The sequence below is a fragment of the Geodermatophilus sp. SYSU D01119 genome (assembly GCF_054049975.1).
This window is the reverse complement of record NZ_JBJGYL010000024.1, coordinates 1-55193: the sequence shown is the minus strand read 5'-3', so window position 1 is coordinate 55193 and position 55193 is coordinate 1. Positions and strand designations below refer to the sequence as shown.

Here is a 55193-nt window from a genome sequence, read left to right as displayed (position 1 = left end):
GCTGTCGCGTGTGGGGGCTCAGTCCTCGAGGTCGGCCCGGACCACCTCGGTGCTCACCTGCTCGACGCTGACGTGCGTGCCGTCCTCGTCGAAGGAAACCGTGGTCAGCTGCAGCTTGATCCGCTCGCGCAGGCCCATCGGCGTCGGGTCGCCCCCGCAGCGGCGGCGGACCAGCGCCTTGAACTCCTGCTCGATGCCGAACTGCCGCAGACAGGGCGAGCAGTCCTCGAGGTGCTCGGCGATGACCGCGCGGCGGGCGTCGTCGGTCTCGTGGTCGAGGAACTCGAAGACGTGGCTGAGGACGTCGTCGCAGGAGGTCGCGTGCTCGTGGTCGGTGGTCACGACCGGCCCTCCTCGGCGGCGCCGGCGCGGACGAAGCCGCGCTCGCGGGCGTAGTCGGCCAGCAGCTTCTGCAGGCCCCGCCGGCCGCGGTGCAGCCGGGACATCACCGTGCCGATGGGCGTGCCCATGATCTCGGCGATCTCCTTGTAGGCGAAGCCCTCGACGTCGGCCAGGTACACCGCCAGCCGGAAGTCCTCCGGCAACTGCTGCAGGGCCTCCTTGATGTCGGAGTCCGGCAGGTGGTCCAGCGCCTCGATCTCGGCCGACCGCAGCCCGCTGGAGCTGTGCTCCTCCGCCGCGTACAGCTGCCAGTCCTGCACCTGGTCGGTGGGGTACTGCTGCGGCTGCCGCTGCTTCTTGCGGTAGCTGTTGATGTAGGTGTTGGTCAGGATCCGGTACAGCCAGGCCTTGAGGTTCGTGCCCTCGGCGAACTGGTGGAACGCGGAGTAGGCCTTGACGAAGGTCTCCTGGACCAGGTCCTCGGCGTCGGCGGGGTTGCGGGTCATCCGCAGCGCCGCCGGGTAGAGCTGGTCGAGGTAGGGCAGCGCGTCGCGCTCGAAGCGCGCGTCGCGCTCGGCGCGGGTCTCGGCGACCTCGGTGCGGCTGCCGCCCTCGCGGGCCTCGGGCACCTCGACCGGCGCCCCCGGGACCTGCGGGGTCTCGACCGGCTCGACGGCGGGGTTCCCGCCCGCGGACTCCTCAGGCACCGACCGTCCTCTCTGCGGCGCCCGGGTGCGGGCGACCACGTCGGACGATCCTAGTCGCGCGGCGTCGGGACGGCCCGGGGGCCGCCGGCGCGGGGCCCGCGTGCGGGCGAGGGAGACGGTGCTGCTCACGGTCGCTGCAACGGCGGCCCCCCGGGCGTGCATTCCCCGCGGGCCGCTCGTCCACCGAACTCGGCGGCGCCGGGCGGCGGCGGTGGATACGCTGCCCGGCCGTGGCGGCGACTCCCGCGGTGCGGGCTCTGGAGAAGGCCGGCGTGGCGCACACGCTGCACCCCTACGACCCGGAGCACCCCTCCGACCAGGGGCACGGCGAGGCGGCGGTGGCCGCGCTCGGTGCCGATCCGCGGCAGGTGTTCAAGACGCTGGTCACCCGCGTGGACGGCGTCCTGACCGTCGCCGTCGTGCCGGTGGCCGGCACCCTCGACCTCAAGGCGCTGGCCGCCGCGGCCGGCGGGCGGAAGGCGGCGATGGCCGACCCCGCCGACGCCGAGCGCACCACCGGCTACGTGCTCGGCGGGATCAGCCCGCTCGGCCAGCGCAAGGCGCTGCCGACGGTGGTCGACGACTCGGCGCTGGGCTTCGCGACGGTGATGGTCAGCGCCGGGCGCCGCGGCCTGCAGGTGGAGCTGCCGCCGGCCGAGCTGGTGCGCCTCACCCGCGCCCGCACCGCCCCGATCGGCCGCTAGACGTCCGCCTCCGGCCGCACGACGCCCCCCGCCGGGGCTCTCCTCCCCGCGATCACGGAGGCCCCGTGGCGACACGCCGCGCGGCACCGGCGGGTCGCCACCGCAGCTCCATGATCGCGGTGGGAACAGGCCGGTGAGAGGACGGACGGGCCGGCAGGGGGCAGCCGGTCAGGCGTCCGGGGCGCCGTAGGGGGTGAGCAGCTGGTCGACCGGCGCCGCGTCGTCGGTGAGCACCCGCGCGTCGCCGGCGAAGGTGGCCACCTCGTCGGCGGAGGCCACCTGCCAGGTGGAGTCCTGGGCCAGCAGGGCGTCGGCCAGGGCGTCCTCGTCGAGCGGCCGGTGCGCGGCGACGGCGACCAGGTTCCCGCCGTCCTCCCCCGCCAGCACCGGCGCCCGGGCCAGCAGCAGCACGTGCGGCCACACCTCGCGCATCGTGGCCAGCTCCGCGCGGGCGAACGACAGCGGCGGGTTGTCGATGAGGTTGGCGACGTAGACGCCGTCGTCGGTGAGCGCCCGGTCGACCAGCCCCAGCGCCTCCACCGTGGTCAGCTGCCACGGCACCGACAGCCCGCCGAAGGCGTCGCCGACGACGAGGTCGCGGCTGCCGGCGTCCTCGTCGGCGAGCCCGACCCGGGCGTCCCCGACCCGCACCTCGAGCTCCGCGGACTCCTCGAGCCCGAGCCGCTCGCGGTCGATCTCGACGACGCCGGGGTCGACCTCCAGCACCCGGCTCGTGGTGCCCGGCCGCACCTCGGCGAGGTAGCGCGGCACCGTGGCCCCGCCGCCGCCCAGGTGCAGCGCCGACAGCGGCTCCCCGGCCGGGGCGACGACGTCGGTGACCGCGGCGATCGCGCGGACGTACTCGAACTCCAGGTACGTGGGGTCGGCGAGGTCGACGTAGCTGTGCCGCAGGGTGTCGAGGAGCAGCACCCGGCCGGACTCCCGCTCGGGGTCGGCCACCACGCGGGCGCAGTGGTAGGCGGTCTCCTCCTCGCACGGCGTGGGCGCGACGGCGGCCAGCAGCGACCCGGCGACGGCGAGCAGCAGCAGCGCGGCCGGCAGCCGCCCGCCGCCGCCCGGGGCCGAGCGGCGCAGCAGCACGAACACCGCGATCCCGGCGAGCACGGTGACCAGCCCCGTGCCCACGAGGATGCCGCTGCTGGGGAACACCGCGACCAGGACGAAGCCGGTGGCGAAGGTGGCCGCGATCCCGCCGAGCGTGCCGATGCCGGACAGCTTCCCGACCACCGCCCCGGTCTCGGCCAGGCTGGCCAGCTGCAGCTTGACCACCATCGGCGGCACCGCCGACAGCAGCGCGGCGGGCACCACGACGGCGACGGCGGCCAGCAGCAGCACGCTCCCGGCGTCGGCGCCGGTGAGGAACGACCCGGCGAAGCGCACCAGCGGCAGGACGGCGACCACCAGCGCGCCGCCGGCCACCAGCAGCGGCGCGATCAGCGCGCGCGGGTCCCGCTTGTCGGCCGTGGCGCCGCCGGCCCACGCGCCGATCGCGATGGCGGCCAGCGCGAAGCCGATGACGGCGGTGTTGGTCTGCAGGGTGATGCCGACGTAGGGCGCGATGAGGCGCAGCCCGACGATCTCGAGCACCAGCACCGCCCCGGAGGACAGGAAGGTGACCCCGGCGGCCACCCACCCGGGCAGCGCGGCGCCGGCCGGAGCGGGCGGGTCGGTCGACGGGACGGCGGGCGCGCGCTCGCTCAGGGCAGGTCTCCTCAGAAGAGCGCCGGCTGGTCGGCGGGGGCGCTGGTGCCCTCCACCCGGGTCAGCAGCTCGGCGCCGTTGTTGCGGACGTTGTTCACCGCGGTGCCGACGGGGCGCAGCTCCAGCGCCTCCACGACCTCCGGCGGGGTCGGCCCGGTGAGCGCCTCGACGTCGTCGCGCGACGGGTCGAGCCACTCGGCCCAGCGCTCGCGGGGCAGCACCAGCGGCATCCGGTCGTGGATCTCGGTGAGCGCACCGACGGCGGGGGCGGTGACGACGGTGCAGGTGTAGAGGCGGTCCTCGCCCTTCCCCCACACCTCGTAGAGGCCCGCCATCGCGAGCACCGACCCGTCGGCCGGGTGGATGAAGAAGGGCTGCTTGCCCGGGGAGTCCAGCTTCTTCTGCCACTCGTACCAGCCGTCGGCCGGCACCAGGCAGCGCCGGGAACGGGCGGCCGAGCGGAAGGCCGGCTTCTCGGTGAGCGACTCGACCCGGGCGTTGAGCAGCCGGTTGCCGATCGAGGCGTCCTTGGCCCAGGAGGGCACCAGGCCCCAGCGCACCGCCCGCAGCTCGCGGTGGCCGGCGCCGGTGGGGCTGCCCTCGGCGTCGCGCTCCCGCTTGGTGCGCACGACGTAGACGTCCTTGGTGGGCGCGACGTTGAAGTCGGCCCGCAGGGGCTCCTGCCCCTCGGCGGGGACGGCCTCGAACTCGACCACGAGGTCCTCGGGACGGCGGCTGGCGGCGTAGCGACCACACACGGCTGGTCCTCCCGGCGGCTGTCGGGCCCGGACGGCGGGCCCGTCGCCCCCGACTCTAGGTGGGGGGACCGACGGTGCGACTGCCCCGGGCGGCCGCGGGTAGGCCGGGGGTGGAGTCGACGCCGACGAGAGACGAGGATCACCCAGGTGACCGCGACACAGAGCCCCACGCACGAGCAGCCGAAGACCGCGAGCGAGTCCGCCGAGCGGCGCTACGCGACGGTCAACCCCTTCACCGGCCAGGTCGAGAAGGAGTTCGACTTCACCCCGACCGAGGCCATCGACGGGATCGTCGGGAAGGCGCACGCCGCCTACCAGGAGTGGCGGGAACGGCCGGTCGAGGACCGCGCCGCGGTGGTCCGCCGCGCCGCCGAGCTGATGGACGAGCGGCGCGAGGAGCTCGCGTCGATCATCACCACCGAGATGGGCAAGCGCCGCGACGAGGCGACCGGCGAGCTCTACCTCTGCTCGATGATCCTCAAGTACTACGCCGACAACGGCCCCGGCTTCCTCGAGCCCACGCCGATCCAGCCGCTCATGGGCAAGGGCGAGGCCGTCGTCGAGACGAAGCCGGTCGGCGTCCTGCTGGCCATCGAGCCGTGGAACTACCCCTTCTACCAGGTGGTCCGCGTGGCCGGCCCCAACCTGGTGCTGGGCAACACCGTCATCCTCAAGCACGCCGAGATCACCCCGCAGTGCGCGGTCGCGATCGAGCAGCTGTTCACCGACGCCGGCGCGCCCGAGGGCGTCTTCACCAACACGTTCCTGCGCATCGAGGACGTCGAGCAGGTCATCGCCGACCCCCGCATCCAGGGCGTGACCCTGACCGGCAGCGAGCGGGCGGGCAGCGCGGTGGGCGCGCTGGCCGGCAAGTACCTGAAGAAGTCGGTGCTCGAGCTCGGCGGCAGCGACCCGTTCATCGTGCTCGACGCCGAGGACATGGCCGCCACGGTCAAGGCCGCGACCATGGGCCGGATGCAGAACACCGGCCAGGCCTGCACCGCCTCCAAGCGGCTGATCGTCACCGAGGAGAACTACGAGCCCTTCGTCGAGGGCCTCAAGCAGGCGTTCGGCACCTTCGCCCCCGGCGACCCGGCCGACAAGGCGACGTCGCTGGCCCCGCTGTCGAGCGAGCGCGCGGCGAAGGACCTGCACGCGCAGATCCAGGACGCGATCGACAAGGGCGCCACGGTCGTCACCGGCGGCGGGCGCCCCGACCACCCGGGCGCCTTCGTCGAGCCGACGATCCTCACCGACGTCACGCCGGAGATGCGCGCCTACCGCGAGGAGCTGTTCGGCCCGGCCGCCGTCGTCTACAAGGTGAAGGACGCCGACGAGGCGGTCGCGCTGGCCAACGACAGCGACTTCGGCCTCGGCGCCACCGTCATGAGCAGCGACGTCGACCGCGCCCGCGCGGTGGCCGAGCGGCTCGAGGCCGGCATGGTCTGGATCAACCAGCCCACCGGCTCCTCCCCCGAGCTGCCCTTCGGCGGGATCAAGCGGTCCGGCTACGGCCGCGAGCTCTCGGAGTTGGCGATGTTCGAGTTCGCCAACCGGCGGCTGGTCCGCACGGTGCCGGTGAAGAAGGCCGACCGGCCGGTCGGCGGCTGAGCGTGCGCGGAGCGGCGTCGGCCGGGCCAGGCAGGATGGACCCGTGAGCCAGGTCTGGTCGACGCCGCACCGCAGCACCCCGGTCGACGCCGTGGTGGCGCTGCCCGGCTCGAAGTCGATCACCGCGCGGGCCCTGGTGCTCGCCGCGCTGGCCGACGGACCGAGCCGGGTGGTGCGCCCGCTGCGGGCCCGCGACACCGACCTCATGGCCGCCGGGCTGCGGGCGCTCGGGGTGCGCATCGACGAGGACGGTGCCGACTGGCTCGTCACCCCCGGCCCGCTGCGCGGCCCGGCCGAGGTGGACGCCGGGCTGGCCGGCACCGTGCTGCGCTTCCTGCCGCCGGTGGCCGCCCTCGCCGAGGGTCCGGTGCGGCTCGACGGCGACCCGCGGCTGCGCGAGCGCCCCAACGCCGGGCTGATCGCCGCGCTGCGCGCCCTGGGCGTCGAGGTCGACGACGGCGGCCGCGGCCGGGCGCCGTTCACCGTGCACGGCACCGGCGGGGTCCGCGGCGGCGCCGTGACCGTCGACGCGAGCGAGTCCTCGCAGATCGTCTCCGGGCTGCTGCTGGCCGCCGCCCGCTTCGGCGACGGCGTCGACCTGGCGCTGGCCGGCGGGGTGCCCTCGATGCCGCACGTGGAGATGACCGTCGCCGCGCTGCGCGAGCACGGCGTCGACGTCGCGGCCACCGACCGGGGCTGGCGGGTGGCGCCCGGGCGCCTCGCCCCGCTCGACCGCGTCGTCGAGCCCGACCTGTCCAACGCCGCGCCGTTCCTCGCCGCCGCGCTGGTCACCGGCGGCCGGGTGACCGTGCCCGACTGGCCGGCGGCCACCACCCAGCCCGGCGCGCAGCTCGACGCGCTGCTGTCGCGGATGGGCGCCGAGGTGGAACGCACGCCCGAGGGGCTGCGGGTCACCGGCACCGGCCGGATCGCGCCGCTGGTGGCCGACCTCGGCGACGTCGGCGAGCTGACCCCGGTGCTCGCCGCGCTGTGCGCGCTGGCCGACGGGACCTCCCGGCTCACCGGCATCGGGCACCTGCGCGGCCACGAGACCGACCGGCTGCAGGCCCTCGACGAGGTGCTGACCGCCGTCGGGGCGCGGGTCGAGCAGCTGCCCGACGGGCTGGTCGTCACCCCCGGCGCGGGCCGCGCCGCGCTCGTCGACTCCTACGCCGACCACCGCATGGTGCACGCCGCCGCCGTCCTCGGCCTCGCCGTCGACGGCGTCCGGGTGTCCGGCCCCGAGGCGGTGACCAAGACGCTGCCCGACTTCCGGGAGCGCTGGGCCGGGATGCTCGGCACGACCGCGGGGGTGGGCTCCTGAGCCCGCGGCGGCTCGACAGCCGGTCGGACGAGGACGACGTCCGGACCCGGCCCAGCCGCCGGGGCTCGCGCCCGCGCACCCGCACGCGCCCGGCGCACGCCGACGCCGTCCCCGGCCTGGTCGTCGGGGTGGACCGCGGGCGGATGACCGTGCGCGTCGAGGGGCCCGGCGGCGTCCCGCAGGAGGTCACCGCGATGCGCGCGCGGGAGCTGGGACGGCACGGCGTCGTCGTGGGCGACCTGGTGCGGCTGGTCGGCGACACCACCGGCCGGCCCGACACCCTCGCCCGCATCGTGGTCATCGAGGAGCGGACGACGTCGCTGCGGCGCACCGCCGACGACACCGACCCGACCGAGCGCGTGGTCGTCGCCAACGCCGAGCTGCTCGTCGTCGTCACGTCGGTGACCGACCCGGAGCCCGCGCTGGGCTTCCTGGACCGCTGCCTGGTCGCGGCGTTCGCCGGTGGCCTGTCGCCGCTGTTCTGCCTCACCAAGACCGACCTGGCCAGCGCCCAGCCGCTGCTGGACCGCTACGCCGGACTCGACGTCGACGCGGTGCCGATGTCGAGGGAGGCGCCACTGGAGCCGCTGCTGGCGCGCATCGGCGGGCGCACCAGCGTCTTCGTCGGGCAGTCCGGGGTGGGCAAGTCGACGCTGGTCAACCGGCTGGTCCCCGACGCGTTCCGGGCCACCGGCGACGTCAGCAAGATCGGCAAGGGGCGGCACACGTCGTCGTCGGCGGTGCTGTTCGACCTGCCCGGCGGCGGCACGGTCATCGACACCCCGGGCATCCGCTCGCTGGGCCTGGCGCACGTCACCGCCGACGACGTCGTCGCGGCGTTCGACGACCTCGCCGAGGCCGCCGCCGACTGCCCGCCCGGGTGCGGGCACTCCGCCGACGACCCCGACTGCGCGCTGGACGCCTGGGCCGCCGAGGGGCCGGCCAACCGGGCCGAGCGGCTGGCCAGCGTGCGGCGGCTGCTCGACGCCGTGGGACAGCTCGGTCCGGGCCACTAGGAGGTCGCCGTGGAGCAGCAGGTCCACTTCCTGACCCTCGCCACCGCCGACCTCGGCGCGGCGCGGCGCTTCTACGTCGAGGGACTGGGCTGGACGCCGCTGCTCGACGTGCCCGGCGAGATCGTCTTCTTCCAGGTCGCGCCGGGCACGGTGCTGGCCTTCTTCGAGACGGCGGGCTTCGCCCGGGACCTCGGCACCGGGCCCGCGCGCCCGGAGGTGTCCGGGGTGACGCTGGCGCACAACGTGGCCGACCGGGCCGCCGTCGCGGAACTGACCGAGCGCATGGCCGCGCACGGCGGGACGGTGCTCACCCCTCCCGGGGAGGGCGCGTTCGGCGGCGTCTTCCACGCGCTGGTCCGCGACCCGAACGGCGTCGTCTGGGAGGTCGCGCACAACCCCGGCTGGTCGGTCGACCCCGACGGCACGGTGCGGCTGGCTCAGCCGGACTGACGGCCCGGCGCCGCGTCCGCGCCCCGGCCGGGGCCGGTCGGGCGGGTCGGGCGGGGCGCCGGGACGAACAGGCCGTCGGCCATCGGCTCGTCCACGGCCTCGACCACCACCTCGTGGCCGTTGCCGGCGAACGTCCCGTCGAGAGCCTCGGTGAGGACGCAGACACCGGTGCCGACGTCCAGCCGGACCCGGGACGCCGTCGGGTACACGAGGTCGCGCGCCTCCCCCCACTCGAGGCGGTCGACCTCCGGGTCGTGCAGCAGGGAGCAGCACCCGCAGCGCGGCTCGTAGGTGGCCGTCGTGGCGACGACGGCCTCCCAGGCGGGCCGGCCGCCGTGCTCGACCTCCCGCACCGCGCCGATCCCGAGCGGCGGCCCGGCCGGCTCGCCGGTGTCCCGGTCGCGGCCGTCGGCGAACTCGACCGGGTCGAGCAGGGCGACGAAGGAGTAGTCCTGCCACATCGGGTCGTCGGCCTGCGCGCGGTCCCACGGGCGGACGGCGACCAGCCCGTCGGGGCGGCGCACCGGCTCCGCGGGCGGCTCGGGCGCCGGGGCGGGCCCACCCGCCCACGCGCCGAGCAGCACGGTCCCCTGGCCGGGGAGCTCGTGGACGACGTCCAGCAGGGCCCCGTCGAGGCTCTCCACGCGCAGCCGGCCCGGGCGCCGCAGCCGGACGCGGACGGCGCCCTCGGACCGCCCGTGGCGGAGGGTGAACCGCAGGGTGCGGAACAGCCACGGCGAGGAGCGGGCGAGCGCGCGGAAGTCGTCGGCCGTCGGGGTGGTCACCGGCCGAGTGTGTCCTCCGCGGGAGACGGGACTACACGTCCACCCAGCCGCCGGAGCGCCAGTACTCCCCCGCCTCCCGCGACAGCAGCCCCTCGTCGACGAGGTACCGGCGCAGCGCCGCGGTGTCGGGGTGCCACACCGCGAGCAGCGCGTTGACCTCGCGCTCGGGATAGCGGACGCCGACGTCGAACACCCGCACCACGTGCTCGAGCACCACCCGGCGCTTGGTCAGCTGCGCCGGGATGGTCGTCAGCCGGCCGTCGCGGATGAACGCGGCCAGCACCGCGGACTCCGCCGGGTCGTCCGACAGCGGCTCGGCCGGCGGCGCCGAGGCGGCCGCGGCCCGCGCGGCGGCGCCGAAGCGGTCGGTCAGCAGCTCCAGGACGTGCCCGTCGCGGCGCACCAGCCCCGCGCGGGCGAGCCGGCGGGCGGCCAGGGCGACGTCCTTGAGCGAGAGCCCCGAGGCGCCGGCGACCTCCTCGATCGTCCCGGCGCCGAGCGCCAGCGCCGCCACCACCTTCAACCGGGTGGGATCGGCCAGGAGCCCCACGATCGTCGCCGCCTCCACGCCAGCGACGGTATCCGCGCATCGACGCACGTGGGCGGGGGTAGCGGGACGCCATGGTGAGCCCCATCGACATCCAGAAGGCCCTCAAGGGCATCGACTACCCGGCCAGCAAGGAGCAGATCCTCGAGCACGCCAAGGGCGGCGACAAGGACGTCATCGACGCCCTGCAGAAGATCGAGGACCGCGAGTACGAGGGTCCCAGCGGCGTGAGCGCCGCGGTGTTCGACTGACGTCCCGCTAGGTTCGGTGCCCATGACACCGGGCCGGGACTTCACGGGGGACATGCACCTGGCGCACGTGCTGGCCGACCAGGCGGACTCCATCAGCATGGACCGCTTCCGGGCGCTCGACCTCGCGGTCGAGACCAAGCCGGACCTGACGCCGGTCACCGACGCCGACCGCGCCGTCGAGGAGCAGCTGCGGATCACCCTCGCCCGGGCCCGCACCCGCGACGCCGTGCTCGGCGAGGAGTTCGGCGTCACCGGGCACGGACCGCGGCGCTGGGTGCTCGACCCCATCGACGGGACGAAGAACTTCGTCCGCGGCGTGCCGGTCTGGGCGACGCTCATCGCGCTGTTCGACGGCGACGAGGCGGTCGTCGGCCTGGTCTCCGCGCCGGCCCTGAACCGCCGCTGGTGGGCGGCCAAGGACGTCGGCGCGTGGACCGGCCGGCGCCTGGAGTCGGCGACGCGCTGCCGGGTGTCGGGCGTCTCCGAGCTCGGCGACGCCAGCCTGTCCTACTCCAGCCTGTCGGGCTGGGAGGAGCGCGGCCTGCTCGACGGGTTCCTCGACCTCACCCGCGCGTCCTGGCGCACCCGCGCCTACGGCGACTTCTGGAGCTACGTGCTCCTGGCCGAGGGCGCGGTCGACGTGGCGTGCGAGCCGGAGGTCTCGCTGTGGGACCTCGCCGCGCTCGACGTCATCGTGCGGGAGGCCGGCGGCCGGTTCACCGACCTCACCGGCGTCCCGGGCCCCGCGGGCGGCAGCGCGCTGGCCACCAACGGCCTGCTGCACGACGCCGCGCTCGCGCACCTGCGGCCGCCGCCGGACGCCGCGGCCTGACACACGACGACGGCGGCCCCTCCCGGCTCGGGAGGGGCCGCCGTCGTGTGCGGTGCGGAGACCTACGGGCGGGGACCGCCCGTGCCACGGCCACCGGAGAACCGGCGGCGCGCGTCGTCGATGCGGGCCTTGGTCTTCGGGTCCTTCGCCAGCTGCTGGGCCTTGGCCGAGACCTGCCTGAGCGCCTGCTGGCCCTTGGGACTGCGGGCGAACTGGGCCACCTTGTCGAACACCGACGCCATGTCGGGTGCCTCCTCTCGCCGGGGCCCGCAGCCGGGCCCGTTCGCCGTCATCAACGGACGCCCCGCCCCCGCCGTTCCCCGCGGCAGTCCGGACGACGGCCCGGTCAGGCCCGCAGCCAGGCCTCCCGGGCCGCGGCCAGCTCCGGAGCCGGCGCGGGCTCCACCAGCGGCCCGTACACGCGCTGCGGCTCCAGCGGGGTGCCGGTGCCGGCGGCGGCGAGCAGGGCCGCGCCCGCGGCGGAGGCGCTGCGCACCTGCAGGTGCACCACCGGCCGGCCGAGGACGTCGGCGAGCAGCTGCTGCACGAACGGTGACCGCGCACCGCCGCCGGTCAGCACCGCGGGCCCGTCGTCGACGGGCCCGCCGAGCAGCGCCGCCCCGGCCGCGACGGCGAACGCGACGCCCTCGAGCGCGGCGCGCGCCAGGTCGGCGCGCGTGGTTCCGGCCGACAGCCCCGACCAGGAGCCGCGCGCGTCGGGTCCCGCGACGCCGCCGCGCTCCCCGGTCAGGAACGGCCGGAAGACGACACCGCCGGCCCCCGGGGCCGACTCCTGGGCCGCCTCGAGCAGCCCCGGCCAGGACAGCCCGAGCACCTCGCGCACCCACGACCACGCGAGGCCGCCGTTCTGCAGCGCGGCCATGCCGTACCAGCCGTCGGTGGCGTCGGCATAGGAGTGCACCGGCGGGTCGGCCGCCGGTGCCGGCGACCAGCCGGGCCGGAGCAGCTGTGCACCGGTGCCCAGGTTGACCTGCACCCCCGAGCGCGTGCCCGCGGCCAGCAGCGCGAGCGGGGTGTCCGCTCCGCCGACCACCACCGGCACCTCGCCGACGGGCAGCCGCACGGTGCCGGCGACGGTGGAGCCGGGGACCACGCGGGGCAGGAGGCCGGGGTCGATGCCGGCCGCCGCGGTGGCGGCCGGCGACCACCGCTCCCCCGGGACGTCCCACAGCAGGGTGCCGGAGGCGTCGCTGCGGTCGGTGAGCCGCCAGTCGGTGCCGGGCAGCAGGGTCGCCCGGAGGGCGTCCTTGGGCAGCAGCGCGCCGGCCGCCCGGGCCACCAGCTCCGGGCGGTGCACCGAGAGCCAGGCGAGCAGGGGCCCGGTCATCCCCGGCACCAGCGGGTTGGCCAGCGCGGCGCGCTCGTCGCCGTCCAGGGAGCGCCAGCGGGCGAGCTCGGCGCCGGCCCGCCGGTCGGGCCACAGCAGGGCCGGGGCGAGCGCGGCGCCGTCGTCGTCGACGAGGACGACGCCGTGCATCTGCCCTGACAGGCCCAGGCCCCGCACCGCGTGCCCCGCCAGAGAGGGGGCCAGCTGGTCGAGAGCGTCGTCGAGGGCGGTCCGCCAGGTGGCCACCGCCGTCTCCGCCCAGCCCGGCTCCGGGCTGTCGACCGCGTAGCCGACCTCCGCCTCGGCGACGGTCGAGCCCGCGGTGTCGAGCGCGGCGAGCTTGAGCCCGCTCGTCCCGAGGTCCGCGCCGAGGAGGAGGTCGGCCACGTCAGCGGGCCAGGCGCTCGGCCATGAAGGCGCGGGCGTGGGCGGCGAGGTCGCGGCCGTCGTCCCACAGGTTGCGCCAGACGCCGAGCTTGTTCGACAGCTCCGGCGCGACCACGGCCGAGGAGAAGCTCTCGAACACGACCGGGCCGGTGTACCCGACCTCCTTCACCGCGCCGAAGAAGCCGTCGAAGTCGATCGTGCCGGTGCCCAGGTAGCCGCGGTGGGACTCCCCCACGTGCACGTAGCCGATCTGGCCGGCGGTCTCGCGGACGGGCGTCACGAAGCCGTCCTCCTCGATGTTCATGTGGTACGTGTCCAGGTGGACGCCGATCTGCCCGCCGGTCTCCGCGATGAACTCCCGCATCCCGGCGGCGGTGTTGACGACGTTGGACTCGTAGCGGTTGACCACCTCGAGGTTGAGCGTGATCCCGGCCGAGGCCGCCTCCTTGGCGAGCCACGCCATGGCCTCGACGGCGTTGGCGCGACCCGCCGGGGTCACCGGGGCCATGTACTTGCGCAGGTCGGAGTAGAGGACGCCGCACAGGTGGCCGGCACCCGCACCGACGGCGCACTCGAGCGCCCGGGCGATCAGGTCGCGGCCGCGCGCGACGACGGCGGGGTCGTCGCTGGAGACGTCGGCGTCGGGCGCGAGGCCCAGCGAGCACGCCGCGGCCAGGCCGTTGTCCTCGAGGAGCTGGCGGGTGTGCGCGGCGTCGAAGGTCTCCGGGTCGTGCAGCGAGATCTCGATCATGTCGAAACCCGTCGCGCGGGTGCTCTCGATGGCGAAGCGGCTCGACTCGGCCGTCCAGTCGCCGGTCCACACCAGGGCGTGCACGCCCAGCGGGTTGGCGACGGCCGGGGTGGTGCTGTCCGGAGTGGTCACGGGTGTCCTTCCAGGGAGTTCGGGGGGGGGGAGGGTCAGGCGCTGATGGCGCCGGTGACCAGTCCGACGAGGTCCTCGCCGGTGGTGCCGGCGGTGTGCCGGTGGGCGACGCTGCGGCCGGCCCGCATGACCCACACCTCGTCGGCCAGGCGGAGCACCTGGTCGAAGTTGTGGCTGATCAGCAGGACGGTCAGCCCGCGGTCGCGCAGGTCGCGGATGAGCTCCTCGACGCGGGCGGTCTCCTGCACGCCGAGCGCCGCCGTCGGTTCGTCCATGACCACCATCGAGGAGCCCCAGCCGGCGGCGCGCACGATCGAGACCGCCTGCCGCTGACCACCGGAGAGCCGGCGCACCCGCTGCGTCACGCCGGGCACGTTGATCGACAGCGTGCCGACCATCTCCGCGGCCCGGGCCCGCATCGCCTTGCGGTCGAGGAAGCGCACGGGCCCGAAGCCGCGGGTCAGCTCGCGGGACAGGAAGAGGTTCTGCCAGACGGTGAGGTCCTCGACCAGGGCGAGGTCCTGGTGCACGGTCTCGATGCCGGCGGCCTGGGCCTGCTCGGGGGTGGTGAAGCGGACCGGGCGCCCGTCGAGCAGCAGCTCGCCGCCGTCGGGCGCGTGCACGCCGGACAGGCAGCGCACGAGCGTGGACTTGCCGGCGCCGTTGTCACCGATGAGGGCGGTCACCGAGCCCCGGCGGACGGTGATGCTGCCGTCCTTGAGCGCCTGGACGCTGCCGAAGCTCTTGGTCAGGTTCCGGGCGACGAGCAGCTCGTCCCGGTCGGTGCCGGTCTGCGAGGGGACGGGGCTCACGGGCGTGGCGGTCATCGGGAGAACCTCGTGAGGAAGGCGGCCGCGGCGACCACGACGCCGACCGCGAGCGGTTGGTAGAACTGCGACAGCCCGATCAGGGTCAGGCCGTTGACCAGGGCGGTGAGGAGCACCGCGCCCACGACGGGGCCGGCGATCGTGGCCCGGCCACCGAAGAGGCTGACCCCTCCGAGCACGACGGCGGCCACCGAGTTGAGCAGGAAGCTCGTGTTGCTGGCGGGCTCGGCCGCGCCGACGCGGGCGACGAGCAGGATCGCGGCCAGTCCGGCGAGGACGCCGGAGAGCACGTACGCGGCGATCTTGATGCGGCTGGTGTGCACGCCGGTCTTGCGGGCCGCCTCCTCCGACCCGCCGGTGGCCAGCAGGCGCACGCCGAAGCGGGTGTGGAAGAGCAGGACGTGGCCGAGGACGGCGACGACCAGGGCGATGAGGACCGGCCAGGCGACCGGCCCGATGCCGCCCGCGGCGATCTCGAGCAGGAAGCCGTCGAGGACCGGGACCGGCTTGCCGTCGGCGAGGACGAGGGCGAGCCCGCTCGCCGCCGACAGGGTGGCCAGCGTGACGATGAAGTCGGTGATGCGCCCCTTGGCGACCATGAGGCCGTTGACCACGCCGACGACGGCCGCGGCGCCGATGCCGATCAGGCACGACAGGTAGATGTCGAGTCCCGCGGCGGTGCACTGGCCGAGCACGACGGCGCCGAGGGTCATGGTGGAGGCGACCGACAGGTCGATGCCCGAGGTCGCGACGACGAAGGTCTGCCCGACGGCGAGCACCACGAGGATGGCGCTGGCGAGCAGGATCGCCTCGATGTTGCCGCTGGTCAGGAAGTCCGGCGTCAGGATGCCGAAGACGACGACCAGCACGACCAGCCCGATCGGGGCGGCCAGCTCGGCCCAGGGGGCGGCGGCGAGCCGGTTGCCCAGGCTGCGCCGCGGGGCGGTCTCGGTGGGTGGGGCGGCGTCCGCGGCCGGTGTGGGGGCCGCGGACGGCGGCGCCGTCCGGGTGCTGCTGCTGTCCGTGGCGTTCACGGCGCGTCCTCTCCTGCGGGAGCCTGGTGGTCGGCCGGGCCGGAGGCGGCGCCCCCGGCCCGGCCGGGGGTCAGCCGACGAGGTCGGCGAGCGGGTTGTCGAACTCCTGGAACGGCGCCGGGAAGGCGTCGAGCGCCTGCTGGGCGACGTCGGCGGTGACGACCGCGACCGGCGCGGTGACCTCGGCCGGCAGGTCCTCGCCCTGGATGGCGGCGACGCAGGCCTGCACGCCCATCTCGCCGATCGCGTAGGGGTACTGCGCGACCGTGGCGGTGAGCTGGCCGTCGGCGACCGCCTGCAGCGCCTCCTCGTTGCCGTCGACGCTGATGATCGCGATCTGGCCGGTCCGGCCGGCGTTGGCCACGGCACGGGCGATGCCCAGGCCCATGTCGTCGTTGGCGGCGAAGAAGCCGCGCAGGTCGGGGTTGGCCGCGAGGATGTCGGTGGCCGCCGTCAGCGCCCGCTGGCGCTCCCAGTCGGCGGCGACCGTCTGCACCACGTCCAGCGTGCCCTCGACCGCGCCGGTGAAGCCGTCGACCCGGGCGCCGCTGGTCACGTCGCCGGCGATGCCGCCGATGACGGCGACCTGCCCGCTGCCGATCGCGTCGATCATCGCCTGGCCGGCCTGCGCGCCGGCGTCGGCGTTGTCGGTCCCGATGTAGGTGGCGATGTCGACCCCGGCCTGCTCGGCGGCGTCCGCGTCGACCGGGGAGTCGATGTTGACGACCGGCACCTCCTGGCGGGCGACCTGGGCCAGGCCCTGCACGAGGTTGCTGCCGGAGATGGGGTTGACCAGGTAGCAGCCGAAGTCCTGCTGGGCCAGCGTGGTCAGCCGGTCGGCCTGCCCGGTGGTGTCGGTGATGCTCTGCGCCGCCTGCACCTCGACCTCGGTGCCGGTGTCGGTGCCCGCCGTCTCGATGCCGTCCTGCATGGCCTGGAAGAACGGGTTGTCCAGGCCCTTGATGACCGCGGCGACGGTGGTGGCGCCGTCGGCGGAGGACCCGGAGTCGCTCCCACCGCCACCACAGGCGGCGAGGAGCGTGACGGTCGCCGTCGACGCGGCGACGGTGGTGAGGACCCGGCGGGTGCGCGGGGACAACAGCAACATTGCGGCCTCCTTTATGCCTGGCGCCAGACAATAAGGACCCGCTAACGTGTCGTCAACAGCAGTTAATCGGCTCGCATCAGGCACGAAACGGAGGTCGGCAGTGGCTCAGCCCACCGAGTCGCGTCCCCCGATGGACGCGGGGGCGCTGTCCCTGCTCCAGGTCTTCCGCTCCGCCGCGGCCTCGGAGGCCGGGCTGACCCGGGCCGACGTCGGCGAGCGCACCGGCTGGGCGCGGGTGACCGTCAACAGCCGGCTGGACGCGCTGGTCGACGCGGGACTGCTCACCGAGGCCGGCCTCGTGGTGGGCAGCCGGGGCCGCCCGGCCACCCGGTTCCGCTTCGACCCCACCAGCGGGCAGCTGCTGGTCGCGGACGTCGGTGCCTCGGGGATGCGGCTGGCCGTCTGCGACCTGGCCGGCACCGTGCTGGCGCGCGAGGACACCACCTCCGATGTCGCCGCCGGCCCCGACGCCGTACTCGGCACCGCCCTGGACGGGCTCACCCGCCTCCGGGCACAGGTGGACGGAGCGCCCGTGTGGGGCGTCGGCGTGAGCCTCCCCGGCCCCGTGGAGGCGGCGACCGGCCGCATCGTCTCCCCGCCGATCATGACCGGGTGGGACGGCGTCGCGGTGCCCCCGCTCGTCCAGCGCCGCTTCCCCGTGCCGGTGCTGGTGGAGAACGACGTCAACGCCATGGCCGCCGGCGAGCGCGCCGCCGTGCACACCGACGTCGACGACCTGCTGTTCCTCAAGGTCGGCACCGGCGTGGGCACCGGGATCATCAGCAACGGCCGGGTCGTCCGCGGGGCCCAGGGCGCGGCCGGCGACCTCGGGCACACCTGGGCCGACGCCGGCCCCGACGAGTCGCTCGGCGCCACGGCGCGCCAGGACGGTCGGCCGCTGTGCCGCTGCGGCAAGGTCGGCTGCCTGGAGGCCTACGCGTCGGGCTGGGCGCTGGTCGAGCAGCTCGCGCGCGCCGGGTCCGACGTCCGCTCGGTCGACGACCTGGTGCTGGGCCTGCGCGCCGGCGACTGGCAGGTCGTGGCGGCCGTCCGCGCCGCCGGCCGGATCCTCGGCGCCGCCGTCGCGCACACCGTCAGCCTGCTGAACCCGTCGGTCATCGTCGTCGGCGGCCAGCTGGCCGTCGGCGGCGAGCACCTGCTGGCCGGCATCCGCGAGCGGATCGCCTCGCGGTCCCTGCCGCTGGCCACCCGAGACCTGCGGATCTGCCGGAGCGAGCTCGACGGCGACGCCGGCGTGCTCGGGCTGGCGCACGGCATCGCCGACCGCGTGCTCGGCGAGCGCGGGTCCCTCGGGGCGGCCGCGGGAGCCTGACCCGGGACCTCAGGCGCGGTGCGCGGACCCGCCGCTGCGGCCGTTGCGGTCGGCGAGCAGGCCGGCGAGCGTGCTGAGCGCGATCTCCGCCGGCGCCCGCGAGCCGATGTCCAGGCCGATCGGCCGGTGCACCCGCGCGACCTCCTCCGGCGGCACCCCGAGCGCGGCCAGCGCCGCCACGTGCGGGCCCTCGTGCCGCGGGTTGCCCATGACGCCCACCCAGCGCACCCGCCGGGCCAGCGCGTCGCGCAGCACCTCGCCGAGCTCGGGCCGGTGGTGGTCGGTGACGACGACGTCGGCGTCGCCGAGGTCCTCGGGCAGGTCGGCGAAGGAGACGACGCCGGCGCCGCGGGCCGGGTCGGGGTCGAGCAGCACCGTGCGGAAGCCCAACTCCGGCGCCCAGCGCAGCAGCACCTCGGCCACCGGCGAGTCGAACACCGCCACCAGCACCCGGCCCGGCGGGGCCTCCGCCGGCGCCCCGTGGGCGACGCCGCAGCTCGGGTCGGTCACGCCGCGCCCCGCTCCGGGCTGTCGCCGTAGGCGTAGCCGGCATCGGCGTACCGGCCGCCGACGGCGACCCCGGGCGGGGCGATCTCGCCCAGCCGGGCGAGGTCCTCGGGCGAGAGCTCCACGGCGAGCGCGCCGGCGTTCTCCTCCAGGTAGGACCGCCGCTTGGTGCCCGGGATCGGCACGACGTCGGGACCCTGCGCGAGCACCCAGGCCAGCGCGAGCTGCCCGGGCGTGCAGCCCCTCTCCTCCGCCATCGCCCGCACGGCGTCGACCAGCCGCAGGTTCGCCGCGAACGCCTCGCCGGTGAACCGCGGATGGGTGCGCCGCCAGTCGTCCTCGGCGAAGTCGTCGGGGCTGGTGATCGCCCCGGTGAGGAAGCCGCGGCCCAGCGGGCTGAACGGCACGATGCCGATCCCGGCCTCGCGGGCGACCCCGAGCACCTCCCTCTCGAGGTCCCGCGTCCACAGCGACCACTCGCTCTGCAGCGCGGCGATCGGGTGCACCGCCACCGCCCGGCGGACCGACGCGGCCGACGCCTCCGACAGCCCGAGGTACCGGACCTCGCCCTGCTGCACGAGCTCGGCCATCGCCCCGACGGTGTCCTCGATCGGCACCCGCGGGTCCACCCGGTGCTGGTAGTAGAGGTCGATGACGTCGACGCCGAGCCGGCGCAGGCTGGCCTCGGCGCAGGCCCGCACGTTCTCCGGCCGGCCGTCGATGTCCATGCCGCCGCGGTCGTTGCGCCGCAGCGAGAACTTGGTGGCCAGCTGCACCTCGTCGCGCCGGCCGCGGATCGCCTCCCCCACCAGCTCCTCGTTGTGCCCGTCGCCGTAGACGTCGGAGGTGTCGAGGAACGTCACGCCGAGGTCGAGCGCCCGGTGCACGGTGGCGATCGACTCGTCGCGGTCGGCGGCGCCGTACATCTGGCTCATGCCCATGCAGCCCAGACCCAGCGCGGAGACGACCAGGCCGTCCCGGCCGAGGGTCCGGGGAGACGCAGGAGAGGTCATGCCCGCATCCTCGTCCCGGCCGCCGACGGGACGCCACCGGCCGTTTCCCCGACGGCGCCACGGGTAGCCGCCGGGGAGCCGTCCCCCGGGAGGACCCATGAGCCCGCGCCCCGCCCGTCGCACCGCCCGGCTGCTCGGGCTGGCCAGCCTCGGCCTCGGCACCTCCATGCTCGTCTCGCCGTCGGGCGTCGCCCGCTTCGCCGGCGTCGACGACTCCCCCGTCGCGCTGCCGGTCGTCACCGCCGTCGGGGCCCGCGAGCTGGCGCACGCCGCCGGGCTGCTCGCCGGCCGGCCGGGCTGGGCGTGGACCCGCGTGCTCGGCGACGTCGTCGACCTCGCCGTCATGGGCGTGGCGCTGCAGAACCGCCGCGGCGACCGGCACGAGCGTCTCCGCAGCGTCATCGTCGGCGCGTCGGTGCTGGCGGCGTTCGACCTGCTCACCGCCCTGCGCTCACGCCGCGGCGGATCCCCGGACGGCCGGGCCGGCAGCCCCACCCCCGTGCAGCGGCGGGCGGCGGCCCCCGGCCTGCTGGCCCCGCTGGTCGACGTCCGCCCGGCGCTCGCCGGCGTGGCCCGGCAGCCGGTGCGGCGGGCGGCCGACACCCCCACCGACACCGCCTCCGAGGTCCCGGCCGGCGGCTAGGACCCGGTCTCCGCGGAGTCCAGGAACCCGTCGACGACGGGCGCGAGCTCCGGGGCGGCGAACACGTCGTGGTCGGTGCGCCCCGGCAGGACCGCCAGCCGCGACGCCGGGCGGCCCGAGCCGTCCCAGCCGGCGTCGCGCAGCCCGCCGCCCAGCAGGGCGGAGAACTCCGCCGCGTGGGCGGGCGGGCTGGCGTCGGCGTCGGCGTCGGTCAGCAGCACGGGCAGCGTCAGCGGCGCACCTCGTCGGTCCGGTCGTGGTCGCCGCGGATGAGCTCCCCCGTCTCGTCCATCAGCGCGGGGAAGGCGTCCGCGTCCGGCGCGACGGCCGCGTACGCCTCGCACATCGGCGTCTGCCGCATCTCCTCGAGGCCCGCGGAGGACACGGACTCCCCCGTCCGGACGTCGGGGAACCAGCCGTCCCGCCGGCAGGGCGCCGACACCACGACCAGCCGGCGCACGGCGTCCGGGTGCCGGATCGCCGCCCGCAGCACCACCCCGCCGCCCAGCGAGCAGCCCGTGAGGTCGGCCGGCCCGCGGCCAGGCGCTCCAGCACGTCGCCGAACATCCCCACCACGCCGAACCGGCCGTGGACGACGACCAGCGGCGCGCCGCCCTCCCCGACGCGGCGCCAGTACATCCGCACCCCGCCGGGAACCGGTGCGTGGCCCTCGTCGGCCCGCGGGTCCGTCGTCGTCATGCCGGTGCGACGCCCCGCACGGGCGGGACCCACCGGTGGTGGGATGGGGGCAGCAGCGCGCCCGCCCGGGGCGCCGCGCGAGGAGGTCCGCGTGCAGTACGCCGAGTCCGTCGTCGACCTGATCGGCGGCACCCCGCTGGTCCGGCTGTCGCGGGTGACCGCCGACCTCGGCCCGGATGCACCGCTGGTGCTGGCCAAGGTCGAGTACATGAACCCCGGCGGGTCGGTGAAGGACCGCATCGCCGTGCGCATGGTCGACGCCGCCGAGGCCAGCGGGGAGCTGCGGCCGGGCGGCACGATCGTCGAGCCGACCAGCGGCAACACCGGCATCGGCCTGGCCCTGGTCGCCCAGCAGCGCGGCTACCGGTGCATCTTCGTGTGCCCCGACAAGGTCAGCCAGGACAAGGTCAACACGCTGCGGGCCTACGGCGCCGAGGTCGTCGTCTGCCCCACCGCCGTCGACCCGTCCGACCCGCGGTCCTACTACTCGGTCTCCGACCGGCTGGCCCGCGAGACGCCGGGCGGCTGGAAGCCCGACCAGTACGCCAACCCGGCCAACCCGCGCTCGCACTACGAGACGACCGGCCCGGAGATCTGGGAGCAGACCGAGGGGAAGGTGACCTGCTTCGTCACCGGGGTGGGCACCGGCGGCACGATCAGCGGCATCGGCCGCTACCTCAAGGAGGTCAGCGACGGCCGCGTGCGCGTGGTCGGCGTCGACCCCGAGGGGTCGGTCTACTCCGGCGGCACCGGGCGGCCCTACCTGGTCGAGGGCGTCGGCGAGGACTTCTGGCCCGACGCCTACGACCGGTCGGTCGCCGACGACATCGTCGCCGTCTCCGACGCCGACTCGTTCCGCATGACCCGCCGGCTGGCCCGCGAGGAGGGCCTGCTCGTGGGGGGCTCGTGCGGGATGGCCGTCGTCGGCGCGCTGCGCGCGGCCGAGCAACTGGGGCCCGACGACGTCGTCGTGGTGCTGCTGCCCGACGGCGGCCGCGGCTACCTCAACAAGATCTTCAACGACCGGTGGATGGCCGACTACGGCTTCCTCGACGTCGCCACCGGCGAGACGGTCGGCGAGCTGCTGCACGGCAAGGGTGGGGCGACGCCGGAGCTCGTGCACACCCACCCCAACGAGACCGTCCGCGACGCGATCGACATCCTGCGCGAGTACGGCGTCAGCCAGATGCCGGTGGTCCGCGCCGAGCCCCCGGTCACGGCCGGCGAGGTGGTCGGCTCGGTCGACGAGAAGGTGCTGCTCGACGCGCTGTTCGCCGGCCGCGCCTCGCTGTCGGACCGGGTGGAGAAGCACATGTCCGCGCCGCTGCCGATCATCGGCTCCGGCGAGCCGGTGAGCGCCGCCGTCGCGGAGTTCGGCGAGGCCGACGCGCTGGTGGTGCACGTCGACGGCAAGCCCGCGGGCGTGGTCACGCGCCAGGACGTGCTCGGCCACCTGGCGGGGGTGACCCGGTGAGCGAGTTCGGCGGCTTCGACACCCGCGCCATCCACGCCGGGCAGGACCCGGACCCGGCCACCGGCGCGGTCGTCGTCCCCCTGCACCTGGCCACCACCTTCAAGCAGGACGGCGTCGGCGGGCTGCGCGGCGGCTACGAGTACGCCCGCAGCGCCAACCCCACCCGCGACGCCCTGCAGGCGCTGCTGGCCTCGCTCGAGGAGGGCACCGCGGGCCTGGCCTTCGCCTCCGGCCTGGCCGCCGAGGACACCCTGTTGCGCGCCGTCTGCGAGCCGGGCAGCCACGTCGTGCTCGGCGGCGACGCCTACGGCGGCACCTTCCGGCTGATCTCGAAGGTGGTCTCGCGCTGGGGCGTCGAGCACACGCCGGCCGACCTGAACGACGCCGACGCGCTGCGCGCCGCCATCCGCCCCGGGTCCACGCGGGTGGTCTGGTGCGAGACGCCGACCAACCCGCTGCTCAACGTCGCCGACATCGCGCGCACCGCCGAGATCGCGCACGAGGCCGGCGCGCTGCTCGTCGTCGACAACACCTTCGCCAGCCCCTACCTGCAGCGGCCGCTGACGCTGGGGGCCGACGTCGTCGTGCACTCCACGACGAAGTACCTCGGCGGGCACTCCGACGTCGTCGGCGGGGCGCTGGTCGTCCGCGACGGCGACCTGGCCGAGCAGCTCACCTACCACCAGAACGCCATGGGCGCGGTGTCCGGCCCGCTGTCGGACTGGCTGGTCGTGCGCGGCATCAAGACCCTCGGCGTGCGGATGGACCGGCACCAGGCCAACGCCGCCCGGATCGCCGAGTACCTGACCTCGCACGCGGCCGTCTCGCGGGTCCTCTACCCCGGCCTGCCCGACCACCCCGGACACGAGATCGCGGCGAGGCAGATGTCCGGCTTCGGCGGGATGCTGTCGTTCCGGCTGGCCGGCGGCGAGGAGGCGGCGCTGCGGGTCTGCGAGCGGGCGCGGCTGTTCACGCTGGCCGAGTCGCTGGGCGGCGTCGAGTCGCTGATCGAGCACCCGCACCGGATGACGCACGCGAGCGCCGCCGGCTCCCCGCTGGAGGTGCCGGGCGACCTGGTGCGCCTGTCGGTGGGCATCGAGGACGGCGACGACCTGCTCGCCGACCTCGAGCAGGCCCTCGGCTAGGTCTCCTCGAGGAGGCTGATCGCCCCCGTCGGGCACTGCGACACCGCGTCGCGCACGGCGACGGCGTCGTCCGGGCGCTCCTGCAGCACCCGGACGGCGCCGTCGTCGTCGACCTCGAACGCGTCGGGGGCGAGCAGCTCGCACGAGCCCGCCCCGACGCACACCTCCCGGTCGGCCACGACCCGCATCAGCGGTCCCCGCCCAGCCGCGCGGGCAGCCGCTTGAGGCCGTTGACGAACGACGACGCCAGCCGGTGCGGCGGGCCGGTGACCTCGAGGTCGGGCAGCTGGTCGAAGACGGCCCGGAAGGTCACCTGCAGCTCACGGCGGGCCAGGTGCGCGCCCAGGCAGAAGTGCGGGCCTTTGGACCCGAAGCCGACGTGCGGGTTGGGGTCGCGGCCGACGTCGAAGCGCTGCGGGTCGGCGAACACCTCGGGGTCGCGGTTGGCGGCGGCGTAGAACAGCAGGAACTTCTCCCCCGCGGTGAAGGGGTGGCCGCCGATCTCGCCGTCCCGCGTGGCGGTGCGGCGCATCCAGGTCACCGGGCTCACCCAGCGCACGACCTCCTCGACGCCGGTGCGGTCCAGCGCGGGGTCGGCCGCCCAGCGGGCCCACTGGTCGGGGTGCTCCGAGAGCGCCAGCAGGCCCTGGGAGATGGCGTTGCGGGTGGTCTCGTTGCCGGCGACCAGCAGGAGGATGAAGAACGAGGCGATCTCCTGGTGGGAGAGGCTCTCGCCGTCGACCTCCGACCGGACCAGCGCGGTGGTGAGGTCGTCGCGCGGGTCGGTCATCCGCTCGCCGGCCAGCCGCTCCATGAGCGCCGCCATCTCCATGCCGGCGGTGAGGAACGCGGTCAGCGGGTCGTCGTTCTCGATGAGCTCCGGGTCGCCGCCGGACAGGATGACGTTGGAGTTGGCCAGTACGGAGGCGCGATCGGCCTCCGGCACGCCCATCATGTCGCAGATGACCCGCAGCGGGATCGGCGCGGCGATGTCGGCGACGACGTCGAGGCTCCCGTCGCCGGCCTCCGCCTTGGCGCGGGCGCGGGCCAGCACGTCGTCGACGACGGCGCGCACCGAGTCCAGCGTCCGCTCGAGCATCCGCGGCGTGAACGTCTTCGACACGATCCGCCGGATCTTGGCGTGCCGCGGGTCGTCCATGCTGATCAGCGAGCCGTAGAACTCGTGCAGCTCGGCCGGCACGTCCTGCATCGACACCGCGCCCCTGCCGGAGCAGAAGACCGCGGGCTGGGAGCTGATCGCCTCCAGGTCGGCGTAGCGGGTGACCGCGTGGTATCCGGGTCCGGCCGGGATGCCGGGCAGGTCGGGCTCGGCGAAGAAGGCGAAGGGGCGCTCGCTGCGCAGCCGGTCGAAGGCGGCGTGCCGGTACTCCGGCGGCGTCGTCCACCAGTCACGGTCGGACAGGTCGACACCGGCCATGTCGACGGTTGCGGGGTCGACGGTTGCGGGGTCGACGGTTGCGGGGTCGACGGTTGCGGGGTCGACGGTTGCCGGGTCGACGGTTGCCGGGTCGACGCGCCCGGCGTCGGCCGGGGGCACGGCTGCGATGGTCACGGACGACTCCCTCGACGGAACGGTCACCTCCGACCGCACGCTAGAGAGGACCGGGTGTGAGGAGCAACACACCCGGGCGCGCCGTACGGCTCAGGACCGGCAGAGCCGTCCCGCCAGCCAGGCCCGCGCCTCGGCGGGCACCACGAGCGGCCTGCCCAGCGCCCCGGCCTGCCGGGTGACCTCGGCCCCGCCCGCGATCGGGTCGCAGGCCACCACGGGCCGGCCGGCCTCCAGGCCGAGCACCCGCCCGTGCAGCCGCATGCTCACCACGACGTCGGCTCGGGCGATCAGCGCCTCGACCTGCGCGGGGCGCCGGGGTGCGGCTTCTCGTACACGTCCATGCCGAGCTCGGACCAGGGCAGCTGCCGGTCGGCGAACCACTCCTCGATCTCCTCGCGGAGACCCCCGGCACGTCTGCGGTCGCCGTACCCGGCCTGCGGCGGGGTGAAGGCCACCGCGACCACCGGCGCGGTCGCGGCCGGGCCGTCGGCGGCGAGGTCGGGCCGGGCGACCCCGTCGGCGTCGCGCTCCCACACCTCGTCGAACAGCGCCCGGCCGGCCTCCTCCACCACCGAGACGTTGACGGCGAGGCGGCGGCACCCGGCGAAGGCGCCCGTGAGCTCACTTCAGCGGCGAGGCGCGGATCGGCCCCGTGACGAAGACGACGTGCGTGTAGGCGGCCGGGTCGACGTCGCGCCAGTCGACACCGCGCCCGTCCGCACCGCCCTCGAGGAACGGCGCGACGGCGACGTCGTACTGCAGGCCCAGCTCGGCGAACCAGCCGGCGACGACGTCCCCGCCCAGCTCGTCGCCCACGGTGGCGATCACCTCGTCGAAGCTGGACCACCCGGCCACGAGGACACGCACGCCGCCCAGCCGACCAGGCGGGCGGCGGCGTCACGCGTCAGGAGTCGCGCGCGACCAGGTCGCCGTACTCCGGGTGGCGCTCGATCCAGCCGCGCACGAACGAGCACTGCGGAACGACCCGGCCGCCCTGGCTCCGCACGTCGTCGAGCGCGGCGCGGACGAGCTTCCCGCCGAGGCCCGAGCCCTCGGCGTCCGGGTCGATCTCGGTGTGGGTGAAGACCACCGTCTCGCCGCGGCGCTGGTAGGCGGCCAGGCCGAGCAGGCGGTCGCCGTCGCGGATCTCGTAGCGGTCGGCGTCGGGGATGTCGTGGACGGTCGGCTCCATGCCGTGCGCCAACCGGTGCCGGCCCGTTCCTGTTCCGGGGAACGACGAGGGCCCCGGAGCGGTGTGCTCCGGGGCCCTCGTGCCAGTAGCGGGGACAGGATTCGAACCTGTGACCTCTGGGTTATGAGCCCAGCGAGCTACCGAGCTGCTCCACCCCGCGTCGGTAGAGACCACTGTACACGTCCCCCGGAGGTCCCCGCCGCCGCCCGCGGTGACCTCCGTCGCTCCTCCCCGACCCACCCCTCAGGGGGAGGACCGGCGGAGGTCCCCGACGCCCGGCGGGAGGACCCCGTCCCTGGGCCCGCGGCCCCCTCGGACGCGGACGGGCGGTGGACGGGCCCGGAGGTCCAGGTCAGCGAGGGGTCGTCCGGACGGACCGCCTCCCCGGTCCCGGAGGAGGGGCACCGGGATCCGGGACCACGCCGGCCCCGGACCGCGGCGGGCACCCGGTGAGCCACCACGGCGGGGTCAAGGTCGCCCGCCGGCGGGCCGATGGGACGGCATGCAGATCAGGCCGTGGGGCGCGTACACGTCGGCGGGCGGGCTCGTCCTGGCCGGCTACCTGGCGCTGCCGGCGGGCATCCCCCGGGACGTCGCGTACGCCGTCGTCGGCCTGTCGAGCGTCGTGGCGATCGTGGCGGGGATCCGGCTGCACCGCCCCGGGCGGCCAGGCGCCTGGTACCTCATGGCGGCCGGTCAGCTCGGCTGGGTGACCGGTGACTGCCTCTTCAGCTGGTACGCCGACGTCGTCCACGTCTCGCCGTTCCCGTCACCGGCCGACGCGTTCTACCTGGCGGCCTATCCCGTGCTCGGGCTCGGGCTCCTCGGGTTCATCCGGCTGCGCCGGCGGGGACTCGACCTCCCCGGTCTCGTCGACAGCGCCATCGTCACGATCGGCCTGGGTCTGCTCGTGTGGCTCGTCGTCGCCGGGCCCATCGTCGACTCGGCCGACCCCGTGCTCGACCGCCTGGTCGGCGTGGCGTACCCGGCCGGCGACGTCCTGCTGCTGGCGCTGCTCGTCCGCCTCGTCACCGCCCCGGGCGCCCGGACCGCGTCGTTCCGCCTGCTCACCGGTGCCGTCGCCGCCTCCCTGCTGGCCGACGTCACGTACGCGGTCGTCACCGCCCACGCGGACTACCAGGGCGGGGCCTTCGACCTCCTGTGGCTGGCCTCCTACGTGCTGTGGGGCGCGTCGGCGCTGCACCCGTCGATGCCGCAGCTGTCGCGGCCGGGGAGCGAGGAGCCCCGGCCGCTGACCGGCCGGCGGCTGGCCGCGCTGACCGCGGCGGTGCTCATCGCGCCCGGCGCGCTGGCCACCCAGCTCGTCTTCTCCCTGAGCGTGCAGGGCTGGCCCGTCGTCGTCGCCTCGGTCGCCCTGTTCTCCCTGGTCGTCGCGCGGATGTCCCTGGCCATCCGGGAGATCGTCGCCGCCGGCAGGAGGAGGGACGAGCTGCAGCAGGAGCTCGCCCACCAGGCCGCCTACGACTCGCTGACCGGCCTGGCCAACCGTGCCCACGTGCTCGACCTCGTCGGGGCCGCGCTGCACCGGGCCGCGCGCAACGGCACCCGGCTGGCCCTCCTGTTCCTCGACCTCGACCGCTTCAAGGCGGTCAACGACACCTTCGGACACCAGTCCGGGGACGAGGTCCTGCGCACCGTGGCGGCTCGCATGCGGTCGGTCGTGCGCGGTGGCGACACGGTCGGGCGGCTGGCCGGCGACGAGTTCGTCGTCCTCATCGAGCCGCTGGACGAGGTGTCCGAACTGGTCGACCTCGGGGAGCGGCTGATCGCCGCGGTCTCGGCACCCATCCGCCTGTCCGGGCGGGACGTGACGGTGGGGGTCAGCATCGGTGCGGCCGTGAGCGTCCCCGGGAGCACGGACGCCGACGCGCTGCTGCACCACGCCGACGCCGCGGCCTATCGGGCCAAGTCCGAGGGTCGAGGACGCGTCGAGCTGTTCGACGAGGAGCTGCGCCGGCGACTCGACGCACAGGCCGACACGGAGGACGCCATCCGGTCCGGGCTCGCTGCCGGTGAGTTCGTGCTGCACTACCAGCCCGTGCTCGACCTCGGCACGGAGCGGCTCGAGGGGTACGAGGCGCTCATCCGCTGGCAGCGGCCCGGGCACGGGCTCGTGCTCCCCGACGGCTTCATCCCCGTCGCGGAGGAGTCCATGCTGATCTGCGACATCGACCGCTGGGCGCTGGACGAGGCGACCCGGCAGCTCGCCCGGTGGCGGCGCGAGGACCCCGCGGCCGCAGACCTCACCGTGGCGGTGAACGTCTCCGGCCGGCATCTCGCCGGTCCCGGGGTGGTCGACGAGATCGCCGCCGCGCTGGACCGCTCGGGACTGCCGCCGTCGGCGCTGATCGTGGAGATCACGGAGACGGTGCTCGTCGAGCGCGTCAACGCGATCGTGCGCCTGCGGGAGCTGCGCGCGCTCGGCGTCGGCGTCAGCATCGACGACTTCGGCACCGGTTACACCTCGATCGGCCAGCTGAAGCACCTGGACGTCGACAAGCTCAAGATCGACAGGAGCTTCCTGCGGTCGACCGACCCGGCGAGCGTCGAACTGGTACGACTCATGATCAACGCTGCCCACGCCTTCGGCCTGCGGGTCGTCGCCGAGGGCATCGAGGAGGACGGGCAGCTCGACCTGCTGCGAGGGCTGACCTGCGACGCCGGACAGGGCTACCTGTTCGCCCGCCCCCAGGCCCCCGCCGACCTCTCCCCGGTCGCGCCGGCCCGGGCGCTCGACCGGACGGTCGCACTGCAGAGCTGAGGAGACGCCGCCTCGAACGGCACCGGCCCCCACCGCACAGCGGTGGGGGCCGGTCCTGGTCGTAGCGGGGGCAGGATTCGAACCTGCGACCTCTGGGTTATGAGCCCAGCGAGCTACCGAGCTGCTCCACCCCGCGTCGGTGAGACCACTGTACCCCGCGGGGACGGCGGCCCGCAGAGGGGGCTGCCGGAGCGGTCAGGCCGGCCGGCCGCGGCCCTCGCGCAGCAGCTTCACCAGCGCGTTCGTCGAGGAGTCGGAGTCGTACTCCGGCGCACCCTCGCTCTGCAGCTTCGGCGCCAGCTCGTTGGCCATGACCTTCCCGAGCTCCACGCCCCACTGGTCGAAGCTGTTGATCCCCCAGACGACGCCCTGGGTGAAGACGCGGTGCTCGTAGGCCGCCACGAGCTGCCCCAGCGTCGACGGCGTCAGCCGGCGGGCCACGATCGCGTTGGACGGGTGGTTGCCCGGCATGACCTTGTGCGGGACGACGTCGGCCGCGGTCCCGTCGGCGGCGACCTCCTCGGCGGTCCGGCCGAAGGCCAGCGCGCGCGGCTGGGCCAGGAAGTTCGAGAGGAACAGGTCGTGCATGCCGTCGAGGTCCCTGTCGTGGGCGAGGTCGCTCGGCTGCGCGAAGGCCAGGAAGTCCGCCGGCACGAGCACCGTGCCCTGGTGCAGCAGCTGGTAGAAGGCGTGCTGGCCGTTGGTGCCCGGCTCGCCCCAGACGATCTCGCCGGTGGCGACGTCGACCGGCGACCCGTCCAGGCGCACCGACTTGCCGTTGGATTCCATGCACAGCTGCTGCAGGTAGGCGGGGAACCGCGCCAGGTACTGCGAGTACGGCAGCACCGCCTGCGTCTGGGTGCCGAAGAAGTCGACGTACCAGACGCTGATCAGCCCGAGCAGCGCCGGCAGGTTCTCCTCCCACGGCGCGGTGCGGAAGTGCTCGTCGACGGTGTGGAAGCCGTCGAGCAGCTCGCGGTAGTGCTGCGGGCCGATGGCCACCATGAGCGACAGGCCGATGGCCGAGGTGAACGAGTAGCGGCCGCCGACCCAGTCCCAGAAGCCGAACATGTTCTCGGTGTCGATGCCGAACTCGGCGACCTTCCGCGCGTTGGTCGACACCGCGGCGAAGTGCTTCGCCACCGCCGCCTCGTCGCCGCCGAGCCCCTCGAGCAGCCAGCGCCGGGCCTCGCGGGCGTTCGTCAGCGTCTCCTGCGTGGTGAACGTCTTGGACGCGACGATGAACAGCGTGCTGGCGGGGTCGAGGTCGCGGGTGGCCTCGGCGAGGTCGGTCGGGTCGATGTTGGAGACGAACCGGAAGCTGATCGACCGCTCGGAGTAGTCGCGCAGCGCCTGGTGGGCCATCGCCGGCCCGAGGTCGGAGCCGCCGATGCCGATGTTGACCACCGCGCGGATCCGCTCGCCGGTGTGCCCGGTCCACTCCCCGCTGCGCACGCGGTCGGCGAAGGACGCCATCCGGCCGAGCACCTCGTGCACCTCGGCGTTGACGTCGTGCCCGTCGACCTCCAGGCCGCTGGTCCGCGGGTCGCGCAGCGCCACGTGCAGCACCGCGCGGTCCTCGGTGCTGTTGACGTGCTCGCCGCGGAACATCGCCTCGGTGCGCTCCCGCAGGCCGGCGGCGTCGGCCAGCGCGGCGAGCAGCCGCACCGTCTCGCGGGTCAGCCGGTTCTTGGAGTAGTCGAGGTACAGGTCTCCGGCCGTGACGACCAGGTCGGTGCCCCGCTGCGGGTCCTCGGCGAAGAGGTCGCGCAGGTGTCGGTCCCCGATCTCGCCGTGGTGCTCGGCCAGGGCCCGCCACTCCGGGGTCTCGCTGATCCGCATGTGTCCTCCTGCTCGCGCGCGTCGGCCGCGTCCACCCTTCCGCACGCGGGGTGCGACGGCCACGCGGCCCCCCGGACGGCAGCGGACCCCGGACAGCAGCGGACCCCGGCCCTCGCGAGGAGGACCGGGGTCCGGACTGCCGTGCGGCCGGCGTCAGCCGGTGGGCGACGCCGGGGCCGCCGAGCCCGCCGAGCCCGCTGCGGCCTGCGCCGCCTCGTAGGCCTCGACGGCGGCCTGCAGGTCGGCCAGCGCCTGCCCCTGCGCGGCGAAGTCGCCGGAGCGCTGGGCGTCGGCGAGCCGCTGCAGGGCCTCGTCGAGGTCGGACACCGCCTGGTCGAGCTCCGGCGTCGACGCGCCGCCGCCGTCCGGCGGGGTGGTCGGGTCGGCCGGTGCCGACGGGTCGGCGGGCGGCGTCGTCGGCTCGGCCGGCTCCTGCGGGTCGGGCGTGGTGTCCGCGTCGTCGGAGTCGGTCGCGGTGTCGCCCGCGCCGGCACCGAAGACCTGGTCCAGCGCGTCGGAGAGGGTGTCGGCGTAGCCGACCCGCCCGCCGTAGTTGACCAGCACCTTGCGCAGCAGCGGGAAGGAGTTCTCCCCCGTGCCCTCGACGTAGAGCGGCTGCACGTACAGCAGGCCGTTGGCGCCGATCGGCAGCGTCAGCAGGTTGCCGAACACCGCCTGCGAGTCCTCGCTGTTGAACAGCGTGAGGTCACGCGCCACCTGGTCGTTGGTGTTGAACGACTGCTGCACCTGCTGCGGCCCGCGGAACGGGGTGTTGCCGGGCAGCTGCAGCACCTGGATCGACCCGTAGGTGTCCGGGTCGCTCGACGCCGAGATGAACGCCGAGAGGTTCTGCCGGCGGAAGGCGTTCAGCGCGCTGGTGAGCTGGAACGTCGCGCCGTCCTCCCCCGGCCGGGCGGCCAGGATGTAGTACGGCGGCTGCGCCTCACCGGTGGCCTGGGTCTCCTCCGACTGCGTGGGGTCGGTGGGCACCGCCCAGCGGTCGTTCTGCTGGTAGAAGTCGCTCGGGTTGCTCACGTGGTAGCGCGTGAGGATGTCCCGCTGCAGCTTGAACAAGTCCTCCGGGTACCGGACGTGGCCGACGAGCTCCTCGCTCATCTCCGAGCGCGGCTCGATGACGCCCGGGAACGCGGCCTCGTACGCCTTGAGGACCGGGTCCTCCTCGTCCCACTCGTACAGCCGCACGGTGCCGTCGTAGGCGTCGACGGTGGCCTTGACCGAGTTGCGGATGTAGTTGAACTGCTCGTTGGGCAGCGCCGTCGTGCCCTGGCCGGTGAGCGCGTCGGCGGCGGCCTCACCCAGCTCCATGCGCTCGGAGTAGGGGTAGGCGTCCGACGTCGTGTAGCCGTCGAGGATCCAGGTGACCCGGCCGTCGATCACCGCCGGGTACGGGTCGCCGTCGACCTCGAGGAACGGCGCGGCCTTCTCCACCCGCTCGCGCGGGTCGCGGACGTAGAGGACGCGGGAGGCGTCGTTGACCGCGCTGGAGAGCAGGAAGTTCCGCTCGCGGTAGTAGATGGCGAAGGTCAGCTGCCGGAAGAAGCTGCCGATCGCGACGCCGCCCTCGCCGTCGTAGGTGTTGTTGACCTCGCCCTCGGAGCCGTCCTCGGGACGGTCGAACTCCTGCGGGCTGGCCCCCTCCGGCGCGCCGACCACCGAGTAGTCCTCGATGAGCTCGCCGTAGTAGATGCGCGACTGCTCGACGTCGATGTCGCCGACGGTGGGCAGGTCGCGGCTGGTGAAGTTCGGCTCGCCGCCCTCCTGGCCGGTGACCACCTGGTTGGCCGGCGCGGCCACGAAGCCGTTGCCGTGGGTGTAGACGGTGTGCCGGTTGATCCAGGTGTCCTGGTTCTCCGACAGGCTGCCGCTCTCCAGCTCACGGACGGCGACCACGTAGTCGCGCGTCTCGCCGTCGATCGTGTACCGGTCGATGTCGAGCTTGTCGGGGAAGCCGTAGACGTTGCGGATCTGCTGGCGCGCCGTGAACGTGTCCGACAGGACGTTGGGGTCCAGCAGGCGGGCGTTCGGGATGGTCGCCTCGTCGTTGCGCAGCTCGGACAGGGCGGCGTCGGTGTCGGCGTCGTCGCCGGTCGTCTGCTGCGCGTAGTCGATGTAGTCGACGTCGGTGAGGTCGTAGGCCTCGCGGGTCGAGGCGATCGCCCGCTCGATGTAGGCGGCCTCGCGCTCGTTGGCGCTCGGGCGGACCACGAACTGCTGCACGATCGCCGGGTAGGCCACGCCGATCACCAGGCTCGACAGCAGCAGCAGGACCAGCGCGGCCGCCGGCAGCCGGAAGTTGCGGACGACGACGTTGGCGAAGAACGCCAGGGCGCAGAAGGCGGCGGCGAAGACCAGGATCGTCTTGGCCGGCAGGAGCGCGTTGACGTCGGTGTAGCTCGCGCCGCTGAACAGCTCGCCGCGGTCGGAGTAGACGAGGTCGTAGCGGTCGAACCAGTAGGCGACGGCCTTGAGCGCCACGAACAGGCCCAGCAGCACCGACAGCTGCACCATCGCCGCGCCGGTGAGCTTCTGCCCCGGCGTCTGCAGCCGCAGCCCGCCGAAGACGTAGTGCGTGAGCAGCGAGCCGATCAGGGCCAGCAGCACGATCGCGAAGCCGAAGCTGATCAGCAGCCGGTAGAAGGGGTACTCGAAGACGAAGAACGACAGGTCGAGCCCGAACTGCGGGTCGGTCTGGCCGAACGGCACCGAGTTGCGGAAGGTCAGCCAGGTCTCCCAGCTGCCCTGCGCGGTGAACCCGGCGAACAGGCCGACGACGACGGCGACGGCGGTGAGCACCAGGGTGCGGCGCGGCTCGAGCGACTGGCGGTAGCGCTCGAGGTTCTGCTGTTCCAGCGACATCGGCCGGAAGGCCGGGCGGAACCGGTAGGCGAGGTGCACGGCCAGCGCGGTCAGCCCGCCGGTGGCCACGCCGGCCACGGCGAACAGCAGCGCGCGCGTCTGGAGCTCGGTCCAGAACACCTCGGTGAACCCGGTCTCGTCGAACCACAGGTAGTCGACGTAGACATTGGTCAGCGTCCCGATGGCCGTGAACAGCACCAGCAGCACGGCGATGGACCCGATGACCACCTTCGCGCGCCGCGACAGCGTCGGCACGGACACGGGGGGCCGCATGGCCACGAGCGGTCTCCTTCAGTTGCAGGTGCGGCGGCACACCGGGAGGTGCGTCACCGCGGTGGGGCGACCGCGTGCGGTCGGACACGCGCCGTCGCCGACGGCGCGGACACCGGTCCGCCGGACGGTCCGGTGTCGCCCCGACCAACGTCCGGCGCGGCACCGGGTTCCCCGGCGGGGCCCGTGCTGGCCGACAGCATCCCCCACACGGGCGGTCCCGTGCCGCGCGCGGGTCAGCAGCCCTGCGGGGTGCGCCCGGCCCGGAGGTCCTCGAGGGCGGTGAGCGCGTCGTCGAGGGTGCCCACCCGCGCCAGGGTGAGGCCGGTGGCCGGGGAGCCGAGCGCGTCGGCGCAGTTGTCGGCCGGCACCAGGAACAGCTCGGCGCCGATCTCCTGCGCGGCGACCATCTTGAGCTGGATGCCGCCGATCGGGCCCACGGTGCCCGCGGCGTCGATCGTGCCGCTGCCGGCCACCACGGCGCCCTCGGTGAGGTCGGTGTCGCCGACGAGGTCGAGGATGCCGAGGGTGAGCATCAGCCCCGCCGAGGGGCCGCCGACGTCGGCCACGTCGATGTCGACGTCGAAGGGCGCGGAGGGCTGCTCGGTCACCAGCACGCCCAGCACGGAGCCGGCGCGCCCCTCGGCGGCCGCCGTCGTCAGGGTCGCCGTCCCCGGCTCGCCGAGGCGGGTGAAGCCCACCTCGACGTCGGTGCCCGGCTCGATCCCGCTGAGGACGGTGGTCAGCGTGGCCGAGTCCGGCGTCGCCTGCCCGTCCACCGACTCGATCGCGTCGCCCTCCTCCAGCAGGCCGTCCGACGGCGAGTCGTCGCCGGACAACCCGCGCACGACGACCTTCACCGGGTAGCCGAGCTCGCCGAGCGCCGCGGCCTCCGCCGACTCCTCCGAGGTGAGGAACGCCTGCCGGTTGGCCTGCTCGATCTCCTCCTCGGTCTGGTCGGGCGGGTACACCGACTCCTCGGGGACGACGCTGATCTCGTCGTCGAACCAGCCGCGCACCGCCTCCACCAGGCTCAGGCCCGCGCGGCTCACGCCGACGGTGGTGAGGTTGAGGTTGCCGCTGACCTCGTTGCGGTCGCGGCCCCGGACGCTGATCACGGGGTCGCCGTCGATGTCGCCGAGGGTGTTGAAGGTCGGCCCGGGCACCTGGGCCACGTAGGGCACCGGCAGCGCCGCCCCGAGCACCCCGGCCACCAGCAGCAGCACCACACCGACGGCGAGGACGGCGACGCGACGGGTCACGACCGGCCAGCCTAGAAGAAGGACCCCCTGCCCCCCACCACTCGCATGCTCGCGGCGGGCCCCTGCAGGGGGCCGGGCGTCCGCTGACGGCGGACAGCGGGGCCCCGGATCCGCCCGCGGGGGCGTGATCACCCGTCTACCGTGGAGCGCATGAGCGATGTGCCGTTCGGCTTCGGGCTCCCCGACCGCGACCCCGAGCGCCGCGACCAGCCGAACCCGAACGACCCGTTCGGCTTCGGCGCGCTGTTCGGGGCCGGTGGCGCCGGCGGCACGCCCGAGGAGCTGCTGGGCAAGATGCCGCTGTTCGCCGAGCTGCAGAAGCTCATGAACTGGTCGGGCGGCCCGGTGAACTGGGACCTCGCGCGGCAGGGTGCGATCAGCGGGCTGGCCACCGGCACGCAGCCGACGTCGGAGGCCGAGCGCGCCGCCGTCACCGAGGCGCTGCGGCTGGCCGACCTGTGGCTGGACCAGGTGACCGACCTGCCCTCCGGCGTCGACCGCGCCGTGGCCTGGTCGCGCGTGGAGTGGGTGGAGCAGACGCTGCCGGCGTGGAGCCGGCTCATCGACCCGCTGGCGGAGAAGGTCGTCGCGGCGATGACCAGCGCGCTGCCGCAGGAGGCCATGGCGATGGCCGGGCCGCTGGCCGGGATCATGGGCCGGATGGGCGGGCTGATGTTCGGCGCCCAGGTCGGCCAGGCCATGGGCCGGCTGGCCGGCGAGGTGCTGACCGGCACCGAGGTGGGGCTGCCGCTGGCGCCGGCCGGCTCCGGGGTGCTCGTGCCGCAGAACGTCGCGGAGTTCGCCGGGGGCCTCGACCGCCCGGCCGACGAGGTGCGGCTGTTCCTCGCCCTGCGCGAGGCGGCGTCGCTGCGGCTGTTCGCGCACGTGCCGTGGCTGCGCCAGCAGCTGCACGACGCCGTCCACGCCTACGCCCGCGGCATCACGATCGACCGCGAGGCCATCGAGCGCGGCCTCAACGACGCGATGGGCTCGATGGGCGGCGGGTTCGACCCGTCGAACCCCGAGGCGATCCAGGAGCTGCTGGGCAGCGGCCTGCTCGAGCCGGAGGAGACGCCCGAGCAGCAGATGGCGCTGCGCCGGCTGGAGACGCTGCTCGCGCTGGTCGAGGGCTGGGTCGACGCCGTCGTCGCGGCCGCGGCCGGTGAGCGGCTGCCCGGGCACGGCGCGCTGGCCGAGACGATGCGCCGGCGCCGCGCCTCCGGCGGTCCCGCGGAGCAGACGTTCGCCACGCTCGTCGGCCTGCAGCTGCGCCCGCGCCGCCTGCGCGACGCCGCCACCGTCTGGGGCGCCATGGCGCAGCGGTACGGGTCGGCCGAGCGCGACCGGCTGTGGTCGCACCCCGACCTGCTGCCCACCTCCGACGACCTCGACGAGCCGCTGGACTTCGTGGCCCGCCAGGGTGTCGACGACGAGCTGCGCGCCCTCACCGAGGAGGCGGAGGCCCAGGGCGGTGGCGACACCGCCTCGGACGACGGGGACTCGGGCGGCGACGCGGACGGTGGGGACTCCCCCACCCGCTGAGGCCGCCCTGCGGGGCGCCCGAGGAGTGGGGGCCGGAGGCTCCCGCGATCGAGCGGCGGGATGGGCTCAGCGCACGTCGGGGACGGCACCTGGTCGCGGTGTCGGCCGGTAGGCCGACGGAGCACCCAGTGGGCCGGTAGGCCGACGGAGCACTCAGTCGACGAGGTCGTCGTCCCCGGCCGGGGCGGCGCCGTCGGCGCGGGCGGACTCCACGCCCTCGAGGAAGCCGCGGGCCCGCTCGGCCTGCGGGTACCGCGCCACCAGCGCCCAGAAGCGGGCGTCGTGCGCGGCCTCGAGCAGGTGCGCCAGCTCGTGCACGAGCACGTAGTCGACGACGTAGGCCGGCATCGTGCGCAGCCGGCTGGACAGCCGGATGCTGCCGTCGGCCGGGGTGCACGAGCCCCAGCGGCGTTGCTGGTTGTCCACCCACCGCACGCTGGCCGGGCGGGCGGCGCCGTCGAGGTGCGCCTCCGACAGCGCCCGCGCCCGGGCCATCAGCTCGTCGTCGCCGCCCACGGACCGCCGGCGGCGCTCCTCGCGGGTCTGCAGCTTGGCCACCATCTGCGCCACCCAGCGCCGCTCCTCCGCGGGCGTGAAGGCAGCGGGGATGAGCACGACCGTGCGACCGGACTCGCGGTAGGCGGTCACCGTCCGGCGGCGCCGGGCGCTGCGGCGGACCTCGACCGGCCCGAGCGCCGAGGCGGGGCCGTGCGAGGAGTCGGGGGTCGTTCCGGGCACGGGAGGACCGTAGTTGCCCGCCCCTCCCCGACGCGCCCGGGGGAGCCACCCGCTCGGGTACGAGTCGCACGGACGGTGGACAGCCGGGCGGACCGCCGGGCCCTCCCGCCGTCCACAGCCCCCGCGGGGCGTCGTCGCAGGTGACGGACCTGTTCCGGGACGCGGGCCGGGGACGCTCCACCGCCCCGTCCCCGGCCCGCGCACAGGGACACGCCGCCGGGTCCCCACGCTGCCCACAGGACTGTCCACAGGCTGTGGGCAGCGTGGGCACCCGGGGCCGCCCGCCGCGCCGGGTCGGACGGTGCCGTCCGGGTAGCGTTCCGCGACGAGGGCGCCCGGAGCGGGGGTCGAGCATCCGGAGGGGAGACGGACGTGGCGGAGAGCTACAACGGCTACTGCGTGAAGTGCAAGGAGAAGCGGGACTTCGACGGCGAGGTCAAGGTCAGCGAGTCCGGCCGCCGGATGGCCCAGGGCACCTGCCCGGTCTGCGGCACCAAGATGAACCGGATCCTCGGCAAGGCCTGACCTCCGGGACCGGCTCCACGACGGCGGCGTCCGCACGGCGGGCGCCGCCGTCGCCGTCCCACGGCCCTGTGGACAGCGCGGGCGGGACCGCGCGGTCCGCTGGCACCCTGCGCCGGTGCCCGACGCCCATCCCCTCCTGCCGCCCGGCACGCCGCTGCTGCACCGCGCCCCCGACGCCCTGCAGGTCGGCGGGGTCGACGGGCCCGGCGCGGTGCTCACCGGCACCGACCCCGCCGCCCTCACCGGCCTGCTGCGCGGCCTCGACGGCCACCGCACCCGCCGGGCGGTCCTCGCCGACGCCGCCGCGTCCGGGCTGGACCCCGGCCCGGTCGGCGCGCTCCTCGACGCCCTGCGCGACGCCGGCACCCTCGTCGACGCCGACGCCGCCGACCTGCTGGCCTCCGACGCCGGGCCGGCCGCCGCCGCCCGCACCGCCGCCGAGCTCCCCGCCACGCGCTCGGGGGCCGGGCGCTGGCGGGCCCGCCGGGCGGCCGCCGTCGTCGTCGACGGCGCCACCCGCGTCGGCGTGCCGCTCGCGGCGCTGCTGGCCGCCAGCGGCGTCGGCCGGACCGTCGTCAGCGACGACGGCGTGGTGACCGCCGCGGACGCCGTCGTCGGCGGGCTGGGCGCCGGCGACGAGGGCCGCCCGCGCGGGCCGGCCGCCGCCGACGCCGTGCGCCGCGCCGCTCCGCTGGCCGACCTGCGCCCGCTGCCGTCCGGCGTCTCCCCCGACCTGGTCGTGCTGTCGCGGCCGTGGTCGGCGTCGGACCCGCTGGTCGCCGGGCTGCACGACGCCGGGGTGCCGCACCTGGTGGCCACGGTGCGCGGCCAGACCGGCGTCGTCGGGCCGCTCGTGGTGCCCGGGGTGACCAGCTGCCTGCGCTGCGCCGACCTGCACCGCCGCGACACCGACCCGCGCTGGCCGCTGCTCGCCGCCCAGCTGGCCACCGGTGCGGGGCCGGCCGGCGGAGCGACGCTCACCTGCTGGGCCACCGGCCTGGCCGCCGCCCAGCAGGTGCTGGCCTATCTCGACGGCAGCGGGAGCCCCGCGACGCTGTCCGGCGCGCTGGAGCTGCGCCCGCCTGACCTGGTCCCCCGCCGCCGGCCCTGGCCCGCGCACCCCTCGTGCGGGTGCACCGGCGGCCCGATCGGGGAGCCGGTCCCCCGTCCCGTCAGCGGCGACGGCGTCCGGGAGGGGACAATGGCACGGTGAGCGACGACGCACGGGGGATCCCGAGGGGCTCGATCTCACGGACCGCCCGGTTGGCGTCGCTCCCCCTGGGTGCGGCGGGTCGCGCCACGCTCGGCATCGGCAAGCGGCTGTCGGGCCGGTCCTCGGAGGCCGTGACCGCCGAGCTGCAGCAGCGCACCGCCGAGCAGCTGTTCGCCGTGCTCGGCCAGCTCAAGGGCGGGGCGATGAAGCTCGGCCAGACGCTGTCGGTGTTCGAGGCCGCGGTGCCCGAGGAGGTGGCCGCCCCCTACCGCGAGGCGTTGGTCAAGCTGCAGGAGGAGGCGCCGCCGATGCCGGTGCGGACCGTGCACGCGGTCCTCGCCCAGCAGCTCGGCGGCACCTGGCGCACCCGGTTCCGCGACTTCGACGACCAGCCCGCGGCGGCGGCCAGCATCGGCCAGGTGCACCGGGCCACGTGGCGCGACGGCCGCGACGTCGCCGTGAAGATCCAGTACCCGGGCGCCGCGACCGCCCTGATGGCCGACCTCAACCAGCTCGCCCGCTTCGCCCGCCTGTTCGCCGCGGTGTTCCCCGGCATGGACGTCAAGCCGCTGATCGCCGAGCTGAAGGCCCGGGTCGTCGAGGAGCTCGACTACGGCCTGGAGGCCGATGCGCAGCGGCAGTTCGCCGCCGCGTTCGCCGGCGACCCGCAGATCGTCGTCCCGCGGGTGGTGGCCAGCGCGCCGAAGGTCGTCGTGTCGGAGTGGCTCGAGGGGGTGCCGCTGTCCCGGGTGATCACCGACGGCACCCGCGAGCAGCGCGACCGCGCCGGCCACCTGATGGCGGTGCTGCACTTCTCCGCGCCGTCGCGGGCGCGCCTGCTGCACGCCGACCCGCACCCGGGCAACTTCCGGCTGGTCGAGGGCGACCGGCTGGGCGTCATCGACTTCGGCGCCACCGCGCGCCTCCCCGACGGGCTGCCCGAGCCGATCGGCCGGCTGGTGCGGTGGGCGCTGGAGGGCCGCGCCGAGGAGGTGCTGACCGACCTGCGCGCCGAGGGCTTCGTGCGGCCGGGCATCGAGGTGGACGCCCAGGGCGTGCTCGACTACCTGCGGCCGATGCTCGAGCCCATCGAGCGGGAGACCTTCCGCTTCACCCGCGCGTGGATGCAGGAACAGGCCGCCCGGCTCGCCGACCCGCGCAGTGACGCGAGCAAGCTCGGCCGCCAGCTCAACCTGCCGCCGGCCTACCTGCTCATCCACCGCGTGACCATCGGCTCGATCGGGGTGCTCTGCCAGCTCGACGCCGCCGCCGGCTACCGGGGTGTCCTCGAGGAGTGGCTGCCCGGCTTCCGCGGCTGAGCCACCTCGGGGACGACAGGAGGCCGGGTCCCCGACGCACCGGGAGCGTCGGGGACCCGGCCTCGACCGGGAGGGGCACCGCGTGCCCCTGGGGATCGCCGCCGCTCAGCGGACGGCGGCGCTGGCCCGCGCGGCACGCCGGCTGGCGTACTCCGCGCGGCGGGCCCACCGGCGTGCGGCCCGCAGTCGCCGGACGCGGCCGGCGGTGTCGGCCTCCGCGCGCAGCTCGGTCAGCCGCGTGGTGGCCAGGTCGTACTCGTAGCTGTACATCGTGGGTCCTCGGTGCTCGTCGGGCGTGGGTGCCCGGTGGGAGTGCTCTCGCTGTCGGCTGTCGCCGTCCCCGCTCACGCGGCGACGACCTTGCGGGGACGACCCCGCGGACGCTTGCGGGCGATCACGACGCCCCGCTCGAAGATCTCGCCGCCCCAGACGCCCCAGGGCTCACCGCGGTCGAGCGCGCCCGCCAGGCAGGCGTCGCGGACCGGGCAGTCGCCGCACAGGACCTTGGCCTGCTCGAGGGCCGCGGGGCTCTCGGCGAACCACAGGTCCGGGTCGTCGGTCCCGCGGCACGGCAGGGGGCGCCGCACGGGCGCCGGGGCCAGGGGCGTGTGCGGCGTCCTCGGGGTGGCGCCACCGGTCCGGGGGAGCCCGGGTCGGCGGTGGGACGTCGGGCGGTCGATCGTCTGCTGCACTGCCGCTCCTCCTCGTACTCGTCGTCTGCGCGGCCGGCGGGGGCCCGCCGACCGGGTGGTCGGGGCCGGGTGCCGCGAGAAAGACGAAGGCCGCGGATCCCGGGGTTCGGGTTCCGCGGCCTCGAGGAGGACCGGTCGAGCGCTAGCTCTGCGGTCTCCCCGGGGAGTGGATCCCGAGGGTGGTGCTGTTGTCGATGTCGGTGCGGTGGCCGCCGAGGACGGTGGCGGCGGGGGCGAACTGCTCGGTGCCGCGCAGGCCGGTGGGCAGACCGGTCCCCTGGAACGGGGCGGTGGGCGCAGCAACGGCCGTGCCGGTCAGGTCGAACGGCGTCATCGACCGGACGACGGCGTAGCGCGGACGGGCCGACAGGACGGCGTCCCGGACGTCCTTCCAGGCGACGCCGCAGCCGGCCGGACGCACGTCGAGGCCGCCCGGCGCGGCGACCCCGGCGGGGGCGAGAGCGAAGCGCATGTCGATCATCGGAACCCCTCCTCCCGGGGTCGGAGCCGGCGGTCGGGCCGGTCTCGGTCTGGCGCGCCGGCGGGGTCCCCCGCGGCGCAGACAGGACAGTAGGGAAGGCCACACGGGCGGCGCAACGCAATTAACGAGCGCGTCGCCGAGGCGGGGGACGCCACGCCGGAGGACCGTGCGGTGGGCACGCTCCGTGACCGGCTAGCCCCCGACGGTCGCGAGGACGTCCTCGCCGTAGAGGTCGAGCTTCCGCGCCCCGATGCCCGGCAGGCTCGACAGCTCCTGGATGCTCGTCGGCCGCGCCTCGGCGATGGCCTGCAGCGTGGCGTCGGTGAAGACGACGTAGGCCGGGACCGAGGCCGCTTGCGCGGTGCTGCTGCGCCAGGCGCGCAGCCGCTCGAACAGCTCCCCGGCCTCGCCCTCGAGGACGACCTTGGCTCTCTTCGGCTTGCGCTGCGGCGCCGGCGCGGTGGGCGACGAGCCCGGCACCAGCCCCTCGAGGAAGCGGCTGCGCTGGCGGGGCCGCTTGGCCCCGGGGTTGCGCACGAGCGACCAGGACAGCGTGAGCTGCTCGCGGGCCCGGGTGACGGCGACGTAGAGCAGCCGCCGCTCCTCCTCCACCGCGTCCGGGCGCGACAGCGACTGGGAGATCGGGACCACGCCGTCGACCAGGCCGACGACGAACACCGCGTCCCACTCCAGGCCCTTGGCGGCGTGCATCGAGGCGAGCGTGACGCCCTGCACCGTGGGCGCGTGCTGGGCGTCGGCCCGCTCGGCGAGGTGGGCGACGAAGCGCGGCAGGTCGGTGCTCGGGTCCTCGGCGACCAGGTCGACGGCGAGGTCGACGAGCGCGGCCAGCGACTGCCAGCGGTCGCGCGCCGCTCCCCCGGGCGGCGGCCGGTGCTCCACCCAGCCGGTGGAGGCCAGCACGTCGCGCACGGTGGGCACGAGCATGCCGGGGTCGCTGCCGCCGGCCGCCGCACCGCGCAGCAGGACGATCGCCTCGCGGACCTCGGGCCGCTCGAAGAACCGCTCCCCGCCCTTGAGCACGTAGGGCACGCCGGCGTCGGCCAGCGCCGACTCGTAGACCTGCGACTGGGCGTTGATGCGGAACAGCACCGCGATCTCCGACGCCGGTGTCCCGCCCTCGATCAGGGCGCGGCAGGCCTGGGCCACGGCGGCGGCCTCGGCGGGCTCGTCGGCGTGCTCGAAGAAGCGGGGCTCGGGGCCCTCGGCGCGCTGGCCGAGCAGCTTGAGCCGGAACATGCTCCTGCGCTCCGGGGCCTGCCCGATGAGCTTGTTCGCGAGCCCGACCACCTGCGGCGTCGAGCGGTAGTCGCGCTCGAGCTTGACCACCTCGGCGTCGGGATACCGGTCGGCGAAGCCGAGCAGGTAGTCGGGGTCGGCGCCGGTGAAGGAGTAGATGGTCTGGTTCGGGTCGCCGACGACGCACACCGAGGCCCGCCCGCCGAGCCACGCGTCGAGCAGCCGCTGCTGCAGCGGGTTGACGTCCTGGTACTCGTCGACGACGAAGTGCCGGTACTGCGCGCGCACCTGGCGGGCGACGTCCGGGTGCTCCTCCAGCGCGAACGCCGTGACCAGGAGCAGGTCCTCGAAGTCGAGCATGCCGTCGCGCTGCTTGGCCGACTCGTAGGAGGCGTACACCCGGGCGACGGTGGCGGCGTCGAAGGGCGGCTCGCGGCCCGCGGCCTGGGCGCGCGCCGGGTAGTCCTCGGGCGTGGCCAGGGTGGTCTTGGCCCACTCGATCTCGCTGGCGAGGTCGCGCAGGCTGGTGCGGTCGGTGGTCAGCCGCGCGCGGGCGGCGGCGGTGGCGACCACGCGCAGCTTGTTCTCCACGAGCGCCGGCATCGGCCCGCCGAGCACGCGCGGGGCGAAGTAGCGCAGTTGCCGCATCGCCGCGGCGTGGAAGGTGCGCGCCTGCACCCCGCCGACGCCGAGGCCGGCCAGCCGGGAGCGCAGCTCGCCGGCGGCGCGGGCGGTGAACGTCACGGCGAGGACCTGCTCGGGCACGAAGGCGCCGACGTGCACGCCGTAGGCGATGCGGTGGGTGATCGTGCGGGTCTTGCCCGTGCCGGCGCCGGCGAGGATGCACACCGGCCCCTCCACGGCCGACGCGGCGGCGCGCTGCTCCTCGTCGAGCCCGGCGAGCACGGCCTCGGCCCCGGCGGAGGGGGCGGCGGACCTGGGCAGGTCGGCGGTCCGCGGCATGCGGTCGTACTCCTCGGGGGGACGGGGCGGGCGTGCAGCACCGAGTCTCCCAGCCCCTGCCGACATCCGGCCGGGACACCCCGCGGCTGTGGAGGGAAGGTCCCGCGGCCCCCGGGCGTTCACCCACGGCGGGACGCCCTGCGCCCCGGACCGATCGACCGCTCCCTGGGAGGACCCCGAGTGACTGCCGCACCCGCCGCCGTGACGATGTACACCACCACCTGGTGCGGGTACTGCGTGCGGCTCAAGAAGCTGATGCAGCGCGAGGGCATCCAGTACGCCGAGGTCGACATCGAGCGCGACCCCGCCGCGGCCGACGTCGTCATGCAGGCCAACGGCGGCAACCGCACCGTCCCGACGCTCGTCTTCGCCGACGGCAGCGCGCTGACCAACCCGAGCATCGACCAGGTGAAGTCCCAGCTCGCCCAGCAGCCCGGCGCCTGACCGGCGGGTGCTGCACGGTCCGCGACCCCCGGCGGTGCATCATCTGCCCCGGCGGGTCGCGACCGTGACCGCCGCCCGAGCCCCGGCCACCCGGCCGGTCACCCCCACGGGAGACGCTGACGTGACCTCGGACGCCGTGCCCTCCCCCGTGCCCTCCCCCGTGCCCTCGTCCCCCGGCGGGGACGGCCCGTCGGTGGTCGTCGCTCGGACCGGCGGCGGCTGGCGGGTGCTCGCGCCCGGCCGCGCCCAGGACGTGGGCGACCTGCTCGAGGGCATGTCGCTCGCCGACCTGGTGGCCGAGGAGCTCGGCGGCGCCACCGACCCCGACCGCACCGCCCGCCGCGCGGCCCGCGGCAACGGCGACGCGGCCCCCGACGCCGACCCCCGCGACGCGCGGATCGCCGCGCTGGAACGGACCGTCGCCCAGCTCGAGCACGCCCTCGCCGCCCGCGTGGCCACCGAGCGCGCCATCGGCGTCCTCGCCGAGCGGCACGCCACCGCACCGCGCACCGCCTTCGAGTTGATGCGCGGCCAGGCCCGCTCCCTCGGCCGCCCGGTGCACGAGCTCGCCCGCGAGGTGATGGCCACCCTCGACCGGCTCGCCGAGCCGACGACGCCCGCCGTCCCCGCGGCCCCGTCCGCCGATCCCGTCCCGGTGCTGCCGCCGGTCCCGCGCCGCCCACCGGGCCGGCGGGTCGAGCGCGGCGCGCACCGGCCCGGCCCCGCGGTCCCGGCGGACGGCCGCCCCTGAGCGGTCCGGAGCCGCTGACCCCGGGCGCGCTGGCCGACCGGCTGGCCGCCCTCCTCGCCGACGCCGATCCCGAGCCGGGCGCCGCCGCGCTGCGCGTGGCCGTCGACGGCCCCGACGTCGCCGACCCGCAGGCGCTCGCCCGGGCGGTCGCCGAGCGGCTGCCCCCGCTCGGCCGCCCTGCCGTCGTCGTGCCCGCGGCCGGGTTCCTCCGGCCGGCCTCGCTGCGGCTCGAGCACGGCCGCACCGACCCCGACGCCCGCTACACCGACTGGCTGGACGCCCGGGCGCTGGCCCGCGAGGTCCTCGACCGGGTCGGTCCCGGCGGCCCCGCCGAGTACCTGCCGGTGCTGTGGGACGTCACGCGCGACCGCGCGGCGCGGGCCGGCTACGAGCCGATGCCCCCGCGCGGGGTGCTGCTCGTGCCGGGCCCGCTGCTGCAGGGCGTGGGGCTGGCGTTCGACGTCGTCGTCCACCTGCGGGTGGCCCCCGCCGCCCGGCGACGGCGGTTCCCGGCGGAGCAGGCCTGGGAGCTGCCGGCCTTCGACCGCTACGACGACGAGGTCGACCCCGCCGCCCTGGCCGACGCCGTGGTGCTCGCCGACCGGCCGGAGCACCCGGCGCTGGTGCTCCAGGGACGCTTCAGCTGACGGAGGGCCCCGACCTCCCCACCCCTCGCGAGCTCAGGGCGGGCCCCTGGTCGGGCCCGACGGCACACCCGTCCTGCGGGCTCAGGCCAGCTGGCCGTCGACCCAGCGGTCGATGAGGTGCCGGGCGATGGAGACCGGCGGCGGCAGCGCCTCGGGGCCGTTGCCCGAGACCAGCTCGTCGCGGGTCCACCAGCGGGCCTCCTCGATCTCCGTGGGGTCGAGGCGCAGCTCGAGGTCGCCGACCGCTCGGGCGACGAAACCGAGCATCAGCGACTGCGGGAACGGCCAGGGCTGGCTGCTGACGTAGCGGACGTCGGTGACGGTGAGCCCGACCTCCTCGGCCACCTCGCGGGCGACCGCGCCCTCCGCCGACTCCCCCGGCTCGACGAACCCGGCGAGCACCGAGAACCGCCCGGGCGGCCAGACCGCCTGGCGGCCCAGCACGCAGCGGTCGCCGCCGTCGTGGACGAGCATGATCACCGCCGGGTCGGTGCGCGGGAACAGCTCGACGCCGGTCTCCGGGTCGCGCTGCACCCAGCCGGCCCGCTCGATCGTCGTCGGGGCGCCCGAGACCGGGCTGAACCGCGCGCGCTCGTGCCACTCGAGGATGCCGATGGCCTCGGCCAGCAGGCCGGCGTCGAGGTCGCCGAGGTCGGTGCCGAGCTCGCGCAGCCCGGACCAGGCGTCGACCGGCCGGCCGTTGACGGTGAGCGCCCGCTCACCGCGGACGGCGGCGTAGGGCACGCCGTCGGCCTCGCCGAGGTAGACCGCGCCGATCGGGAGGGCGGGCTGCTCGTCCCAGACCAGCGCCGGGCCGTCGGGGCCCTCGGCCACGGGGACGGCGCGCCGCTCGTCGACGGTGAGCACCCGCACCGGCCGGCCGCGGGTGGGGTCGGGCAGCGAGCGGCCGAGGTGGTCGCGGTCGTGCGCCGAGCGGGAGAGCACCGGCACGACGCCGGTGGTGCGCGGCGTGCCGGCCGGCCAGTTGCCCCGGGTGACGTCCTCGGGCGTGCTGCCGCCCGGCGGGACACTCACGCCGGGTCCGCCGCGGCCGCGCTCGCGGTGACGTCGACCGGGCCGAGCGCCCGCAGGCCCTCGGTGATCCGCTCGGCGTCGCCGACGACGACGCCGGTCAGCGCAGCCGGGGCGAGGTAGCGGCGGGCGGCGTCCTGCACCTGCTCGACGGTGACCTCGGCAAGCGCCCGCTGGTGCTCGGCCAGCCACTCCGCCGGCAGGCCCGACCCGGCCAGCGCCGACAGGGTGCTGGCCAGCCCGGCGTGGGTGGCGGTGGACAGGGCCATCGAGCCGAGGACGTAGCGGCGGGCGGCGTCGAGCTCGGCCTCGGTGACCGGCGCGAGCGCCATCCGGCCCAGCTCGGCCCACGTCTCGACGAACGCCGCACCGGTGACCTCGGTGGCGACGTCGGCCTCGACGAGGAACGAGGAGGCCGCGGCCAGGTGGTCGACGGCGCTGCGCGGGCTGTAGGAGTAGCCGCGGCGCTCGCGGATGTTCTCGACCAGCCGCGAGGAGAAGTAGCCGCCGAAGACCATGCTGGCCAGCCGGACCGCGGGCAGGTCGGGGTCGGTGCGCCCGGGCGCGGGGCCGCCGAGGCGGATGTTGGACTGCACGGCGCCCGGCCGGTCGACCACCTCGAGGTGGCCGGGGGCGAGCGCCGGCGCGGGCGGGGCGCCGGCGGCGGTGCCCTCGCCGGTCCACTCCCCCAGCGCCGCGGCGACGGCGTCGGTGGCTGCGGCGGCCTCGAGATCGCCGACGAGGACCAGGGTGCTGCCGGCGGGCAGGACCCGCTCGCGGTGCAGCTTGCGCAGCGCCGCGGCGCCGACCTTGCCGACGAGCTCGGGCGCCGGCAGCTGCGCGGCGTACGGGTGGGTGCCGTAGCGGCGGGCGGCCAGCGCCGACCGGGCGATGACGCCGGGCTGGGACCGCGCGATGGCGATCCGCTCGGCGACCCGGTCCCGCTCGCCCTCGACCTGGTCGGCCGGGTAGGCGGCGCCGGTGAGCACCTCGGCCAGCAGCTCGAGCACCGGCGCCAAGCCCTCGCTGAGCAGGGTGGTGGAGAACAGCAGCCGGTCGGGGTCGGCGGCGACGGTGAGCTCCGCGCCGTGGCCCTGCAGCGCCTCCGCGAGGCCGGTCGCGTCCCGCCGGGAGGTGCCGAGCAGGACGGCGCCGGAGAGCACGGAGGCGCGGGCGGTGTGCTGGGCGGCGCCGCGCGGCGTGGTGGCCGCGAAGGGCACCCGCAGCCGCAGCTCGACCAGCGGGACGCCGGGCCGCGGCACGACGACGACGGTCAGGCCGCTGGGCAGCGTCGTCGTCGCCACCTCGGGGACCGGCTGGGGACGCGGCTCGCCCAGCGGCGGGATCAGGTCCAGGTCGAGGACCGGCGCGCTCATCGGGCTCCTCCGGTGGCCTTCAGCTCGAGGATCGCGGCCGTGCCCGGGTCGAGGCCCCGCGCGGCCGTCTGCACCTGGTCGGGGGTGACGGCGGCCAGCCGGGCGGCGATCTCCCCGGCCAGCTCGGCGCGGCCGTGCACGAGCTCGGCGCCGGCGAAGGCGAGCGTGCGGCCGAGCACGGAGTCGGCCTGGCGCAGCAGCTGCGCGCCCGTGCGGGCCTGCACGCGGGCCAGCTCCTCGGCGCTCACGCCCTCGGTGGCCACGCGACCGATCTCCTCGTGCACGGCGCCGAGGACGTCGTCGACCCCGACGGCGGCCGGGTGGTGCACCTGCGTGGTGAGCAGCGTGGCGTCGCGGACGTCGAACGGGTCGCCGAACAGGCCGACGTAGCTGCTCTGGGCGACGGCGAGGCGGTCGTCGTGGACGAGCCGGCGCTCGAGGCGGGAGGCGTCGCCCTCGCTGAGCAGCTCGGCGAGCAGGACGGTGCCGAGGTAGGTGTCGAGGTCGCCGACCGGGTCGGGCACCCGCCAGCCGAGGGCGACGGCGGGCGCGGGGGCCAGCCGGTCCTCGACGACGTCGCGGCGCACCGTCGTCGGCGAGGGCTCGCCGGTGGGCGGCGTCGGCGGGACGTCGCGGGCCTCCACCGGGCCGAACCAGCGGCGCACCAGGCGCTCGGTCTCGGCGACGTCGAGGTCGCCGCCGATGCACAGCACCGCGTTGCCCGGAGCGTAGTAGCGGGAGAAGAAGTCGGTGGCGTCGTCGACGGTGGAGCTCTCCAGGTCGACGAAGGAGCCGTAGCCGTCGTGGGTGTTGGCGAAGCTCTCGAACGCGATCTGCGGCAGCTGCAGCCAGGGGAAGGCGCCGTAGGGGCGGTTGAGGACGTTGACCCGGATCTCCTCCTTCACCACGTCGATCTGGTTGCGGAGGTTCTCCTCGGTGATGGCCGGTGCGGCCATGCGGTCGGCCTCGAGGAACAGCGCGCGTTCGAGCGCCTCGGCCGGCAGTGCCTCGTAGTAGTTCGTGTAGTCCTGGTGCGTGGAGCCGTTGAACGTGCCGCCGGCGGCCTGCACCAGGCGGGCGTGCTCCATCTTCGGCACGTGCGCCGAGCCCTGGAACATCATGTGCTCGAAGAGGTGGGCGAAGCCGGTGCGCCCCTCCGGCTCGTTGCGCATGCCCACGTCGTAGAAGACGGTCACGGCGACGACCGGCACGCTGCGGTCGGGTGCGAGGACGACCCGCAGCCCGTTGTCGAGCGAGAAGCGTTCCACCGGGTGCCGCAAGGTCAGATCGGCCCCTACTGCTGTCACGGACCGACCCTAACCACGCGGGCGCCGGAGCCGCCGGGCGGCCGACGAGCGGGGCCCGCAGGGTCCCCGAGGAGGCCGCGACCGCAGGTGCGTCGCAGGGCCGGGACGGCACCTGCAGCGTCATGCGAGGTGAGCCGCCCTGCGAGGGCCGCATCCGGGGACGGGCCCGGAGGGTCCTCACCCGATGCGGCGGCAGGGCTCCGCGCAACAGGGGGACGGCACCTGGCCGCGGTGCGGTCCGGAGGACCGCGATGTCAGAGCACGTCGATGTCGCCCACGACGCGGTCGATGACGCCGTAGAGCTCGGCGTGCGTGTTGGGGATCGAGACGTAGAGCAGCGCCGGGTCGGCGCGGCCGACGTCGATGACCAGCAGCGCGGCCCGCTCGCCGGTGGAGTCGTAGCCCTCGACGTCCCAGGTGAGCTGGAACTCGATCAGGTGGGCGTTGCGGCCGTCGACGGTGAGGGCCTCGTCGCGCAGCACCTCGCGCTCGTTCGGGTACGGGTAGTAGAGCGTGCGGACGCTGTCGGCCAGCGCCGTCACGGTGGCCTGCTCGCTGCCCGGGCCGGTCCAGCCGTAGCCGTCGGCGACGGGGCCGGAGGTGCACTGGGCGATGAAGATGCCCCCGTCCGGGGTGCCCTCCTGGGTGGTGAAGTACTGGCCGGCGATGGTGCGCGTCTCGGCCATCGGACCCAGGTCGTACTCGAACCAGCCGTTGCCGAGGAACGGGTAGGAGATGCCCGCCTCCTCGTCGATGATCCGCACGGTGCCGGGCGGGAACTCCGTGCCCGACGGGCCGGCGGCCACCGGCGGGTCGTCGGCGACGGTCGTGCCGCCCCCGCCGCCGGACAGCCCGACGACGAGCGCCACGACCACCACCGCGACGACGGCGAGGACGGAGCCCGCCACCCACCACGCGGTGCGCGGGCGGCGGGCGGGCGGCGGCGGAACGTCGTCCCACTGGCCGGCGCCCCAGCCCGCCTGCGGCCGGGGCGCGAGGGCCACCGGCGGGGTCTGCACGGCGACGCCGGGGCCGGCCGGCGTCGTCACGTCCGACCAGCTCTCCCCGTTCCACCAGCGCACCATCCCGGCGGCCCCGTCGGGGTCGGGGTACCAGCCCGCCGGCGCGGTCGTCAGCCCAGGTCCGGTCACGGGGGTCAGGGTAGGACGGCGACCCCGCCGCTCAGGGCTCCCGCGGCGCGCCGCGACCCATCAGTAGCCGCGGTCGGCGTCGTCCCACCAGCTGCGCAGGTCGTAGAGGCCCGGGGCGCCACCGCCGCGCTGCTCGGCGATCCCGTAGGTGCCGAGGTCGTCCCAGGTCCACGCGAGGACCGCGTCGCCGTCGCCGTCGACCCAGCAGGCGACCCGGCCGACCTCGGCGTCGTCGTCGTCCAGGACGGGGAACCAGCCGGAGGGGCCGGGCTCGCCGTCGAGCTCCTGGCCGCAGTCGTAGCGCTCGTCGAGCTGCTCGAGGCCCTCGCGCTCGATGTCGGCGGCGAGAGCCCGGGCGGCGCCGTCACCGTCGTGCGCCCGGTACGTGCTGCCGGTGACCTCGGCCTCCGCGTCGGCCGGGCAGGTCACCTCGCGGAGGACGCCGTCGCCGGGGTCGGTGCCGGCGCAGTCGCCGATGGCGACTCCGGCCGGCAGGGCCGCGGCGACCAGCCGCTCCCCCGCGCCGGCCGCGGCGTCGCCGGCGTCGTCGGACCGCAGCGCGACCACGACCAGGGCGACGGAGAGCGCCAGGGCGAGCAGCCCGGCGAGGGCGGCGACCACCCACGGCAGCCGGGGGCCGCGGGCGGCGGGCGCGGGGCCGGCGGGCGGGCGCTGCCCGACGGTGGTCGGCGGCGCGGGCGGGCGGCCGGTGCCCTGCTGACGGGTGACGGCGCGGCCCGGGGCGCCGCCGGCGGCCGGGCCGACGGTGGTGCCGGCGTCGGCCGGGACGGGGACGCCGCTCTGCGCGAGCGCCGCCCGCGCGGCGGCGGCCATGGCCCCGGCGGTCGGCCAGCGCTGGTCGCGGTCCTTGGCCAGGCCGCGGAGGACGACGCCGTCGAGCGCGGGCGGGATGCCGGGGGCCAGGGCCGACGGCGGGGGCGGCGGCTCGTGCATGTGCGCGGCCATGAGCGCGACCGGCTCGCTCGCCGGGAACACGCGACGGCCGGTGAGCGCCTCGAAGAGCACGCAGGCGAGCGAGTAGACGTCGGCGCGGCCGTCGGGCGGCCCGCTGCCGAACCGCTCGGGCGCCATGTACTCGGTGCTGCCGACGGCGGTGCCCGTGCTGGTCAGCGCGGGACCGGTGCCCTCGGTGGTGCGGGCGATGCCGAAGTCGGCGAGGTAGCAGAAGTCCTCGCCGGGGGCCGAGCGCAGGAGGTCACCGCCGTCGCCGCGGCCGACGAGCAGCACGTTGGACGGCTTGACGTCGCGGTGCACGAGCCCGCCGGCGTGCGCGGCGTCCAGCGCGCGGGCCACCTGCCCGACGACGTCGACCGCCCGGGCCGGGGACAGCCGCCCGCCGCGGCGGAGGAGGGAGGCGAGGTCCTCGCCCTCGACCAGGCGCATGTCGAGGAACAGCTGGCCGTCGATCTCCCCGAACCGGTGGATGGGGATGACGTGCGGCTCGTTGAGCCGGGCGGCGATGCGCGCCTCGCGGCGGAAGCGCTCGCGGTAGCCCTCGTCGGCGGCCCAGCCGGGGTGCAGCACCTTCAGGGCGACGTCGCGCTCGTGCTCGTCGTCGTGGGCGCGCAGCACCGCGCCCATCCCGCCGCTGCCCAGCTCGCCGAGGACCCGGTAGGGCCCGAAGCGGCCCCCCACCTCGGGCGCGGTCACCGCGCCGCCAGCTCCCGCCACAGGTGGGCCGCCGCCTCCGCGCCGCGGTGCAGCATCGGCAGCAGGACCCGCTCGTTGGGCGAGTGGATGCGGTCGGTGGGGAGCCCCGCGCCGAGGAACAGCAGGGGCGCGCCGAGCTCGCCGGCGATCGCCGCCTCGGGTCCGCTGCCGCCCTCGCGGGTGAGCAGCACGTCCTCCGGCGCGGTGTCGAAGGCCTGGCCGATGGCGGCCAGGAGCGCGTCCATGTGCGGGGAGTCCAGGTCGCTGGCGCAGGGCGCGACGCCGCCGGGCGGGGTGTGCACCTCGGCCTCGATGCCCTCGGGGACGTTGGCCTCCACCCAGGCGCGCAGCATCGGCCCGATGTCCTGCGGCCGCTGGTCGGAGACGAGCCGGAAGGTCACCTTGGCGTGCGCCTCGGCGGGGATGATCGTCTTGTGGCCGGGGCCGGTGTAGCCGCCCCACATGCCGTTGACCTCGGCGGTCGGGCGGGCGCCGGTCCGCTCCAGGGTGCTGAAGCCGGCCTCGCCGTAGGTGGCGCGCGAGGCGGCGGGCCCGGCCAGCCAGGCCTGCTCGTCGAAGGGCACCCGCGCCATGAGTTCGCGCTCGCGGTCGGACAGCGGGCGCACCGCGTCGTAGAAGCCGGGGAGGGTGACCCGCCCCTGCTCGTCGTGCAGCTCCGCGATCAGCTCCGCCAGGGCGTGCAGCGGGTTGGGCACGGCGCCGCCGAACGAGCCGGAGTGCAGGTCGACCGCCGGGCCGCGCAGCGTGATCTCGGCGTCGGCCAGCCCGCGCATGGCGGTGACCGCGCTGGGCACGTCGGGTGCGGCCATGCCGGTGTCGCTCACCACGACGACGTCGCAGTCGAGCCGGTCGCGGCGTTCCCGGAGCAGCGCCTCGAAGTGCGGCGACCCGGACTCCTCCTCCCCCTCGACGAGCAGCTTGACCGTGACGGCGGGGGTGTCGCGGCCGGTGGCGGCGAGGTGGGCCCGCAGCCCGAGCAGGTGGACCACCAGCACGCCCTTGTCGTCGCTGGCCCCGCGGCCGTGCAGCTCGGGGCCGTCGGGGCCCTCGACGCGCGTCGGCTCGAACGGCGGGTGCTCCCACAGCTCCAGCGGGTCGACCGGCTGCACGTCGTGGTGGCCGTAGACCAGCGCGACCGGGGCGCCGACGTCGGCGCTGGGCCACTCGGCGTACACGGCGGGCGCGCCGGGGGTCGGCCAGATCTCGACGGTCGGGAAGCCGGTCCGGCGCAGCGCCTCGGCCAGCCACTCGGCGCTCGCGGCGACGTCGGGGGCGTGCGCGGGGTCGGCCGAGATGGACGGGATGCGCACCCAGGCGTCGAGGTCGGCGTGCAGGTCGTCGAGGTGGGCCTGCACGAAGTCGCGTTCCGGGCTCGTCACGGTCGCCGACGGTAGCGGCGCCGACGGGCGCCGTCCGCCCCGGCCACTAGGTTCGGCGACATGGCCGGAGAGCTGCTGCGGGTGGACGTGGGCGACCTCACCTTCGACGTGCGGGCCGACGGCCCCGAGGACGGGCGGCCGGTGGTGCTGCTGCACGGCTTCCCCGAGACCTCGGCGTCGTGGGCGGCGGTCACCCCGCGGCTGACCGAGGCGGGGCTGCGCACCTACGCCGTCGACCAGCTCGGCTACTCCCCCGGCGCCCGCCCGCAGGAGGTCGAGGCGTACGCGCTGACCAACCTCGCGCAGGTCACCGCGGACCTGATGACCGCGATGGAGGTGCCGGTCGCCGACGTGGTCGGGCACGACTGGGGCGCCAACGTCGCCTGGGCGCTGGCCGGCTGGCACACCGACCGGGTGCGCTCGCTGACCGCCGTCTCGGTCCCGCACCCGACCGCGTTCACCGCCGCCTACCGCAGCGACCCGGAGCAGAAGGAGCGCTCGGCCTACATCCGGCTGTTCTGGCAGGAGGGCAAGGCCGAGGAGGTGCTGCTCGCCGACGACGCGCGGCGGCTGCGCCGGATGTACGGCGACGCCGTCGACCGGGAGGCCGTCGACGAGTACGTGGCGGTGCTGTCGGCGCCGGGCGCGCTGACCGCGGCGCTCAACTGGTACCGGGCGATGAGCTCGCAGACGCCGGTCGACGACGTCACGGTGCCGACGACGTTCGTGTGGAGCGACGCCGACATCGCGATCGGCCGGATCGCCGCGGAGGGCTGCGGTGAGTTCGTCGCCGGCGACTACCGCTTCGTCCAGCTGCCGGGCGTGAGCCACTGGATCCCCGAGGAGGCGCCCGACCAGCTGGCCGCGGCGATCCTGGACCGGATCGCCTCCAGCTGACGGTGCACGTCCTCACCTTCCGCACCCACCCGGACGAGGGCTACCCGGGTGCGCTGCGGATGGTGCCCGTCGTCGACGGGGTCCCGCTGACCGAGCTGGTGACGGCGTTCGAGGTGGAGCGCAGGTTCGACGACCCGGCCGGCGGCTACGACGGCGTGACCGCCACCGGGAGTGCCGTCGAGGACCACGCCCGGGACCTCGTGTCCCGCTCGTGGACGCGCCGTCCGCGACGGGTCCAGGTGCTCGGTTGTGACTGCGGCATCTCGGCGTGCTGGCCGCTCGAGGCACGGGTCGTGCTCGGGGACCGCACCGTCACCTGGGACCGGTTCCGCCAGCCGCACCGGCCGCGGCGCGACTACTCCGCTCTCGGGCCGTTCGTCTTCGACGCGGCCGCCTACCGGGCTGCGGTCGCTGCGCTCGTACACCCGGGCGGTCCGGGCGGCCGCTGACCGCCCGTCCTCACCGTGGGGGGGGGGGGGGCGCGCCCCCGGGGCGGGGGTGGGGGCGGCGCGCGGGGCGGTGCGTCGTCAGACACAACA

The 55193-nt window shown here is 75.7% G+C and carries 58 protein-coding genes and 2 tRNA genes; 22 read left to right on the top strand and 38 right to left on the bottom strand.

From position 1 onward, the window contains the following. Positions 1–18: 18 nt before the first annotated feature. Both rsrA and ACI79X_RS17560 read right to left on the bottom strand, forming a co-directional pair. Entirely contained in the window at positions 19–342 is a 324-nt protein-coding gene (gene rsrA, locus ACI79X_RS17565) for a mycothiol system anti-sigma-R factor (RefSeq protein ID WP_457026704.1), read from the bottom strand. Continuing rightward, entirely contained in the window at positions 339–1049 is a 711-nt protein-coding gene (locus ACI79X_RS17560; RefSeq protein WP_457026703.1) for a sigma-70 family RNA polymerase sigma factor, read from the bottom strand. The genes rsrA and ACI79X_RS17560 overlap by 4 nt, the downstream gene beginning before the upstream one ends. A 230-nt stretch (positions 1050–1279) precedes the next feature. Between ACI79X_RS17560 and ybaK the strand changes: the two genes are divergently transcribed. Beyond that, the gene (gene ybaK / locus ACI79X_RS17555; RefSeq protein WP_457026702.1) at positions 1280–1753 is read left to right on the top strand and encodes a Cys-tRNA(Pro) deacylase; all 474 of its coding nucleotides are present in this window, start codon (positions 1280–1282) and stop codon (positions 1751–1753) included. Positions 1754–1921: 168 nt separating this feature from the next. On the opposite strand, the gene ACI79X_RS17550 is transcribed toward ybaK, so the two are convergent. Together ACI79X_RS17550 and ACI79X_RS17545 are read right to left on the bottom strand one after the other, a co-directional pair. Continuing rightward, positions 1922–3403, bottom strand: a complete 1482-nt coding sequence (locus tag ACI79X_RS17550) for a fused MFS/spermidine synthase (RefSeq protein ID WP_457026701.1) — start codon at positions 3401–3403, stop codon at positions 1922–1924. A gap of 83 nt (positions 3404–3486) precedes the next feature. Continuing rightward, positions 3487–4233 (bottom strand): SOS response-associated peptidase, encoded by a 747-nt coding sequence (locus ACI79X_RS17545; protein WP_457026700.1) that lies wholly within the window; start codon positions 4231–4233, stop codon positions 3487–3489. Positions 4234–4380: 147 nt separating this feature from the next. Here ACI79X_RS17545 and ACI79X_RS17540 point away from each other — a divergent pair, with 147 nt between their 5' ends. The 4 genes from ACI79X_RS17540 to ACI79X_RS17525 all read left to right on the top strand — a co-directional run bounded on the left by ACI79X_RS17540 (position 4381) and on the right by ACI79X_RS17525 (position 8634). Next, complete coding sequence (locus ACI79X_RS17540) at positions 4381–5844, top strand: NAD-dependent succinate-semialdehyde dehydrogenase (RefSeq protein ID WP_457026699.1); 1464 nt, start codon at positions 4381–4383, stop codon at positions 5842–5844. A 43-nt stretch (positions 5845–5887) separates the two neighbouring features. Beyond that, positions 5888–7168 (top strand): 3-phosphoshikimate 1-carboxyvinyltransferase, encoded by a 1281-nt coding sequence (aroA, locus tag ACI79X_RS17535; RefSeq protein WP_457026698.1) that lies wholly within the window; start codon positions 5888–5890, stop codon positions 7166–7168. A gap of 143 nt (positions 7169–7311) precedes the next feature. Continuing rightward, a complete protein-coding gene (gene rsgA, locus ACI79X_RS17530) occupies positions 7312–8184 on the top strand; it encodes a ribosome small subunit-dependent GTPase A (protein WP_457026697.1) in 873 nt (290 codons plus the stop codon). Between the two features lie 9 nt (positions 8185–8193). Continuing rightward, positions 8194–8634: a VOC family protein gene (locus ACI79X_RS17525; RefSeq protein WP_457026696.1), complete on the top strand. Its 441-nt coding sequence runs from the start codon at positions 8194–8196 to the stop codon at positions 8632–8634. On the opposite strand, the gene ACI79X_RS17520 is transcribed toward ACI79X_RS17525, so the two are convergent. Then, on the bottom strand, positions 8622–9419 hold the full coding sequence (locus tag ACI79X_RS17520; protein ID WP_457026695.1) for a hypothetical protein: 798 nt from the start codon (positions 9417–9419) through the stop codon (positions 8622–8624). The two genes, ACI79X_RS17525 and ACI79X_RS17520, sit on opposite strands and share 13 nt — an antisense overlap. A 31-nt stretch (positions 9420–9450) precedes the next feature. Next, positions 9451–9987, bottom strand: coding sequence for a DUF2087 domain-containing protein (locus ACI79X_RS17515; RefSeq protein WP_457026694.1), 537 nt, complete (start codon positions 9985–9987; stop codon positions 9451–9453). Positions 9988–10040: 53 nt separating this feature from the next. On the opposite strand from ACI79X_RS17515, the gene ACI79X_RS17510 reads away from it, so the two are divergent. After that, entirely contained in the window at positions 10041–10217 is a 177-nt protein-coding gene (locus ACI79X_RS17510) for a DUF2795 domain-containing protein (protein WP_457026693.1), read from the top strand. A 22-nt stretch (positions 10218–10239) separates the two neighbouring features. After that, positions 10240–11049, top strand: a complete 810-nt coding sequence (locus ACI79X_RS17505) for an inositol monophosphatase family protein (RefSeq protein WP_457026692.1) — start codon at positions 10240–10242, stop codon at positions 11047–11049. Between the two features lie 62 nt (positions 11050–11111). Here the strand turns inward: ACI79X_RS17505 and ACI79X_RS17500 are convergent, their stop codons facing one another. The 6 genes from ACI79X_RS17500 to ACI79X_RS17475 all read right to left on the bottom strand — a co-directional run bounded on the left by ACI79X_RS17500 (position 11112) and on the right by ACI79X_RS17475 (position 16636). Next, entirely contained in the window at positions 11112–11342 is a 231-nt protein-coding gene (locus ACI79X_RS17500; protein ID WP_457026691.1) for a hypothetical protein, read from the bottom strand. A gap of 53 nt (positions 11343–11395) precedes the next feature. Then, the gene (locus ACI79X_RS17495) at positions 11396–12784 is read right to left on the bottom strand and encodes an FGGY family carbohydrate kinase (protein WP_457026690.1); all 1389 of its coding nucleotides are present in this window, start codon (positions 12782–12784) and stop codon (positions 11396–11398) included. A gap of 1 nt (position 12785) precedes the next feature. Next, a complete protein-coding gene (locus ACI79X_RS17490; protein ID WP_457026689.1) occupies positions 12786–13667 on the bottom strand; it encodes a sugar phosphate isomerase/epimerase family protein in 882 nt (293 codons plus the stop codon). Between the two features lie 35 nt (positions 13668–13702). Then, a complete protein-coding gene (locus ACI79X_RS17485) occupies positions 13703–14494 on the bottom strand; it encodes an ATP-binding cassette domain-containing protein (RefSeq protein WP_457026688.1) in 792 nt (263 codons plus the stop codon). Next, positions 14491–15528, bottom strand: coding sequence for an ABC transporter permease (locus ACI79X_RS17480; protein ID WP_457026687.1), 1038 nt, complete (start codon positions 15526–15528; stop codon positions 14491–14493). The genes ACI79X_RS17485 and ACI79X_RS17480 overlap by 4 nt, the downstream gene beginning before the upstream one ends. A 70-nt stretch (positions 15529–15598) precedes the next feature. Beyond that, positions 15599–16636, bottom strand: a complete 1038-nt coding sequence (locus ACI79X_RS17475; protein WP_457026686.1) for a sugar ABC transporter substrate-binding protein — start codon at positions 16634–16636, stop codon at positions 15599–15601. Positions 16637–16736: 100 nt separating this feature from the next. Here ACI79X_RS17475 and ACI79X_RS17470 point away from each other — a divergent pair, with 100 nt between their 5' ends. Beyond that, complete coding sequence (locus tag ACI79X_RS17470; RefSeq protein ID WP_457026685.1) at positions 16737–17969, top strand: ROK family protein; 1233 nt, start codon at positions 16737–16739, stop codon at positions 17967–17969. A 9-nt stretch (positions 17970–17978) separates the two neighbouring features. Here the strand turns inward: ACI79X_RS17470 and ACI79X_RS17465 are convergent, their stop codons facing one another. Continuing rightward, positions 17979–18479, bottom strand: a complete 501-nt coding sequence (locus ACI79X_RS17465; RefSeq protein ID WP_457026684.1) for an XdhC family protein — start codon at positions 18477–18479, stop codon at positions 17979–17981. After that, entirely contained in the window at positions 18476–19489 is a 1014-nt protein-coding gene (locus ACI79X_RS17460; protein ID WP_457026683.1) for an aldo/keto reductase, read from the bottom strand. Before ACI79X_RS17460 ends, ACI79X_RS17465 begins: the two co-directional genes overlap by 4 nt. Before the next feature lie 97 nt (positions 19490–19586). On the opposite strand from ACI79X_RS17460, the gene ACI79X_RS17455 reads away from it, so the two are divergent. Beyond that, complete coding sequence (locus tag ACI79X_RS17455; protein WP_457026682.1) at positions 19587–20132, top strand: hypothetical protein; 546 nt, start codon at positions 19587–19589, stop codon at positions 20130–20132. Here the strand turns inward: ACI79X_RS17455 and ACI79X_RS17450 are convergent. Both ACI79X_RS17450 and ACI79X_RS17445 read right to left on the bottom strand, forming a co-directional pair. Beyond that, positions 20129–20353, bottom strand: coding sequence for a hypothetical protein (locus tag ACI79X_RS17450; protein WP_457026681.1), 225 nt, complete (start codon positions 20351–20353; stop codon positions 20129–20131). The two genes, ACI79X_RS17455 and ACI79X_RS17450, sit on opposite strands and share 4 nt — an antisense overlap. Positions 20354–20361: 8 nt before the next feature. Beyond that, positions 20362–20628: a hypothetical protein gene (locus tag ACI79X_RS17445; RefSeq protein WP_457026680.1), complete on the bottom strand. Its 267-nt coding sequence runs from the start codon at positions 20626–20628 to the stop codon at positions 20362–20364. A 294-nt stretch (positions 20629–20922) separates the two neighbouring features. Between ACI79X_RS17445 and ACI79X_RS17440 the strand changes: the two genes are divergently transcribed. Further along, positions 20923–22305, top strand: coding sequence for a cystathionine beta-synthase (locus ACI79X_RS17440; RefSeq protein WP_457026679.1), 1383 nt, complete (start codon positions 20923–20925; stop codon positions 22303–22305). After that, positions 22302–23450, top strand: a complete 1149-nt coding sequence (locus tag ACI79X_RS17435) for a cystathionine gamma-synthase (RefSeq protein ID WP_457026678.1) — start codon at positions 22302–22304, stop codon at positions 23448–23450. The genes ACI79X_RS17440 and ACI79X_RS17435 overlap by 4 nt, the downstream gene beginning before the upstream one ends. On the opposite strand, the gene ACI79X_RS17430 is transcribed toward ACI79X_RS17435, so the two are convergent. Both ACI79X_RS17430 and ACI79X_RS17425 read right to left on the bottom strand, forming a co-directional pair. After that, positions 23447–23629: a ferredoxin gene (locus ACI79X_RS17430; RefSeq protein ID WP_457026677.1), complete on the bottom strand. Its 183-nt coding sequence runs from the start codon at positions 23627–23629 to the stop codon at positions 23447–23449. The genes ACI79X_RS17435 and ACI79X_RS17430 overlap by 4 nt on opposite strands. An 8-nt stretch (positions 23630–23637) precedes the next feature. Further along, positions 23638–24888, bottom strand: a complete 1251-nt coding sequence (locus tag ACI79X_RS17425; protein WP_457026676.1) for a cytochrome P450 — start codon at positions 24886–24888, stop codon at positions 23638–23640. On the opposite strand from ACI79X_RS17425, the gene ACI79X_RS17420 reads away from it, so the two are divergent. Next, positions 24829–25083 carry a Cys-every-fifth RiPP peptide CefA gene (locus ACI79X_RS17420; protein ID WP_457026675.1) on the top strand — a complete coding sequence of 85 codons (255 nt, stop codon included), beginning with the start codon at positions 24829–24831 and terminating at the stop codon, positions 25081–25083. The two genes, ACI79X_RS17425 and ACI79X_RS17420, sit on opposite strands and share 60 nt — an antisense overlap. Before the next feature lie 30 nt (positions 25084–25113). On the opposite strand, the gene ACI79X_RS17415 is transcribed toward ACI79X_RS17420, so the two are convergent. The 5 genes from ACI79X_RS17415 to ACI79X_RS17395 form a co-directional block, all read right to left on the bottom strand. Then, positions 25114–25284: a hypothetical protein gene (locus ACI79X_RS17415; protein WP_457026738.1), complete on the bottom strand. Its 171-nt coding sequence runs from the start codon at positions 25282–25284 to the stop codon at positions 25114–25116. A gap of 26 nt (positions 25285–25310) precedes the next feature. After that, positions 25311–25592 (bottom strand): hypothetical protein, encoded by a 282-nt coding sequence (locus ACI79X_RS17410; protein WP_457026674.1) that lies wholly within the window; start codon positions 25590–25592, stop codon positions 25311–25313. Between the two features lie 52 nt (positions 25593–25644). Beyond that, positions 25645–25890: a hypothetical protein gene (locus ACI79X_RS17405; protein ID WP_457026673.1), complete on the bottom strand. Its 246-nt coding sequence runs from the start codon at positions 25888–25890 to the stop codon at positions 25645–25647. 37 nt (positions 25891–25927) lie between these two features. Further along, positions 25928–26215 (bottom strand): GNAT family N-acetyltransferase, encoded by a 288-nt coding sequence (locus ACI79X_RS17400; RefSeq protein WP_457026672.1) that lies wholly within the window; start codon positions 26213–26215, stop codon positions 25928–25930. An 86-nt stretch (positions 26216–26301) separates the two neighbouring features. Beyond that, a tRNA-Met gene (locus ACI79X_RS17395) sits at positions 26302–26375 on the bottom strand. A 342-nt stretch (positions 26376–26717) separates the two neighbouring features. Between ACI79X_RS17395 and ACI79X_RS17390 the strand changes: the two genes are divergently transcribed. Next, on the top strand, positions 26718–28997 hold the full coding sequence (locus ACI79X_RS17390) for a putative bifunctional diguanylate cyclase/phosphodiesterase (RefSeq protein ID WP_457026671.1): 2280 nt from the start codon (positions 26718–26720) through the stop codon (positions 28995–28997). Positions 28998–29059: 62 nt separating this feature from the next. On the opposite strand, the gene ACI79X_RS17385 is transcribed toward ACI79X_RS17390, so the two are convergent. From ACI79X_RS17385 to ACI79X_RS17370, 4 genes are all read right to left on the bottom strand, one after another. Next, positions 29060–29133 (bottom strand) — tRNA-Met (locus tag ACI79X_RS17385). Positions 29134–29192: 59 nt separating this feature from the next. Then, complete coding sequence (gene pgi, locus ACI79X_RS17380) at positions 29193–30839, bottom strand: glucose-6-phosphate isomerase (protein WP_457026670.1); 1647 nt, start codon at positions 30837–30839, stop codon at positions 29193–29195. 153 nt (positions 30840–30992) lie between these two features. After that, positions 30993–33989 (bottom strand): UPF0182 family membrane protein, encoded by a 2997-nt coding sequence (locus ACI79X_RS17375; protein ID WP_457026737.1) that lies wholly within the window; start codon positions 33987–33989, stop codon positions 30993–30995. A gap of 233 nt (positions 33990–34222) precedes the next feature. Next, the gene (locus ACI79X_RS17370; protein ID WP_457026669.1) at positions 34223–35248 is read right to left on the bottom strand and encodes a YlbL family protein; all 1026 of its coding nucleotides are present in this window, start codon (positions 35246–35248) and stop codon (positions 34223–34225) included. Positions 35249–35398: 150 nt separating this feature from the next. On the opposite strand from ACI79X_RS17370, the gene ACI79X_RS17365 reads away from it, so the two are divergent. Next, a complete protein-coding gene (locus ACI79X_RS17365; RefSeq protein WP_457026668.1) occupies positions 35399–36790 on the top strand; it encodes a zinc-dependent metalloprotease in 1392 nt (463 codons plus the stop codon). 153 nt (positions 36791–36943) lie between these two features. On the opposite strand, the gene ACI79X_RS17360 is transcribed toward ACI79X_RS17365, so the two are convergent. Continuing rightward, positions 36944–37528 carry a M48 metallopeptidase family protein gene (locus tag ACI79X_RS17360; RefSeq protein ID WP_457026667.1) on the bottom strand — a complete coding sequence of 195 codons (585 nt, stop codon included), beginning with the start codon at positions 37526–37528 and terminating at the stop codon, positions 36944–36946. Positions 37529–37900: 372 nt separating this feature from the next. Between ACI79X_RS17360 and ACI79X_RS17355 the strand changes: the two genes are divergently transcribed. From ACI79X_RS17355 to ACI79X_RS17345, 3 genes are all read left to right on the top strand, one after another. After that, positions 37901–38053 carry a DUF5679 domain-containing protein gene (locus ACI79X_RS17355; RefSeq protein WP_012950213.1) on the top strand — a complete coding sequence of 51 codons (153 nt, stop codon included), beginning with the start codon at positions 37901–37903 and terminating at the stop codon, positions 38051–38053. A gap of 115 nt (positions 38054–38168) precedes the next feature. Beyond that, positions 38169–39266, top strand: coding sequence for a ThiF family adenylyltransferase (locus ACI79X_RS17350; protein ID WP_457026666.1), 1098 nt, complete (start codon positions 38169–38171; stop codon positions 39264–39266). A 50-nt stretch (positions 39267–39316) separates the two neighbouring features. Beyond that, complete coding sequence (locus tag ACI79X_RS17345; RefSeq protein WP_457026665.1) at positions 39317–40585, top strand: ABC1 kinase family protein; 1269 nt, start codon at positions 39317–39319, stop codon at positions 40583–40585. Positions 40586–40690: 105 nt separating this feature from the next. Here the strand turns inward: ACI79X_RS17345 and ACI79X_RS17340 are convergent, their stop codons facing one another. The 4 genes from ACI79X_RS17340 to ACI79X_RS17325 all read right to left on the bottom strand — a co-directional run bounded on the left by ACI79X_RS17340 (position 40691) and on the right by ACI79X_RS17325 (position 43978). Beyond that, positions 40691–40855, bottom strand: a complete 165-nt coding sequence (locus ACI79X_RS17340; RefSeq protein WP_457026664.1) for a hypothetical protein — start codon at positions 40853–40855, stop codon at positions 40691–40693. Between the two features lie 74 nt (positions 40856–40929). Beyond that, positions 40930–41172, bottom strand: coding sequence for a WhiB family transcriptional regulator (locus ACI79X_RS17335; RefSeq protein ID WP_457026663.1), 243 nt, complete (start codon positions 41170–41172; stop codon positions 40930–40932). Positions 41173–41419: 247 nt separating this feature from the next. Further along, positions 41420–41758 (bottom strand): hypothetical protein, encoded by a 339-nt coding sequence (locus tag ACI79X_RS17330; RefSeq protein ID WP_457026662.1) that lies wholly within the window; start codon positions 41756–41758, stop codon positions 41420–41422. Between the two features lie 192 nt (positions 41759–41950). After that, complete coding sequence (locus tag ACI79X_RS17325) at positions 41951–43978, bottom strand: ATP-dependent helicase (protein WP_457026661.1); 2028 nt, start codon at positions 43976–43978, stop codon at positions 41951–41953. A 180-nt stretch (positions 43979–44158) separates the two neighbouring features. On the opposite strand from ACI79X_RS17325, the gene ACI79X_RS17320 reads away from it, so the two are divergent. The 3 genes from ACI79X_RS17320 to ACI79X_RS17310 all read left to right on the top strand — a co-directional run bounded on the left by ACI79X_RS17320 (position 44159) and on the right by ACI79X_RS17310 (position 45820). Next, the gene (locus ACI79X_RS17320; protein ID WP_457026660.1) at positions 44159–44422 is read left to right on the top strand and encodes a mycoredoxin; all 264 of its coding nucleotides are present in this window, start codon (positions 44159–44161) and stop codon (positions 44420–44422) included. A gap of 121 nt (positions 44423–44543) precedes the next feature. Continuing rightward, entirely contained in the window at positions 44544–45173 is a 630-nt protein-coding gene (locus ACI79X_RS17315) for an ANTAR domain-containing protein (protein ID WP_457026659.1), read from the top strand. A 95-nt stretch (positions 45174–45268) separates the two neighbouring features. Continuing rightward, positions 45269–45820, top strand: a complete 552-nt coding sequence (locus ACI79X_RS17310) for a uridine kinase (protein WP_457026658.1) — start codon at positions 45269–45271, stop codon at positions 45818–45820. Positions 45821–45901: 81 nt separating this feature from the next. Here the strand turns inward: ACI79X_RS17310 and nudC are convergent, their stop codons facing one another. The 6 genes from nudC to ACI79X_RS17280 all read right to left on the bottom strand — a co-directional run bounded on the left by nudC (position 45902) and on the right by ACI79X_RS17280 (position 53757). Next, positions 45902–46855: an NAD(+) diphosphatase gene (gene nudC, locus ACI79X_RS17305; RefSeq protein ID WP_457026657.1), complete on the bottom strand. Its 954-nt coding sequence runs from the start codon at positions 46853–46855 to the stop codon at positions 45902–45904. Continuing rightward, positions 46852–48228 (bottom strand): M16 family metallopeptidase, encoded by a 1377-nt coding sequence (locus ACI79X_RS17300; protein ID WP_457026656.1) that lies wholly within the window; start codon positions 48226–48228, stop codon positions 46852–46854. Before ACI79X_RS17300 ends, nudC begins: the two co-directional genes overlap by 4 nt. Beyond that, on the bottom strand, positions 48225–49535 hold the full coding sequence (locus tag ACI79X_RS17295) for a M16 family metallopeptidase (RefSeq protein WP_457026655.1): 1311 nt from the start codon (positions 49533–49535) through the stop codon (positions 48225–48227). The genes ACI79X_RS17300 and ACI79X_RS17295 overlap by 4 nt, the downstream gene beginning before the upstream one ends. A gap of 254 nt (positions 49536–49789) precedes the next feature. Then, positions 49790–50686 carry a DUF2510 domain-containing protein gene (locus ACI79X_RS17290; RefSeq protein WP_457026654.1) on the bottom strand — a complete coding sequence of 299 codons (897 nt, stop codon included), beginning with the start codon at positions 50684–50686 and terminating at the stop codon, positions 49790–49792. A 60-nt stretch (positions 50687–50746) separates the two neighbouring features. After that, positions 50747–52357 (bottom strand): serine/threonine-protein kinase, encoded by a 1611-nt coding sequence (locus tag ACI79X_RS17285; RefSeq protein ID WP_457026653.1) that lies wholly within the window; start codon positions 52355–52357, stop codon positions 50747–50749. Further along, positions 52354–53757 carry a M20/M25/M40 family metallo-hydrolase gene (locus ACI79X_RS17280; RefSeq protein WP_457026652.1) on the bottom strand — a complete coding sequence of 468 codons (1404 nt, stop codon included), beginning with the start codon at positions 53755–53757 and terminating at the stop codon, positions 52354–52356. Before ACI79X_RS17280 ends, ACI79X_RS17285 begins: the two co-directional genes overlap by 4 nt. 60 nt (positions 53758–53817) lie before the next feature. On the opposite strand from ACI79X_RS17280, the gene ACI79X_RS17275 reads away from it, so the two are divergent. Both ACI79X_RS17275 and ACI79X_RS17270 read left to right on the top strand, forming a co-directional pair. Continuing rightward, on the top strand, positions 53818–54654 hold the full coding sequence (locus ACI79X_RS17275) for an alpha/beta fold hydrolase (protein WP_457026651.1): 837 nt from the start codon (positions 53818–53820) through the stop codon (positions 54652–54654). Between the two features lie 2 nt (positions 54655–54656). Next, entirely contained in the window at positions 54657–55103 is a 447-nt protein-coding gene (locus ACI79X_RS17270) for a hypothetical protein (RefSeq protein ID WP_457026650.1), read from the top strand. The last annotated feature ends 90 nt before the right edge of the window (positions 55104–55193 follow it).

Coding starts and splice junctions, on each gene's coding strand:
- ACI79X_RS17505 (WP_457026692.1), top strand. CDS start 10,240: ATGACACCGGGCCGGGACTTCACGGGGGACATGCACCTGGCGCACGTG.
- ACI79X_RS17415 (WP_457026738.1), bottom strand. CDS start 25,284: ATGCGGCTGCACGGGCGGGTGCTCGGCCTGGAGGCCGGCCGGCCCGTG.
- ACI79X_RS17330 (WP_457026662.1), bottom strand. CDS start 41,758: ATGATCGACATGCGCTTCGCTCTCGCCCCCGCCGGGGTCGCCGCGCCG.
- ACI79X_RS17460 (WP_457026683.1), bottom strand. CDS start 19,489: ATGACCTCTCCTGCGTCTCCCCGGACCCTCGGCCGGGACGGCCTGGTC.
- ACI79X_RS17485 (WP_457026688.1), bottom strand. CDS start 14,494: ATGACCGCCACGCCCGTGAGCCCCGTCCCCTCGCAGACCGGCACCGAC.
- ACI79X_RS17300 (WP_457026656.1), bottom strand. CDS start 48,228: ATGAGCGCGCCGGTCCTCGACCTGGACCTGATCCCGCCGCTGGGCGAG.
- ACI79X_RS17425 (WP_457026676.1), bottom strand. CDS start 24,888: ATGGCCGGTGTCGACCTGTCCGACCGTGACTGGTGGACGACGCCGCCG.
- ACI79X_RS17400 (WP_457026672.1), bottom strand. CDS start 26,215: ATGGAGCCGACCGTCCACGACATCCCCGACGCCGACCGCTACGAGATC.
- ACI79X_RS17510 (WP_457026693.1), top strand. CDS start 10,041: ATGGTGAGCCCCATCGACATCCAGAAGGCCCTCAAGGGCATCGACTAC.
- pgi (WP_457026670.1), bottom strand. CDS start 30,839: ATGCGGATCAGCGAGACCCCGGAGTGGCGGGCCCTGGCCGAGCACCAC.
- ACI79X_RS17340 (WP_457026664.1), bottom strand. CDS start 40,855: ATGTACAGCTACGAGTACGACCTGGCCACCACGCGGCTGACCGAGCTG.
- ACI79X_RS17390 (WP_457026671.1), top strand. CDS start 26,718: ATGCAGATCAGGCCGTGGGGCGCGTACACGTCGGCGGGCGGGCTCGTC.
- rsgA (WP_457026697.1), top strand. CDS start 7,312: ATGACCGTGCGCGTCGAGGGGCCCGGCGGCGTCCCGCAGGAGGTCACC.
- ACI79X_RS17455 (WP_457026682.1), top strand. CDS start 19,587: ATGAGCCCGCGCCCCGCCCGTCGCACCGCCCGGCTGCTCGGGCTGGCC.
- ACI79X_RS17365 (WP_457026668.1), top strand. CDS start 35,399: ATGAGCGATGTGCCGTTCGGCTTCGGGCTCCCCGACCGCGACCCCGAG.
- ACI79X_RS17275 (WP_457026651.1), top strand. CDS start 53,818: ATGGCCGGAGAGCTGCTGCGGGTGGACGTGGGCGACCTCACCTTCGAC.
- ACI79X_RS17500 (WP_457026691.1), bottom strand. CDS start 11,342: ATGACGGCGAACGGGCCCGGCTGCGGGCCCCGGCGAGAGGAGGCACCC.
- ACI79X_RS17375 (WP_457026737.1), bottom strand. CDS start 33,989: ATGCGGCCCCCCGTGTCCGTGCCGACGCTGTCGCGGCGCGCGAAGGTG.
- ACI79X_RS17475 (WP_457026686.1), bottom strand. CDS start 16,636: ATGTTGCTGTTGTCCCCGCGCACCCGCCGGGTCCTCACCACCGTCGCC.
- ACI79X_RS17325 (WP_457026661.1), bottom strand. CDS start 43,978: ATGCCGCGGACCGCCGACCTGCCCAGGTCCGCCGCCCCCTCCGCCGGG.